47 protein-coding genes, 1 tRNA gene and 1 pseudogene (1 of these 49 running past the window's edge) are annotated in these 57,247 nt (G+C 65.9%); 20 read left to right on the forward strand and 29 right to left on the reverse strand.

The features are described from left to right. From ACT54L_RS17370 to ACT54L_RS17390, 5 genes are all read right to left on the reverse strand, one after another. A protein-coding gene (locus tag ACT54L_RS17370) for an ABC transporter substrate-binding protein (RefSeq protein WP_476086898.1) crosses the window boundary here: on the reverse strand, nt 1–110 show its start. It extends 1,507 nt beyond the left edge of the window; the window shows 110 of its 1,617 coding nt (coding positions 1–110); its start codon is at nt 108–110; the stop codon falls past the left edge of the window. A gap of 281 nt (nt 111–391) precedes the next feature. After that, nucleotides 392–1,234, reverse strand: a complete 843-nt coding sequence (gene pssA, locus ACT54L_RS17375) for a CDP-diacylglycerol--serine O-phosphatidyltransferase (RefSeq protein WP_476086899.1) — start codon at nt 1,232–1,234, stop codon at nt 392–394. A 7-nt stretch (nt 1,235–1,241) separates the two neighbouring features. Continuing rightward, nucleotides 1,242–1,943: a phosphatidylserine decarboxylase gene (locus ACT54L_RS17380; RefSeq protein ID WP_476086900.1), complete on the reverse strand. Its 702-nt coding sequence runs from the start codon at nt 1,941–1,943 to the stop codon at nt 1,242–1,244. Nucleotides 1,944–2,063: 120 nt separating this feature from the next. Continuing rightward, entirely contained in the window at nt 2,064–4,064 is a 2,001-nt protein-coding gene (locus ACT54L_RS17385) for an ABCB family ABC transporter ATP-binding protein/permease (RefSeq protein ID WP_476086901.1), read from the reverse strand. A 6-nt stretch (nt 4,065–4,070) separates the two neighbouring features. Next, on the reverse strand, nt 4,071–4,454 hold the full coding sequence (locus ACT54L_RS17390) for an ArsR/SmtB family transcription factor (RefSeq protein WP_476086902.1): 384 nt from the start codon (nt 4,452–4,454) through the stop codon (nt 4,071–4,073). 199 nt (nt 4,455–4,653) lie between these two features. Here ACT54L_RS17390 and ACT54L_RS17395 point away from each other — a divergent pair, with 199 nt between their 5' ends. After that, nucleotides 4,654–5,262 (forward strand): LOG family protein, encoded by a 609-nt coding sequence (locus ACT54L_RS17395; protein WP_476086903.1) that lies wholly within the window; start codon nt 4,654–4,656, stop codon nt 5,260–5,262. A 96-nt stretch (nt 5,263–5,358) separates the two neighbouring features. Here the strand turns inward: ACT54L_RS17395 and ACT54L_RS17400 are convergent, their stop codons facing one another. Further along, nucleotides 5,359–6,573, reverse strand: coding sequence for an NADP-dependent isocitrate dehydrogenase (locus tag ACT54L_RS17400; protein ID WP_476086904.1), 1,215 nt, complete (start codon nt 6,571–6,573; stop codon nt 5,359–5,361). 192 nt (nt 6,574–6,765) lie between these two features. Between ACT54L_RS17400 and ACT54L_RS17405 the strand changes: the two genes are divergently transcribed. From ACT54L_RS17405 to ACT54L_RS17455, 11 genes are all read left to right on the forward strand, one after another. Then, entirely contained in the window at nt 6,766–7,629 is an 864-nt protein-coding gene (locus ACT54L_RS17405; protein ID WP_476086905.1) for an RNA methyltransferase, read from the forward strand. A 130-nt stretch (nt 7,630–7,759) separates the two neighbouring features. Further along, a tRNA-Met gene (locus ACT54L_RS17410) sits at nt 7,760–7,836 on the forward strand. A gap of 744 nt (nt 7,837–8,580) precedes the next feature. Next, nucleotides 8,581–10,449 carry a sulfotransferase family protein gene (locus tag ACT54L_RS17415; RefSeq protein WP_476086906.1) on the forward strand — a complete coding sequence of 623 codons (1,869 nt, stop codon included), beginning with the start codon at nt 8,581–8,583 and terminating at the stop codon, nt 10,447–10,449. A gap of 222 nt (nt 10,450–10,671) precedes the next feature. Then, entirely contained in the window at nt 10,672–11,646 is a 975-nt protein-coding gene (locus ACT54L_RS17420) for a sulfotransferase (protein ID WP_476086907.1), read from the forward strand. After that, a complete protein-coding gene (locus ACT54L_RS17425; RefSeq protein ID WP_476086908.1) occupies nt 11,618–14,596 on the forward strand; it encodes a glycosyltransferase in 2,979 nt (992 codons plus the stop codon). Before ACT54L_RS17420 ends, ACT54L_RS17425 begins: the two co-directional genes overlap by 29 nt. A 242-nt stretch (nt 14,597–14,838) precedes the next feature. Then, nucleotides 14,839–16,602, forward strand: a complete 1,764-nt coding sequence (locus ACT54L_RS17430; RefSeq protein ID WP_476086909.1) for a hypothetical protein — start codon at nt 14,839–14,841, stop codon at nt 16,600–16,602. Between the two features lie 263 nt (nt 16,603–16,865). Continuing rightward, nucleotides 16,866–19,034, forward strand: a complete 2,169-nt coding sequence (locus ACT54L_RS17435) for a malate synthase G (protein ID WP_476086910.1) — start codon at nt 16,866–16,868, stop codon at nt 19,032–19,034. Nucleotides 19,035–19,284: 250 nt separating this feature from the next. Continuing rightward, entirely contained in the window at nt 19,285–20,910 is a 1,626-nt protein-coding gene (locus ACT54L_RS17440; protein ID WP_476086911.1) for a Na+/H+ antiporter, read from the forward strand. 228 nt (nt 20,911–21,138) lie between these two features. Next, nucleotides 21,139–21,576 (forward strand): adenosylmethionine decarboxylase, encoded by a 438-nt coding sequence (speD, locus tag ACT54L_RS17445; protein ID WP_476086912.1) that lies wholly within the window; start codon nt 21,139–21,141, stop codon nt 21,574–21,576. Beyond that, complete coding sequence (locus ACT54L_RS17450; protein ID WP_476086913.1) at nt 21,573–22,640, forward strand: spermine/spermidine synthase domain-containing protein; 1,068 nt, start codon at nt 21,573–21,575, stop codon at nt 22,638–22,640. The genes speD and ACT54L_RS17450 overlap by 4 nt, the downstream gene beginning before the upstream one ends. Nucleotides 22,641–22,643: 3 nt before the next feature. Beyond that, entirely contained in the window at nt 22,644–23,411 is a 768-nt protein-coding gene (locus ACT54L_RS17455; RefSeq protein WP_476086914.1) for a hypothetical protein, read from the forward strand. Between the two features lie 109 nt (nt 23,412–23,520). Here ACT54L_RS17455 and ACT54L_RS17460 read toward each other — a convergent pair whose 3' ends face one another. The 11 genes from ACT54L_RS17460 to ACT54L_RS17510 form a co-directional block, all read right to left on the reverse strand. Beyond that, entirely contained in the window at nt 23,521–24,021 is a 501-nt protein-coding gene (locus ACT54L_RS17460; RefSeq protein WP_476086915.1) for a hypothetical protein, read from the reverse strand. A 138-nt stretch (nt 24,022–24,159) separates the two neighbouring features. Next, entirely contained in the window at nt 24,160–25,554 is a 1,395-nt protein-coding gene (locus ACT54L_RS17465; RefSeq protein WP_476086916.1) for a sensor histidine kinase, read from the reverse strand. Between the two features lie 52 nt (nt 25,555–25,606). Beyond that, nucleotides 25,607–26,335, reverse strand: coding sequence for a winged helix-turn-helix domain-containing protein (locus ACT54L_RS17470; RefSeq protein WP_476086917.1), 729 nt, complete (start codon nt 26,333–26,335; stop codon nt 25,607–25,609). A gap of 161 nt (nt 26,336–26,496) precedes the next feature. Further along, entirely contained in the window at nt 26,497–26,820 is a 324-nt protein-coding gene (locus tag ACT54L_RS17475; protein ID WP_476086918.1) for a con-10 family general stress protein, read from the reverse strand. Nucleotides 26,821–26,923: 103 nt separating this feature from the next. Continuing rightward, nucleotides 26,924–27,697, reverse strand: a complete 774-nt coding sequence (locus tag ACT54L_RS17480) for an ABC transporter permease (RefSeq protein WP_476086919.1) — start codon at nt 27,695–27,697, stop codon at nt 26,924–26,926. A gap of 102 nt (nt 27,698–27,799) precedes the next feature. Further along, the gene (locus ACT54L_RS17485) at nt 27,800–28,624 is read right to left on the reverse strand and encodes an ABC transporter ATP-binding protein (RefSeq protein ID WP_476086920.1); all 825 of its coding nucleotides are present in this window, start codon (nt 28,622–28,624) and stop codon (nt 27,800–27,802) included. After that, entirely contained in the window at nt 28,621–29,055 is a 435-nt protein-coding gene (locus ACT54L_RS17490; protein ID WP_476086921.1) for a GlcG/HbpS family heme-binding protein, read from the reverse strand. The genes ACT54L_RS17485 and ACT54L_RS17490 overlap by 4 nt, the downstream gene beginning before the upstream one ends. Beyond that, on the reverse strand, nt 29,052–29,834 hold the full coding sequence (locus ACT54L_RS17495; protein WP_476086922.1) for a D-glutamate cyclase family protein: 783 nt from the start codon (nt 29,832–29,834) through the stop codon (nt 29,052–29,054). Before ACT54L_RS17495 ends, ACT54L_RS17490 begins: the two co-directional genes overlap by 4 nt. Next, nucleotides 29,818–30,579, reverse strand: a complete 762-nt coding sequence (locus ACT54L_RS17500) for an SDR family oxidoreductase (RefSeq protein ID WP_476086923.1) — start codon at nt 30,577–30,579, stop codon at nt 29,818–29,820. The genes ACT54L_RS17495 and ACT54L_RS17500 overlap by 17 nt, the downstream gene beginning before the upstream one ends. Further along, nucleotides 30,570–32,009, reverse strand: a complete 1,440-nt coding sequence (gene hydA / locus ACT54L_RS17505; RefSeq protein ID WP_476086924.1) for a dihydropyrimidinase — start codon at nt 32,007–32,009, stop codon at nt 30,570–30,572. The genes ACT54L_RS17500 and hydA overlap by 10 nt, the downstream gene beginning before the upstream one ends. Continuing rightward, entirely contained in the window at nt 32,006–33,040 is a 1,035-nt protein-coding gene (locus ACT54L_RS17510; RefSeq protein WP_476086925.1) for an ABC transporter substrate-binding protein, read from the reverse strand. The genes hydA and ACT54L_RS17510 overlap by 4 nt, the downstream gene beginning before the upstream one ends. 131 nt (nt 33,041–33,171) lie before the next feature. Here ACT54L_RS17510 and ACT54L_RS17515 point away from each other — a divergent pair, with 131 nt between their 5' ends. After that, complete coding sequence (locus ACT54L_RS17515; protein WP_476086926.1) at nt 33,172–33,894, forward strand: GntR family transcriptional regulator; 723 nt, start codon at nt 33,172–33,174, stop codon at nt 33,892–33,894. Between the two features lie 102 nt (nt 33,895–33,996). On the opposite strand, the gene ACT54L_RS17520 is transcribed toward ACT54L_RS17515, so the two are convergent. Beyond that, a complete protein-coding gene (locus ACT54L_RS17520) occupies nt 33,997–36,123 on the reverse strand; it encodes a fibronectin type III domain-containing protein (RefSeq protein WP_476086927.1) in 2,127 nt (708 codons plus the stop codon). Nucleotides 36,124–36,370: 247 nt separating this feature from the next. Further along, a pseudogene (locus tag ACT54L_RS17525) lies at nt 36,371–36,622 on the reverse strand (ribonucleotide-diphosphate reductase subunit beta); the annotation flags it as partial. Nucleotides 36,623–36,721: 99 nt separating this feature from the next. Here ACT54L_RS17525 and ACT54L_RS17530 point away from each other — a divergent pair. From ACT54L_RS17530 to ACT54L_RS17540, 3 genes are all read left to right on the forward strand, one after another. After that, the gene (locus ACT54L_RS17530) at nt 36,722–36,937 is read left to right on the forward strand and encodes a cysteine-rich CWC family protein (RefSeq protein WP_476086928.1); all 216 of its coding nucleotides are present in this window, start codon (nt 36,722–36,724) and stop codon (nt 36,935–36,937) included. A gap of 119 nt (nt 36,938–37,056) precedes the next feature. Continuing rightward, complete coding sequence (dusA, locus tag ACT54L_RS17535; protein ID WP_476086929.1) at nt 37,057–38,052, forward strand: tRNA dihydrouridine(20/20a) synthase DusA; 996 nt, start codon at nt 37,057–37,059, stop codon at nt 38,050–38,052. Nucleotides 38,053–38,285: 233 nt separating this feature from the next. Then, the gene (locus tag ACT54L_RS17540) at nt 38,286–39,125 is read left to right on the forward strand and encodes a sulfite exporter TauE/SafE family protein (protein WP_476086930.1); all 840 of its coding nucleotides are present in this window, start codon (nt 38,286–38,288) and stop codon (nt 39,123–39,125) included. Nucleotides 39,126–39,151: 26 nt separating this feature from the next. Here ACT54L_RS17540 and ACT54L_RS17545 read toward each other — a convergent pair whose 3' ends face one another. Then, nucleotides 39,152–39,838, reverse strand: a complete 687-nt coding sequence (locus tag ACT54L_RS17545; RefSeq protein WP_476086931.1) for a hypothetical protein — start codon at nt 39,836–39,838, stop codon at nt 39,152–39,154. A gap of 388 nt (nt 39,839–40,226) precedes the next feature. Here ACT54L_RS17545 and ACT54L_RS17550 point away from each other — a divergent pair, with 388 nt between their 5' ends. Further along, complete coding sequence (locus ACT54L_RS17550) at nt 40,227–41,126, forward strand: ATP-binding protein (protein ID WP_476086932.1); 900 nt, start codon at nt 40,227–40,229, stop codon at nt 41,124–41,126. Between the two features lie 58 nt (nt 41,127–41,184). On the opposite strand, the gene ACT54L_RS17555 is transcribed toward ACT54L_RS17550, so the two are convergent. The 3 genes from ACT54L_RS17555 to ACT54L_RS17565 all read right to left on the reverse strand — a co-directional run bounded on the left by ACT54L_RS17555 (nt 41,185) and on the right by ACT54L_RS17565 (nt 45,864). Further along, nucleotides 41,185–42,708, reverse strand: a complete 1,524-nt coding sequence (locus ACT54L_RS17555; protein ID WP_476086933.1) for an SPOR domain-containing protein — start codon at nt 42,706–42,708, stop codon at nt 41,185–41,187. Nucleotides 42,709–42,871: 163 nt separating this feature from the next. Continuing rightward, nucleotides 42,872–44,629, reverse strand: coding sequence for an arginine--tRNA ligase (gene argS / locus ACT54L_RS17560; RefSeq protein WP_476086934.1), 1,758 nt, complete (start codon nt 44,627–44,629; stop codon nt 42,872–42,874). A 32-nt stretch (nt 44,630–44,661) separates the two neighbouring features. Further along, a complete protein-coding gene (locus tag ACT54L_RS17565; protein ID WP_476086935.1) occupies nt 44,662–45,864 on the reverse strand; it encodes a deoxyguanosinetriphosphate triphosphohydrolase in 1,203 nt (400 codons plus the stop codon). A 99-nt stretch (nt 45,865–45,963) separates the two neighbouring features. On the opposite strand from ACT54L_RS17565, the gene erpA reads away from it, so the two are divergent. Then, entirely contained in the window at nt 45,964–46,302 is a 339-nt protein-coding gene (erpA, locus tag ACT54L_RS17570; protein ID WP_476086936.1) for an iron-sulfur cluster insertion protein ErpA, read from the forward strand. Between the two features lie 43 nt (nt 46,303–46,345). Here erpA and ACT54L_RS17575 read toward each other — a convergent pair whose 3' ends face one another. Next, nucleotides 46,346–47,485, reverse strand: a complete 1,140-nt coding sequence (locus ACT54L_RS17575; protein ID WP_476086937.1) for an alginate O-acetyltransferase AlgX-related protein — start codon at nt 47,483–47,485, stop codon at nt 46,346–46,348. Nucleotides 47,486–47,489: 4 nt separating this feature from the next. Further along, nucleotides 47,490–48,821 carry an MBOAT family O-acyltransferase gene (locus tag ACT54L_RS17580; protein ID WP_476086938.1) on the reverse strand — a complete coding sequence of 444 codons (1,332 nt, stop codon included), beginning with the start codon at nt 48,819–48,821 and terminating at the stop codon, nt 47,490–47,492. Nucleotides 48,822–49,022: 201 nt separating this feature from the next. Here ACT54L_RS17580 and xth point away from each other — a divergent pair, with 201 nt between their 5' ends. Continuing rightward, a complete protein-coding gene (xth, locus tag ACT54L_RS17585; protein ID WP_476086939.1) occupies nt 49,023–49,811 on the forward strand; it encodes an exodeoxyribonuclease III in 789 nt (262 codons plus the stop codon). Nucleotides 49,812–49,853: 42 nt separating this feature from the next. On the opposite strand, the gene ACT54L_RS17590 is transcribed toward xth, so the two are convergent. Both ACT54L_RS17590 and ACT54L_RS17595 read right to left on the reverse strand, forming a co-directional pair. After that, the gene (locus ACT54L_RS17590) at nt 49,854–50,855 is read right to left on the reverse strand and encodes a BMP family protein (protein WP_476086940.1); all 1,002 of its coding nucleotides are present in this window, start codon (nt 50,853–50,855) and stop codon (nt 49,854–49,856) included. Between the two features lie 123 nt (nt 50,856–50,978). Next, entirely contained in the window at nt 50,979–51,911 is a 933-nt protein-coding gene (locus ACT54L_RS17595; RefSeq protein ID WP_476086941.1) for a tetratricopeptide repeat protein, read from the reverse strand. Between the two features lie 411 nt (nt 51,912–52,322). On the opposite strand from ACT54L_RS17595, the gene chrA reads away from it, so the two are divergent. Then, nucleotides 52,323–53,507, forward strand: coding sequence for a chromate efflux transporter (gene chrA / locus ACT54L_RS17600; RefSeq protein ID WP_476086942.1), 1,185 nt, complete (start codon nt 52,323–52,325; stop codon nt 53,505–53,507). Nucleotides 53,508–53,579: 72 nt separating this feature from the next. Here chrA and ACT54L_RS17605 read toward each other — a convergent pair whose 3' ends face one another. Both ACT54L_RS17605 and ACT54L_RS17610 read right to left on the reverse strand, forming a co-directional pair. Beyond that, a complete protein-coding gene (locus tag ACT54L_RS17605) occupies nt 53,580–56,363 on the reverse strand; it encodes a valine--tRNA ligase (RefSeq protein WP_476086943.1) in 2,784 nt (927 codons plus the stop codon). Nucleotides 56,364–56,489: 126 nt separating this feature from the next. Next, a complete protein-coding gene (locus ACT54L_RS17610; RefSeq protein ID WP_476086944.1) occupies nt 56,490–57,095 on the reverse strand; it encodes a DUF2497 domain-containing protein in 606 nt (201 codons plus the stop codon). Between the last annotated feature and the right edge of the window lie 152 nt (nt 57,096–57,247).

A 57,247-nucleotide genomic window follows, 5' to 3' on the forward strand; every position in this document is an offset into this window, starting at 1 on the left:
GTCTCCGCCCGGCTCTGCGCTTCCGCCGGCGAAAACACGGCCGGCGCAGCCACGCCGCCGGTGGCGAGCGCAGTGACGGAGGCGGACTTCATGAACTCACGGCGATTCATCGGCTGGTCCCCTTTTGGAAAGGCATGCCCCTTCCCATTCAAGCACCGTGCCAATTGCATACGATTTTTATAAAAGTCTTATATTTCAGAATTTTACTTCAACTTACGGCTCTGTCAAAAGACCGCTCACCCTCTTTAATTGCACATACTTTAATCATTCTTGTGCACATTGCATGCAAATGCGCGGAACACAGACGCCGCCCGATTGGGCATTCGCCTCCCGCATCTGCCCACGCCATGCCCCCCGCGCAGGGGCGGCCCGACATTCAGCGCGCCGGGTGTCAGACGGGATGGGAAGATGGGGACGCCTTAGCGGCGGCCTGATCGGCCAGATGGGCGGCCATCAGCCGGCGATAGCGCACGGTCGAGATGGGCAGAAGGGCGAGATAGATGAGGCTGCACACCGCCAGGACCACCCAGGGATAGCTCGCCAGCAGGCCCGCAAACAGGGCAAAGAGCACGAACAGCGGGAGCACCATGTCCTTGCGCACGCGCTTGCCCAGAGTCTTGCCGGACCAGGCGGGCACCTTGGAAATCATCAGCACGCCGATGCCGAGGCAATAGATGAGAGCAAATGGCGCACTCATGACCCCGTGGGGCACGCCGATCAGCTCCAGATAGACCGGCAGCAGCACCGTGATGGCACCGGCCGGCGCCGGCACGCCGGTGAAGAAGTCGGCGGTAAAGGCCGGCCGGTCCGGGTCGTCCAGCATGACGTTGAAGCGTGCCAGGCGCAGCGCCGCGCAAATGGCGAAGATGAGCGCGGCGATCCAGCCGATGGAGCCCACCTGATCGAGGCCCCACATATAGAGGATGAGGGCCGGCGCGCAGCCGAAATTCACGAAGTCCGCCAAGCTGTCCAGCTCGGCCCCGAACTTGGATGTGCCCTTCAGCGCCCGGGCCAGCCGTCCATCCACGCCGTCCAGGATGGCGGCGAAGACGATGGCCGCCAGCGCCAGTTCCATCCGGCTCTCAATGGCCATGCGCACGGCGGTGAGGCCGGAGCACAAGGCGAGCAGCGTGACGAGGTTCGGCAACAGAACCCGCAGGGGAATGCGGCCGATGCGGCCGAACCGGGGGCGAGCCTCATCTTCGGGACCGAGTGGCTGGAACGGCGTGGTCATGGCGGCCTCAGCTCACGCGATAGGCGGTGTCACGGGCGGCGCCCGCCAGCAGGTCGGCAATCACCGTCTCGCCCGCCGTGGTCAGCTGGCCCTCGGACACCTGCACCTTGGTGCCAACCGGCAGGTAGACATCCACGCGCGAGCCGAAGCGGATGAGCCCGAACCGCTCTCCCGCTCCCATCTCCTCGCCCTCGCGGACGAAGCAGACGATGCGCCGGGCAATGAGGCCGGCGATCTGCACGCAGCCGATGGCCCCGAAGGCGGTGCCGAAGATCAGCCCGTTGCGCTCATTGTCCTCGCTGGCCTTGTCGAGGTCGGCATTCAGGAAAATGCCGGGCTTGTAAGCCACTTTGAGCACGCGCCCGTTCACCGGGGCGCGATTCACATGGACGTTGAAGACGTTCATGAAGATGGAGACGCGCAGCAGCGGCGTGTCGGACAGGTCCAGTTCGCGCGGCGGCACGGCCAGCGCGATCTGCGAGATGCGTCCGTCGGCCGGGGCCACCACCAACCCCTCCCGCACCGGTGTGACGCGGGGCGGATCGCGGAAGAACAGGGCCGTCCAGATGGCCAACCCCACGGCGATCATGCCGAAAAAGGTCGAGACCGAGAGAAGCCCGGCGGCGATGACCACGGCGATGGCGATGAAGGGATAGCCTTCCCGATGGATCGGCACGAGGCTCTTGCGGATCGAGTCGACGATGGACACGAAAATCTCCGAATGGGGCGCGGCGCCCTGCGGGGGCGCGCAGACGAACGCGCGCTGAGGAACAGGTAGTCACCCCCTGCCCCGCCGTCAAATGGCGATGAACCGCAGCCCCCCTTGCGATCAAGCCACGTTCCGGCTTTCCCCCTCCGGGTCCTCCTCGAACGGGTCCTGCCGCGCAGTGCGGGCATCAGCCTCGCCACCGGCCGGCTTTTGCACCGGCGCGCTGCCGGCATCCGCCGCCAGCAGCCGCTCGCGGGCCTCGTCCGCCTCCCGCTGCCGGTGCCAGAGCGCGGCGTAAAGCCCGTCCCGCGCCAGGAGTTCGGCATGGCTGCCACGCTCCGCCACCTGCCCCTTGTCGAGCACCAGGATCTCGTCGGCGCCGACCACGGTGGACAGGCGATGGGCGATGACCATGGTGGTACGGCCCTGGGACACCTTGTCGAGAGCGTCCTGGATCTCCCGTTCCGTGTGGCTGTCGAGCGCCGAGGTCGCCTCGTCCAGGATGAGAATGGGCGGTGCCTTGAGAATCGTGCGGGCAATGGCCACCCGCTGCTTCTCGCCGCCGGACAGCTTCAGGCCCCGCTCGCCCACTTCCGTGCGATAGCCCTTGGGGGTGGCGCTGATGAAGGCGTCGATCTGCGCGAGGCGGGCGGCCTCTTCCACCTCCGCGTCCGTCGCCTCCTGGCGGCCATAGCGGATGTTGTAGGCGATGGTGTCATTGAACAGGACAGTGTCCTGGGGGACCATGCCGATGGCGGCGCGCAGGCTCTCTTGCGTCACGTCGCGGATGTCCTGGCCATCCACGGTGATGCGGCCGGATGAGACATCGTAGAAGCGGAACATGAGGCGGGAAATGGTGCTCTTGCCCGCCCCCGAAGACCCCACGATGGCCAGCGTCCGCCCCGCCGGGACCTCGAACGAAACCCCCTTCAGGATCTCCCGGTCGCCTTCATAGGAGAAGCGCACATCCTCGAAGCGCACCGTGCCGCCATGAATGGCCAGCGGCAGGGCGCCCGGCTTGTCTTCCACCTCCGGCTCGCGCATCAGCACGGCGAACATGGCCTCGATGTCCACGATGGCCTGCTTGATCTCGCGATAGATCATGCCGAGGAAGTTCAAGGGCGTGTAAAGCTGGATCATCATGGCATTGACCATGACGAAGCCGCCCACGCTCTGGCGCCCCGCCCGCACGTCGAACGCCGCGAGCACCATGGTGCCTGTCAGGCCCAGGGTGAAGATGACGGCCTGCCCGGCATTCAGCCAGGCCAGCGACGTGAAGGTGCGCACCGTGGCATTCTCATAGCGCGCCACCGAACGGTCATAGCGGGCCGTTTCCCAGCGCTCGGCGCCGAAATATTTCACCGTCTCGTAATTGAGCAGGCTGTCCACCGCCTTGGTGTTGGCCTCGGTGTCGCTCTCATTCATGTCGCGGCGGATGGAGATGCGCCACTCGCTCGCGACATAGGTGAACCACGTGTAGAGCCCGACGGTCGCGGACACGACCGCCACATAGCGCCAGTCGAAGGCGAACATGAGCACCACCAGCACAAGCACCATCTCCACGATGGTGGGGGCGAGCTGGAGCACCAGCATGCGCACAATGGTCTCGATGGCCGCCCGGGCCCGCTCCAGGACACGGGTCAGGCCGCCGGTCTTGCGCTCCAGATGGAAGCGCAGCGACAGCGCATGCATGTGGGCGAAGGTCTCGAGCGCGAGCCGCCGCACCGCGTTCAGCGCAACCTTGGCGAAGATGCCGTCGCGCAATTGCGTCACGCCGGCCATGACGATCCTGGAGCCGCCATAGGCCATGGTGAGCACCACGGGCGCGGCCAGCAGCCAGGCGATGTCCGGGCCATCCTTCTGCCCATCCGGGACGGCGGCGAGCGCGTCGGTGGCCCATTTGAAGAAGAAGGGCACGGCCAGCGTGGCGAACTTGGCCAGGAACAGGAGCGCCAGGGTAATGACCACCCGCGCGCGCAAGTCGGCCCGCCCCTCCGGCCACAGATAGGGCCACAGAGCGCGCAATGTGCCGGCCAGGGTGCCGCCGGGCAGCACCAGGGATTTCAAGCGCGAAGGCGCGCCGGACACCGGCGGTGTCGGGCGCGAGGACGGATGGGTCATGGATACCTACAGGCGATCGGACGAAGGCGCGGCCAGTGCGGAGAGGTCGGCCCGCTCGGGGGAAGGGAAAGACGGCAGGAGACGATCGAACAGGGTGGCAAGGTGGACGCGCAGCCGGTCGATGGCCTCCCGGTCCGCGCAGTAGCAGGCGCGTTGCCCCGCCGCCGTGCTCCTTACGAGTCCGGCCTCCAACAGGATCTTTATATGTTGCGAGACGGTGGATTGTGCCAGGGGCAGGCCGGCGACGATCTCCCCGCAGACACACTCCTTGCGCTCCGCCAGCGTCGCCAGGACGGTGAGGCGCGCAGGGTGGGCCAGCGCCCGTAGCTGCGCGGCAAGGGCGGCGAAATCAAGGGGATCGCCATCCCCGGGGGGCGTCTCGATGGTCATCGTTCATCGTCGATAGGCGATGATGATGTCAGCGGCAAGACCATCCGAGCTTCGGCATGCCTGTCATGCTTTCGTCTTCAGGCTGGGCGAGGAAAAGAGGTTCCCGGGCTTGCGCGGGCGTTCCGCGCTCCCACGTCAGCTCCGTGAGCAGCGTGTGAGCACCACGTGACGCACTGCACAATCCTGCTAAAGTGAGGCCATGGCTCGTATTCAAAGCGTCTGTGTCTATTGCGGGGCCGCGCAGGGCTCCGACCCCATCTTCACCGAGGAGGCGCGTCGCCTGGGCGAGGCGATCGCCCGGGACGGACTGCGTCTCGTCTATGGCGGCGGCGGCATCGGCCTCATGGGCGAAGTGGCTGCCGCCGTGGCCAAGGCCGGCGGTGCCGTCACCGGCATCATTCCCGAATTCCTCATGTCCCGCGAGCGGGCGTTCGGCTATGCGGCGGAGATGATCGTCACCGCCGACATGCATGAGCGCAAGCGGCTCATGTTCGAGCGTGCCGACGCCTTTGTCGCCCTGCCGGGCGGGGTGGGGACGCTGGAGGAACTGGTGGAGCAGATCACCTGGGCGCAGCTCGGTCGCCACCGCAAGCCCATCCTGATCGCCAATATCGCCGGCTTCTGGGACCCGTTCCTGGCGCTGATCGACCACATGCGCGCCAATGCATTCATTCACGGCAACAATCCCGTGAAGCTGCTGGTGGCGGAAACGGTGGATGAGATTCTCCCGCAGCTCCAGGCGAGCGTGCAGGACCTGCCGGACGATCTGGAAGGCCCGCAGGCCCGCGCCGTCGTCGAGCGGATGTAGGCCGCACCGGGCGCATCCCCAAACACAAACGGGCGGCCGAAGCCGCCCGCACGTCGGGCCGGCGCCCCGCAGGAGGGCGCCGGACGATCCTCACCCTCAGGCGGCCATGGCCGCGCTGAGGTTCTCGGAGATCTTGTCCAGGAAGCCGGTGGTGGACAGCCACTTCTGGTCGGCACCGACCAGAAGTGCCAGGTCCTTGGTCATGTAGCCGGCCTCGACGGTGTCGACGCACACCTTCTCCAGCGTGGCGGCGAACTTCGCCAGCTCCGCATTGTCATCCAGCTTGGCGCGGTGGGCGAGGCCACGGGTCCAGGCGAAGATGGAGGCGATGGAGTTGGTGGAGGTCTCCTTGCCCTTCTGGTGCTCGCGATAGTGGCGGGTCACGGTGCCGTGGGCGGCTTCCGCTTCCACCGTCTTGCCATCGGGTGTCATGAGCACCGAGGTCATGAGGCCGAGCGAGCCGAAGCCCTGGGCCACGATGTCGGACTGCACGTCGCCGTCATAGTTCTTGCAGGCCCAGACATAGCCGCCGGACCACTTGAGGGCCGAGGCCACCATGTCGTCGATCAGGCGGTGCTCGTACCAGATCTTGCGCTTCTCGAACTCTTCCTTGAACTCGGCGTCATACACCTCCTGGAAGATGTCCTTGAAGCGGCCGTCATAGGCCTTCAGGATCGTGTTCTTCGTGGAGAGATAGACCGGGTAGTTCCGGATCAGGCCGTAATTGAGCGAGGCGCGAGCGAAGTCGCGGATCGACTCGTCGAGGTTGTACATGGACAGGGCGACGCCGGCGCCCGGGAAATTGTACACGTCCTTCTCGATCTTGGTGCCGTCCTCACCCACGAAGGTGATGGTCAGCTTTCCCTTGCCGGGCACCTTGAAATCGGTGGCGCGATACTGGTCGCCGAAGGCATGACGGCCAACCACGATGGGCTGCGTCCAGCCGGGCACGAGGCGCGGCACGTTCTGGCAGATGATGGGCTCACGGAAGATCACGCCGCCGAGGATATTGCGGATGGTGCCGTTGGGCGACTTCCACATTTCCTTGAGGTTGAATTCCTTCACGCGGGCTTCGTCCGGCGTGATGGTGGCGCACTTGACGCCCACGCCATGCTTCTTGATGGCCTCGGCGGCGTCGATGGTCACCTGGTCGTTGGTGGCGTCCCGGTTCTCCACCGAGAGGTCGTAATATTCCAGGTCGATATCGAGATAAGGATGGATCAGCTTGTCCTTGATGTACTGCCAGATGATCCGGGTCATCTCGTCGCCGTCGAGTTCGACGACCGGATTTGCCACCTTGATCTTCGCCATGTGGACGACCTTTCGGGCGCTCTGAAAGCGCGTAGGGAGTTTTTCGGGAAGCCGGCGCCCCGTGGGCCGTGACGGAAAACGAAGCGCGCATCCCAGCCCGGCCGCTATAGCATCGCTCTTGCCCGAGAAGAAGCGCGTCGGACCTCGACTTGTGGCCATCCCCGGTGCAAGACGAGCCAAAATGGAGGTCACATGGCGGGATCGGGTACGGACAGTTCCAGGGAGTGGGTCGAAGGCGGCCCGGTGGTCATCCTGGTTGAACCCCAGCTCGGCGAGAATGTGGGCTCAGCCGCCCGCGCCATGGGCAATTTCGGCCTCTCGCGCCTGCGCCTCGTCAATCCCCGCAATGGCTGGCCGGATGATCGCGCCCGCACCTTCGCCGCCGGCGCCGATCGCATCCTGGACGGCGCGCAGGTCTATCCCGATCTGCGCGCGGCGCTGTCCGGCATCGGCTATGCGTTTGCCGCCACGGCCCGCGAACGGGGCATGGCCAAGACCGTGGTGGGTGCCGATGGCGCGGCCGCCGAATGTCACGCCCGCCTCGCGGCCCAAGAAGATGTGGCGCTGGTGTTCGGCCGCGAGCGCACCGGGCTTTATTCGGAAGAAGTGTCTTTGTGCGACGCCATTCTGACCCTCCCCGTGAACCCGGCCTTCGCCTCGCTGAATCTGGCCACCTGCGTCGCCGTCACCGCCTATGAATGGTTCAAGCTGGCGAGCGGCGGCGCCCTGCCCTTCGCCATGCCCGACCGCTCTCCGGTGGCCGAGAAGCAGGACCTGTTTGCCTTCTTCGAGCATCTGGAGCGGGAGCTGGAAGAGGCCTCCTTCTTCCGCTCGGCAGACAAGCAACCCTCCACCACCCGCAACATCCGTAACATCTTCCACCGCATCGGCCTGACCAAGCAGGACCTCGCCACGCTGCACGGCATGGTGACCTCCCTGGTGGAAGGCCGCGCCGGCCGCGAGGCGCGCAAGCTCGCCCACAATGCCAAGGCGGAGGCCAAGCGCGGGGAGAAAAGCGCGGCGCCGCAACAGGTTTCAGGCGATGAGACGCCCTGACCCGGGGGCGTCATCCACAGGCTCAAGCCGTGTGTGACGTTTTTTATGCCGGAGGGGTATCAATCCCCGGGTGAGGTTGCTACATAGACCTCGCCGACGGCCGCTGCGCCGGCTCACTAGTCGGCTCTGACGCGGGGTGGAGCAGCCCGGTAGCTCGTCAGGCTCATAACCTGAAGGTCGCAGGTTCAAATCCTGCCCCCGCAACCAAAAAGACCAAAAAGCCCGCAGCCTCGGCTGCGGGTTTTTTTTTCTCCGGTCTTTCCTCTCGCTCGGCGCGCGTTTCGTTGGTTGGCGCGTGGTCGCCATGCGGCGCCGCGGACAACGACCGCAAGGGTAGCCGCAGTCGATGGCCCATCGGGCAGAGCCGCTCCGTCACGACAAGGGGAATCGTCGCGGCACCGCCAGGCCGCCGTTGCATCGCCACTTGGGTGGCAGAGGGCCGTCGCGCATCCGGGACTCGCCAGGAGGCAGATTGTAGGGGCGGCTCAGCCGAAAGAGCTGCCCTCGGCCATGGCCATTTCTAATGGCCCGTGCGCGTCCTCGTCCTATGCCCGCTGGCCGGCGCCGCCCAGAGCATCAACTGGATCAGCATAGCGTCCTCTCCGCGACAGGCTCGGCCTGCTCATCCATGGTCGGGACCCCCATCCAACCCGTCTTCTTTGGCCCACTTGATGACAGGTGCCATCACAGTTGCGCCTTTGCGACGCACGCGACGATGACGTAACAGGCATCAAAATGTCGTCCCAAATCCAAAGGCGCTTGATAGTTCAAACCGTTGCCCTTCCCCAGCGTGCAGGTGGATCACATTCCCTCCGCGGCGCGAATGACGGCTCGCATTACCACTCAAGCACCTAGCCAATCGGTTCCATTGACCCTCACATTTCACATTATTATCGTGCATACGTCCAACATTGCGCGCCAAAATGGTAAAATGATATTAGGTGCTCCGTAATGGTCTCTCAAAAGCCGGCGGTCCTTCTCATCCTGGGCGCCCATCGCAGCGGAACGTCGTCTCTGGCCGGCACCCTCGCCTGCCTGGGGGCCGCGCTGCCGCAGAATCTGATGCCGCCAAGCCCCGAGAACGTGAAGGGGTATTTCGAGCCCTCCGATATTGTCGGGCTGCACGACCTTCTGTTCGCGCGGGTGGGCACCGCCTGGGACGACATCGCGGCCTTTCCAGCAAAATGGTACGCCAGCCCGGATTTCCAGGCCTTTGTCGACGACCTCTCTGAGAGCTTTCGGGCCAATTACGGCGATGCGCCTTTGGCCGTGCTGAAGGACCCGCGAATCAATCGGCTGATCCCGCTTTGGGAAGCGGTTTTCCAGCAGATCGACGCGGTTCCCAAGGTCGTCATCATCACGCGCAACCCCCTTGAGGTGGCGCGATCGCTGCAGGCGCGGGATCGGCTGCCGCTGCAGATTGGCCTGCTGATCTGGCTTCGCAACCAGTTGGACGCCGAACAAGCCACCCGTCACCTGCGAAGGGTGTTCGTGAGTTATGATGATCTTATGCAGGACTGGCGCGCAGCCGTATCAAGGATTGAAGGCGGGCTGGACCTCACCCTCCCCGGCCAAGGCGCCCTTGCCCACGAGAAGGTCGACGGCTTCCTGGACGCCTCTCTTCGCCACCACCGTGCGGGCATCGAGCATGCCGCCCCGGGCGGAATGGTCAGCGACTGGGCCCACGAGGCTTTCCGCATCCTGAGCCACCAGGACAGCGACCTCAGCGACGACGCGAAAGCCGCCCTTGACCAGATCCGGGCCCAGTTGGACGCCGCCACCCAGGCGTTCGGCCCCCTTCTCAACCTGCTCCGTCGGGAGAACTGGGACCTCTCTCAGGCGCTTGAGGTGCAGCGGACCGAGGCGCACCAGCGCCAGAGCGACTTGCATGCCGAGATCAGCCGGCTTCAGGAAGCGGAGGCGGCGCGCGAAGCTGCCCATCACGCCACGGCTCACGCGCTTACCCAGAGCATTGCCGAGCGCGATGCTCGTCTGTCTGAGCGGGAGGGTGAACTCCTCCATTTGAGGCAGGCCCTTGCAGCGGCTGAGGCCGTCCATCAGGCCCGGCAGCAGGATTATGAAGCCGACAGGGCCACTTACGAAACCGCCCTGGCGGACCTCCGCGCCGAACTGGGCCGCCGTCAAGAGGTAGCGGCGGCCATTGAGCGGAGCCGACATGCGCAGTTGCGAGACTTGGCGCGCCAAGTTGGTGAGCGAGAGGATCAGCTGGAATCGCTTCAATCACAGCTTGCCCGCCTGGAGCGCCACATAGAGGCGCTCTCCAGCGAACTCTCGGCGGTCTATGCCTCCCCCTCCTGGCGCTTCACCGCCCCTCTGAGACGGATGACCGGCGGCCAGCAGGACCTGAGCAGCCCGTACAACCCAGCAGAACCGTCCGCCCCATCAGATGCCACACCGGTGTCAGCGCCTGCCCAAGAGGCATTGGACGTGGATCCGCGTGCCCTGTTCGACATCACCTATTATCTTGATCGGTACAGCGACGTCCGGCTGTCGAACCAGGACCCGTGGGACCATTTTGTCACCGTGGGAATTTCGCAAGGCCGGGACCCCAATCCGCTTTTCAAGACGACCTGGTACCTGGAGCAAAATCCCGATGCGGCCGAAGAGGGCCTCAATCCGCTCGTCCATTATCTGACCTGCGGGGCGGCCCGCGGGTCGAATCCCAGCCCGGACTTCGATGGCTCCTGGTATCAAAGCACCTACCCGGACGTTGGCGCGTCGGGGATGAACCCCTTGCTTCACTATTTGGATCATGGGCGCGCCGAAGGCCGCCTGACCAAGGACCCCGATGCGAGCTAGACGGAAATCCCGTCCGGCCAAGGTTCCGCGGCTGTGTGACCGTAGGTCCGCTGGGCTGACCAAAAGGTGTGGAACAATTAGTTCCATCTGCCTTTGATTGCCGCCTGTGACAGAGTGAATGCCATCTCGCATCCTTCGCGCGGGACGCGGCGGGTCGAGCATGCTTGACGGCGCCCACTTGGGGAAAGATACAGGCTGATTAGCTTATTGAGACGTAAAGTGATGGCGAACCATACCATTGCTGTCGGCTGTATCGGCGGCAGCGGCTCACGGGTTGTGGCCCGGATCATTCAGGCCGCCGGATTCCATATCGGCGACGACCTGAATGCCGAGCTGGACAACCTATGGTTCACCCTCTTGTTCAAGCGGCGATCCATACTGACGGAAGGTAACGATCGCATCTTTCATTTGTATGACAACCTTCGTCACCGCATGATCCACGGGCAGGTTCTGTCGCCGGCCTTTGAGGAGATCGTTGAGAGCCTCTCTCAAGACGACCGCATTCTTCACCCTGCCCCCTGGCTGGCAGAGCGCAGAGCCTCGTTCCTGAAAGGACGCCAGGAGGTCTTCACCAAGATCGCCTGGAAGGAACCCAACACCCATGTGGTGATCGATCGCCTCCTGGAGCTGGATTCCTCGCTTCGCTACATTCACATCACGCGCGATGGCTTGGACATGGCCTATAGCGCCAACCTGAACCAGTTGCGGCTTTGGGGATCGGTTTTCCTCGATCGGCCCGTTGAAATGGGCCCCAAGGATGCCTTGTCCTACTGGGTGGCCGTGGAGCGCCGCATCAGGGAAATCCAGACCCGCCACCCCGAGCGTGTGCTCATCATCAGCTACGAGACGTTGGCATTCCGGCCAAGGGATGTCATTGCCGATATTCTCCGCTTTTGTGGCGAAAACGACATTGAAAAAGCCGAGACATTCAAAGCTTTCGTGAAGCCACCGGATAGCATTGGCAGGAATAAGGCCAGGGACCCGGCGATCTTCGCCCCTCGTGACCTTGACTATGCAAGGGCGCTTTCCGCCCACACGGGATGGATTTCTGCCCCGTCAAAGGTACCGCCTGCGCCATTGTCAAATCAGGGCCCGCCCCCCTTTACGTCCGAAGGCGCGCTTCAGTCCCCGCACGGGCCAACAGGGGCGACTTCAGGTCCGAAGCGCGGTGCGTTCGGAAGCTGGTGGCGCTCTTAAAGTCCTTCCCCACAAACGCCCGCTCCCTTGGACCGCGGCCCGGTCCGAGGGGATGCCCGCCCGAAGCGAAGCAAGTCCACCCATGAAACCAGAAACAGACCTTCACGACTTGGCCGCGCTGATCCAGGCGAAAACCACGTTTGAATGGCCCCTTTGGCTCTCGGGGTCGCCGCAGACCGCGGCGCATATACCTTTTTTCATGTGGGCGGTGGAATCCTGGGCTCCCGCACGCTTGGTCGAAATCGGCACCACGTGCGGCAATTCCTATTGCGCCTTCCTGCAGGCCAGCCGGGCCGCCGGCACTCCCTTGGAGGCAGTGTCTGTTTCCTGGGCGTACCCGGACGCGGTGGAAGACCCGCACGCGGCGCAACCCCGTCAGAGCCTCTGGGCCTATGTGGATCAAGAATATCCCGGCCAATCGCGGCACCTTCGCGCGCCCAAGGACGGTGCGCTGGACCTCTTCTCCGACGGTTCGATCGACCTCCTGCACATCGCCTCGCAGGACGCTTGCCTAGAGGTAAGCCGGTCCTGGCCAGCCTGGCAGAGCAAGCTGACCAGCCGGGGGGTGGTGCTTCTCCACGGGATCACTCAGCAAGGAGAGAGTGCCGCCACCGCCCTGTGGGCAGATCTGTCCGCGCAGTATCCGTCCTTTTCCTTCACCCATGGCGGGGGGCTCGGGATTGCCTATGTGGGCAGCGAGGTTGCACCGGCCAGCTTGACCTGGCTGGTGGGCGCGGTCGGCCCCCATCCGGCCCGCACGGAGGCGGTGCGCCGGTTCTTTGCGCGCCTGGGAAGGGGTCTCGCCGAAAAAGTCACGGCCGCAGAGGACGCCAAGCGGGCGGAGCAGGCGCATGCCGAGCAGCACCAGGCGCTGGAGACGCTTGCGGCACGCTGCAACGAGCTGGCGGCCTTGGCCGCAACCGAGGAGGCTGAACTCAACGAACTGCGGGCGGAGATCGCGGAGCGCGACCACCGCTTGTCCATTCTGTGCCACCGGCCCGGTCTCCGCTTCGATGCCAGTTGGTACCTGGAGACCTATCCCGACGTGCGAGACGCCGGATTTGACGCCCTGACCCATTACATCGCCTTCGGAGAGGCGGAGGGTCGACTGCCGTGGCCGCCCGATCCGAACGCTGCTGTGGGTGACGTGCAGGGCGCAGGGCAAGGTGGCGCGCCCGGTGCCGAAGGGCCTGCGCCCGTCGACCCCTATGATGCCTGGATCGCAGCCAACACCCTGACGGAGACGGACATCGCCGCGCTTCGGGACGCCCTGTCGGAGCGGGACGGGCGGCTGCCCAAGATTTCGGTGGTCACGCCCATCTACGACACCGACCCCGTCCTGTTCGAGGAGATGCTTGAATCGGTCCGGTCCCAGATCTACGAGGATTGGGAATTGTGCCTCGCCGATGACGGGAGCCCCTCCCCTCATGTGGGGCCGATGCTGGAGGCGGCGGCCGCAAACGATCCCCGGATTCGGGTTGTGCGCCTGCCGGAGAACGGCGGCATCAGCGCCGCCACCAATGCGGCCGTCCAGATCGCCCGGGGCGAGATTATCGCCTTTCTGGACCATGACGACATCATCACGCCCGACTGCCTTGCGGAGCTTGCCATTTATTATGCCGACCACCCGCAGGCGGACATGGTGTATAGCGATGACGACAAGATCGACATGGTCGGTCGACGCTATGCGCCTCAGTTCAAGCCGGACTGGTCGCCGGTCCTGCTCTTGTCCTACATGTATATGGCCCATATTTTCACGGTCCGTCGTTCCTTGTTTCTCGAACTTGAGGGGTTCCGCTCTCCGTTCGACGGGGCGCAGGACTTTGACTTTGCCTTGAGGGCCGCCGAGCGTGCGCGGCATGTGGGCCATGTCCCCAAGGTGCTCTACCACTGGCGGTCCGCGCCGGGATCGACCGCCGCGTCAGCGGACGCCAAGCCCGCCAGCTTCGAGGCCGGCCGCCAGGCGGTGGAGGAGGCGCTGGCACGCCGAGGGGTGGTCGAGGCCCAAGCGCGGCATCCCGAATGGGCTGCCCTTGGGCGCTGCGGCATCTTCGACGTGGAGTTTCCCGACACCGGGCCGAGCGTCACCATCGTCATCCCCACACGAGACAAAGTCGAATTGCTGAGGACGTGTGTCGAATCGCTCGATCTGACGACCTATCGGGATTTCGATATTCTCATCATCGACAACGACAGCACAGATCCAGAGGCACTGGCCTATCTGGATGACTTGCGTGGGCGCAAGAATGTCCGGGTGGAGACGGTTTCCAGCTCAGGTGGCAAGTTCAATTATGCCAAGATAAACAATCAGGCCATTCTGAACCATTGTTCAAGCACGTTTGTGCTTCTGCTCAACAATGACACGCGTGTGGTTTCGCCGAGGTGGCTGAGCCAGATGGTGGGATATGCCGGCATGCCCAATGTGGGCGCTGTGGGGGCGCGTCTTTATTTCGAGGACGGAACTCTCCAGCACGCCGGGGTGGTTCATGGCTATCATGACGGATTGCCGGGCCACGCCTTCCGCAATATCCCCGCGCATGAATGGGGCTATATGGGCTTTGCCCGCGCCTCTCGGGAATATTCGGCCGTCACGGCGGCGTGCATGTTGACGCCTCGCGACCTCTTTGTGGAGCTGGGCGGGTTTGACGACGTGCATTTCGCCGTTGCCTATAATGACGTGGACTATTGTTACCGGATTGTTCAATCCGGCCGCACCTGCGTCTATTGCGCGACCGCAGAACTGTTCCATTTCGAGAGCAAGACCCGCGGTTACAAGGATGACCCGCAGGAGCAGCTGAATTTCAGCCGACTGTACGGGACCTGGCACGATCGCTGGTACAATCCCAACCTGTCGCTGGCGAACGAGCGCTTCGAGCCTGCCTCGACTCGCACCATCCGCCCGCCTCGGACGGGGCAAGAGCGGGCACAGCTTGCCGAAGTGGAACCCTAGGCACGGGAGGACGCGCGCAGGATCGGTCCGACAAGGGGCCTTGCTGCGCCTTTCCCATTTGCCCCGCCCCTCAGGACACTGGATAGGTCGGCATTGTCGTGATGAAACGCCAAACATCTTCGGGACATATCGCCCTTCAGATCCTTGGGGCCGGAGCCATCCTGTGCGGCTGCATTGCCGCGTTTGTCGCTTTTTCACCGACCTTTCCGATTCCGACTTTGGGAGGTGGCTGGCAGTTCGGCATGAACGAGGCGACACGCCTTGGTCTTATCGGCCAGCCGCTGACCTTCACCTTCGGCCCCTTTCTGTCCATTTACACCGGCATGTTTCAGCCGGAGACGGACGGCTTGATGATCTATGGCGGGATGGTCCTCGCCGTGACCACGGCCGGCGGCCTGCTCGCCTTGGCCGGCCCGGGCAGATGGCTGCCCGCCTTGGGATTTGCGCTGATCCTGCCGCTTCTGGACATGGACCCCCAGTTGGTCGCGGTTCCCCTGCTGTTCCTGCTCATCGCCCATCGGCTCGCCACCGCGGGGACCGGAGAGGCGGGCGCGGAGTGGCGCGCCGCCATCCTCCCCCTGATGACGCCGGCGCTTGGCGTGCTGGTGCTGGTCAAGGGCACCTCCGCTATCGGGGCCTTCGCGCTGGTCTCTCTCGGGGCGGTCATGCTGACCGTGGCGGGCAGGGGGCGGCTTGCGGCCGTGTGCCTTGCGGGTTTGCTGGCGGCCATCGTTGCGTGCTGGCTTATCAGCGGCCAGAACCTCACCGCGCTGCCGGCTTACTTTGCCAACGGCTGGTACATCATAGCAGGCTATCCCGACGCCATGTCTCGCGCCGGGCCTTACTGGCATATCGGCGTCTTTTTCCTGGCCTGCCTTTTTATTTGTGGGCTCCACTTGCGCCATTTGCGAGGCGGGATGGCCGGAATGCTCCTTCTCCTCGGCATGGCCATGCTCCTGTTCCTGGGCTTCAAGGAAGGGTTCGTGCGGCATGGCGGGCGCCATCCTTCAGCGGCGCTCGGAATCGTCATGCTGGTGGGGTGGGGCGGGCTGCTGGTGGACGGCATGCGGGAGAGGGACCGCGGCAAAGCCTGGATCGGGCTCGGCGCGGCCGTGGCCTGCTGGCTGGCCGTGGCGCTCACCGGCCCGTTGGGAGGCGACGTGGTGCGCCGATCTTACCGCGCCTGGGCGGGGCTTTATTTGCGCCTCACTCAACCTGACTATCCGCGCGCGCAGTTCGAGGAGAGCCTTGCGAAGATCCGCACCGCGGTTCCGCTTCCTGCCCTGGAAGGGACAACGGATGTGTATTCCTTCTCCCAGGCCGCCTTGCTCGCCGCTGGCCTGAAATGGGCGCCCCGTCCTGTGCTTCAGAGCTATTCGGCCTATACGCCGGAACTGCTGCGCGCAGATGCCGAGCACCTCACGGGTCCGAACGCGCCGCGAAACGTCATCTTCTCCGTTCAGCCCATTGATGGCCGCCTTCCCATGCTGGAGGATGGAAACAGCTGGCCCCTGCTCTTGAGCCTCTATCGAACCAACCAGGTGATCCATCTTGGATCTTACGGCACGGATGCCGCGATCCTGGAGCGTCGGGCGATCCCTGGAACGTTCAAGCTGGAACCTTTGGGCACGCAGGATCTCCGCTTCGGGGAGCGGATTGCTCTGCCGCAGGACCTGCAATCCGTTGTCTGGGCGGAGGTCGAGATGCGGCCCTCGCTGATCGGCCGCCTCTGGGGACTGCTTTATAAGTCCCCTCTCCTCTTCATTACCTACCATATGCCCGATGGTACGGAATCCGCGTTCCGCTACATCTATCGGATGGGCGAGACCGGCTTCGTCCTCTCGCCGGTGGTGATGACAGCGACGAACTTCGTTGCCCTGCCCAAGGGTGCGCCGAATGCTCCGCGCCCCACGGCCATCACCCTAAGCTCCGAGGGGCTCGCGGACTGGGTGTGGCAGCCGCAATACCGCATCCGATTGTACCGCCTCACTTTTGGCGCGGACTGAGGCCCTTCCTCCTGCGGCCCCAACGGTTGGCGGCGAGGCAGCTGCCCTCCTGCAACGGCTTGCAGGACGATGAGGGCATTTGCTCTGCGCAAGAAGTGTTCCCTAGAGCAATTTCGCCCTTTTGGGGCTAGGAAGAGGGACACTCCGGCAGCATGCCGGGGAAGCCGTCACGGCAAAACAAACGAAGGCGAGGCCGTTGGGCGTGTGTGCGGCCAACGATTCCGCAGGATGCGCGCTCGCCTTGGAAGATGAACGGAGTGCACATGGCAAGCGGGACTGAACCGAGGGTGGAACGCGCCGGGTTGCGCATTGCGACGGTTCTGCACGACTTCGTTGAGCAGGAAGCCCTGGCCGGCAGCGGCATTTCCCCGGACGCCTTCTGGACGGGCTTTTCCGCCATCGCCCATGATCTGGCGCCGCGCAATCGCGAACTGCTGGAGCGGCGCGACACTCTCCAAGCCCGGCTCGACCAGTGGTATCGCGAAAATGGCGCTCCCATCGAGCTCCAGGCCTACAAGGATTTCCTGGCTAAGATCGGCTATCTGGTGCCGGAAGGCCCAGCGTTCACCGTCACCACGCAGAATGTGGATCCCGAGATCGCCGAGCTGGCCGGCCCGCAGCTGGTGGTGCCGGTGATGAACGCCCGCTACGCGCTCAATGCCGCCAACGCCCGCTGGGGCTCGCTTTATGACGCGCTCTACGGCACCGACGCCATTTCCGAGGCCGACGGGGCGGAGAAGGGCACCGGCTATAATCCCGTTCGCGGCGCCAAGGTCATCGCCTGGGGTCGCGCCTTCCTGGACCGGAGCGCCCCGCTCGCCGGCGGTTCCTGGGCCGAGGCGGGTGCGCTGTCGGTGAAGGACGGCATCCTCCTGGTGGGCGACACCGGCCTGTCTGACCCCGCCCAATTTGTCGGCTATCGCGGCGATGCGGCGGCGCCCTCCGCCGTTCTGCTGAAGAAGAACGGCCTCCATGTGGAGATCGTCATCGACCGCGCCAGCACCATCGGCAAGGATGACGGGGCTGGCATTTCCGACATCGTGCTGGAAGCCGCGCTCACCACCATCCAGGATTGCGAGGATTCGGTCGCGGCGGTGGATGCGGACGACAAGGTGGTCGCCTATCGCAACTGGCTCGGCCTGATGACCGGCGACCTGAAGGAAGACATTTCCAAGGGCGGTCGCACCTTTACCCGCGCGCTGAACGGCGACCGCACCTATACGGCGCCGGAAGGCGGCACGCTGGTTCTGCCCGGCCGCTCGCTCATGCTGGTGCGCAATGTCGGGCACCTCATGACCAATCCGGCCATCCTGCTGGAGGATGGCTCCGAGATCCCCGAGGGCATCATGGACGCGGCCATCACCGCGCTCATTGCCCTGCGCGACATCGGGCCTAAGGGTCGGCGGGCCAATAGCCGGGCCGGTTCCATGTATGTGGTCAAGCCCAAGATGCACGGGCCGGAAGAAGTGGCCTTCGCGGTGGAGATCTTCGACCGGGTCGAGGACCTGCTCGGCCTTGCCCGCAACACCATCAAGATGGGCATCATGGACGAGGAGCGCCGCACCACGGTGAACCTCAAGGAATGCATCCGCGCTGCCTCGGCCCGGGTCGCCTTCATCAATACGGGCTTCCTCGACCGCACCGGCGACGAGATCCACACCTCCATGGAAGCTGGCCCCATGGTCCGCAAGGGCGACATGAAGCAGGCCACCTGGATCGGTGCCTATGAGAATTGGAACGTGGATACGGGCCTTGAATGCGGCCTCGCCGGCCATGCCCAGATCGGCAAGGGCATGTGGGCCATGCCCGATCTGATGGCGGCCATGCTGGAGCAGAAGATCGCCCACCCCAAGGCCGGCGCCAACACCGCCTGGGTGCCCTCCCCCACCGCCGCGACCCTGCATGCCACCCACTATCACCAGGTGGACGTGCACGCGGTGCAGGCGGCCCTGCGCAGCCGCCCCAAGGCGAAGCTTGACGACCTCCTCACCATCCCCGTCGCGGTGCGCCCCAATTGGACGCCCGAGGACATTCAGAAGGAACTGGACAACAACGCCCAGGGCATTCTTGGCTATGTGGTGCGCTGGGTGGACCAGGGGGTCGGCTGCTCCAAGGTGCCGGACATTCATGATGTCGGCCTGATGGAAGACCGCGCCACCCTGCGCATCTCCTCCCAGCACATCGCCAATTGGCTGCGCCACGGCGTGTGCAGCGAAGAGCAGGTGATGGAGACCATGAAGCGCATGGCGGCGGTGGTGGACCGGCAGAATGCCGGCGACCCGCTCTATCGTCCCATGGCGCCGAATTTCGACGGCTCCCTCGCCTTCCAGGCGGCCTGCGATCTGGTCTTCAAGGGACGTGAGCAGCCCAATGGCTACACCGAGCCCCTGCTGCACCAGCGTCGTCTGGAGCTGAAGGCTTCGCTCGCCTGACACTGCGGGCAAGGGGGCACACAAGCCCCCTTGCCCGGTTGGCCCTGCACCGGGGCTGGCACCATCAGGAACACCGGGACCCGATCGTCGAAGAATTGGGGGTCCCGCCGCAGCGGCGCCAAGGGGTCCCGTTCCCTATCAGGGGATCAACAGATCCGCCTGATTTCTGCCCGGACGCATGTTCGGCATTTGCCTTTCAAGCTTCCCGCCATATGAAGCGCATATTGCGCGACCGACATTTGGCGACATCATGGAACCTGTTACCACTATACTGGTCTTGATCCTGACGGTGACGGTGAGTGGCTCCATCGTTCGCATCGCTCCCGTCCCTTTGCCCTTGCCCCTGGTTCAGATCCTGCTCGGGGCGCTCGTGGCGGCGGTAGCCAATGTGGGCGTCGAGCTGCGGCCCGAAGTGTTCTTCCTGCTGTTCTTGCCGCCCCTGCTCTTCCTCGATGGTTGGCGCATTCCCAAGGACGGCCTGAGACGGGACCGGGGCACGGTTCTGGCCCTGGCGCTGGGCCTCGTGGTGTTCACGGTGCTGGGGGTCGGGCTGTTCGTCCATCTCTTGATCCCCACCATGCCCCTGCCTGTGGCCTTTGCGCTGGCAGCCGTGCTTTCCCCCACCGATCCGGTAGCGGTATCGGCCATTGCCGAGCGGGTGCCGTTTCCGCGCCGGCTCATGCACATCCTGGAAGGCGAGGCGCTGTTCAACGATGCGTCCGGCCTCGTGTGCATGCGCTTCGCCGTTGCCGCCGCCCTGACCGGCGCTTTCAATCCCCTGGAGGCCTTCGGCGTCTTCCTCTGGCTCGCCCTCGGCGGCATTGCCATTGGCGCGGGGGTGACGCTGGCGGTCTCCAGCGCGAAGAACTGGGTTTCCGCCCACTATGGGGAGGAGCCCGGTTCGCAAATTCTCATCAGCCTGCTGATCCCATTCGGCGCCTATCTGGTGGCCGAGCATCTGGGCTGCTCGGGCATCCTGGCCGCTGTCAGCGCCGGCATCACCATGAGCCGGGTGGAGCAGTCCGGCCGAGCGCTGGCGCGCACCCGCGTGCAGCGGACCGCGGTGTGGGACACCATCAGCTTCGCCGCCAACGGCACCATTTTCGTGCTGCTGGGCGAGCAATTGCCACGTCTTGTGGCTAGCGTGACGCTGGCGGAGCGGGAGACCGGACAGCATGGCCAGGCGTGGCTGCTGCTGTATGTGGTGGCGATCAACGCCGCCCTGTTCGCCCTGCGCTTCCTTTGGGTGTGGGTGTCCCTGCGCTACACCATGTTCCGCAAGACCGGTGCGCGCCCAGCCTGGCAATTGGTGGCGGCCACCTCGCTTGCGGGCGCGCGCGGCGCGGTGACGCTGGCGGGCGTCCTGACCTTGCCTCTTGCCTTGCCCGACGGCACCGCCTTTCCCGCCCGCGAACTGGCCATTTTCCTCGCCGCCGGGGCCATCATCGTTTCGCTGCTGGCCGCCAGCATCGGCCTGCCGCTGCTTCTAAAGGGCCTGACCTTGCCGCCGGAAGCCACCCATCGGGCCCGGGAGGACCGGGCGCGCACCAGCGCCGCGGAAGCGGCCATCCGGGCGATCGGGCGGGCGCAGCACGACCTTGGGGAACACAAGGGCCAGATGGACCTTTATGCCGAGATCGGCACGCGGATCATGGGCCAGTACCGGGAGCGCGTGGCGCGCCGGAGCAAGACCGGCGAGGACGCGGTCCGCAGCAAGGCCATCGGGCAGATCGAGCGCGAGCTTTACCTTGTGGGCATGCATGCCGAACGCGATGAGCTTTACCGGCTCGCCCGCGCCCACCAGATCCCCGACGAAATGGCCCGCCAGCTGGTGGCGGAGGTGGACCTCCTGGAGACCCGCTTCTCGTCCACATGAGCCATCGCCACGTTTTCCACGCCTTTGGTCCGCCTGGGAAAATTATGTTTCCCTGCATTTCCAAGGGCCGGAGGTGCGTCCCGCCCGGGTCGGCGTTTCACCTTACCAAGATGTAATATTGGGGTCAGGGAGGCCGAAGCGCCCCCCCTCTAGCTATGGAGCCGAACCCGACGCCTCGCCCCGAGGCCTCGGGCGGGGTTGCGAAGTCCCACTCCATAAGAGATCCCCATGGCTGATGAATTCCAGGGCACCCCTGCCGGATGGCAATGCGTGCTTGATCTTTATGACTGCACCTGTGCCGAGATCGATGATCTGGACTGGGTGCGCGACACCATGCTCGCGGCGGCGCGGGTGGCGCAGGCCACCATCGTGACCGACAGCTTCCACCGCTTCGAGCCCCATGGTCTGTCCGGGGTGGTGGTCATCGCCGAATCTCACATTGCCATCCACACGTGGCCCGAGCGCCGCTATGCGGCCATCGATGTCTTCACCTGCAATTCCCGCCTCATGGTGGACGCCGCCGCCCGCTTCCTGGCCCAGGCCTTTGCCGCCGGCTCCGTGCGCAAGACGGACTTTACCCGCGGGGAACAAGGTGCCCTCACCACCGTGCCCCGCATTCTCACCACGCCGTCCTGGAACGGCCTTGTCCATGGGAGGGTCGCATGAAGGGCCCCACGATTGCTGCGTCCCGGCTGGCTCTGCCGCTGCGTCCCCGCCCCTATGACCTGCCGCCCTTGCCGGCGGACCGCTGCTATGTGGAGGAAGAGGACCCCAGCACGGTCCCGCCGGTCCATGTGCTGGACACGGCCGACCCCTACGACACCTATTCGTTCCGTGCGAGCGGGATCGTCCATGTGAGCCGTTCGTCCTACCAGTCCATCGTGGTGGCGGACACGCTGAATTATGGCCGCGTGCTGATCCTTGACGGCGCCATCCAGAGCTCGGAATCCGACGAGGAACTCTATCACGAGATGCTGGTTCAGCCGGCCATGCTCATGCACGAGGCGCCCCGCGACGTGCTGGTCATCGGCGGCGGCGAAGGCGCCACGCTGCGGGAAGTGCTCGCCCATGGCAGCGTGCGCCGGGCGGTGATGGTGGACCTCGACCAGGCCGCGGTGGACGTGTGCCGGGAACACCTGCCCCGCTGGCATCGCAATTCCTTCTCCGACCCGCGGGTGGAGATGAATTTCTGCGACGGCCGGGCCTATGTGGAAGAAGCCGGCGGCCTCTTCGACGTGGTCATCATCGATGTGGTGGACATGCTGGACAATGGTCCCGCCCAGCGCCTCTACACCCGCGAATTCTACGAGACGCTCAAGTCGCGCCTGCGACCCGGCGGCATCATCGCAGTGCAGGGCCTTGAGTTTTCCAGCCTGGACTTCAAGGGGCATACCGCGCTCCACCGCACCCTGCGCACGGTATTCCGGCAGGTGCACAGCTATCGCTGCGCCATTCCCTCTTTCCTTGGCACTTGGGGCTTCCTGATCGCCTCGGACTTCGCCGATCCGGCGGACTTTGCGCCGGACGTCATCGACCAGATTGCGGCGCGGCGGCTGCCGGAGGGCTGGCTTACCCACCTGGACGGTGCCTTTCTGCAGGCGGCCTTCTGCCACGACCGGGAGACTCGTTTCCTGCTCTCGCTGGCGGGGCCGATTCTGGAGGACGGCACGCCCTTCGTTCCGCCCCCGGACATCGAGGATGTGGAACCCGTGCGGGGCTGGGAGAACTAAGCCATGCTCGCGCCTGTCATCCAGGCCCCCCGCGGCCGCCAGTTGTTCGCGCAAGCGGGGGGCGCCGCCCCCTGGCGCGACATCGACCCCGCCCTGCTGGGCGCGGCCGAGACGATGCCGGGCGACGGCCTCATGGTCATCCACGTGGACCAGATCGGCCAGGTGGGTGCCCAGCGGCTGGTGGAAGCCTGGGTCATGACGGGCACCCCGGCTGGCGGCACCGCAACCGATGTGACCTTCCGGGGGCTGCGCATGCTCATGCGCGGCCACCGGGCCGCCCTGTTCGGCGGGCCGGAACTGACCGAACCGGCCTGTGCCGCCCTCATCGGCTTTCACGACCTCTGCGAACGGCTGCGCCAGATCGAAGACAGCCTGGCCGTGCGTCAGCCCCACCTGCGCGCGGATGTTCCGCTGACCCATGGGGTGGGCCATGCCGAATTGTCCCGCCAGGCCCATGTGAGCGAGATGACCCGCTGGGCCATGACGCTGCGCCTCGACCACACCGATCTGATGCGGGACCTGCGCCGGCCGGGAGAGCGGCTGGGCCTCGACCTCCCGGCGCGCCGGATGCTCGGCGAACTGATCCTCCAGGCCGACCTTCAGGGCCGGGCGGACAATCTGGAGGACAGCCTGGAATGTGCGCAGGACCTCTACGACACCGCCAATGATCGCCTGCTGGAATATCGCTACTTCCGCACCGAGGTGGTCATCGAGCTGCTGATCCTGGTGGTGCTGCTGGGGGAACTGGTTCTCCTGGTAACCGGCGCCTGACACCCGCTACACAAACAGACCGCCCGCCGTTCACCACGGCGGGCGGTTGCGTTTTGCGCCAGGGACGGGAGGTGACCCCCCCCCGGCCGGGCCGGCGAGGCCTGGGACCTCACACCGTAAGGCTGGCCAGGATGCGTCCGACGGTGTCCCGGTTGGACTGGTATTGGAACGCGTCCTCCTCGGCGTAGATCATGGCCAGCACCACTTGCGTCGGCTGAGCGGCGGGAATGGCCACCACGCGGAAAAGCACGTCATCCCCCTCGTCCTCGCCGCTGCCTTCCACCACCCGCAAGGGCTTGGGTCCGCTGGTGTCCATCTGGTCGGACAGGAGATCATAGTCATCGAGTTCATCGTCGATGACGCCTTCCAGCGGCGCGGTGGCAAGCGTTCCCTTGGGCGGCAGATCCAACAGCTGCGCGCGCAGATACAGCACCTCATTGGCGGAATGGGCGTCGATGCGGTCGTCGTTGGTCTGCGTCACCCAGTTTGACGGGACCCAGATGGAGAAGCCCTCCAGCTGGGTCACGCCGGCGCGCGCCAATCGCGGCGCCACCAGCAGTGCGGCGGCGGACAGAAGGACGGCGCGGCGGGAGGGCAGGCAAAGGGGCATGATGGGGTCTCTCGGGTGGGGAAGCAGCCGGGCCGCTTGGGATGCCCTCACCCTAGGCGCGGCGGTTTTGGCTCCCTCTGACCTCCACCTTACATCTGGGTAAGGTGGCCCGTGCCCCACCTGCCGCGCGCCCGCTCTTCACGCGATCAGCCGGCGCTGAAAGCCTGCATCCGTCAGGTCGTGCGGCCGGAAGCACAGGCGGAACAAGGTGCCGGGCAGGCCATCCTCCACCGTCAGCTCGATGCCGTGCATGTCGCAGATGGCGGCCACCAGTGCGAGCCCCAGGCCGCTGCCCGGCGTGGTGCGGCTGCGCTCCAGCCGGTAGAAGCGCTGGAAGACGCGATCCCGCTCGGCGGCGGGAATGCCTGGCCCCGTGTCCCGCACCACCGCCATGGGCGCGCCCTGATCGATGCCAAGCTCGATGGTGATGCTGGCTCCGGCGGGGCAGTGCCGCACCGCATTCTCGATCAGGTTGACCAGCATCTGGGCCAATAATTCCCGGTCGCCGAAGACGTGGACGGCGGGCGCGACGCGCAGATGGAGCACTTGCCCGGCATCCTCCGCCACGGGGCCATAGATCTCGCCCATGGTCTCGAACAGGTCGGAGAGGTCGAAGACGCGAAAGGCCTCGACCCGTTTGCCGGCCTCCACCTCCGCGATGCGCAACAAGGCGGCGGAGGTGGCGAGGATTTCGTCGGTCTCGGCGATGCAGGCATCCACCGCCTGCTCGTAATCGCGCAGGGTGGACGGCTGGTCCCGCACCTGCTCCAGCCGATGACGCAGGCGGGTGAGCGGCGTGCGCAGGTCATGGGCCACGTCATTGGAGACTTGTCGCACGTGCTCCATGAGCAATTGAATGCGTTCCAGCATCCGATTCAGGTTGCGTCCCAGGCGGTCCATCTCGTCGCGGGTGCCCCGCAGCGGGATGCGCTGGTCGAGATGGCCGCGGATGATGGTCTCGATGGTGCGATTGATCGCCTCCACCTGCCGCAGGAATCCCGCGGACAGGAACAGCCCGCCCACCATGGCCAGGAGCGCGATGGCCCCGCCGGCCACCACCAGGGCACGGCCGATCTCCTGATGGAGGTTGTAGAAGTCATCCAGGGTCTGCCCCACGGCCAGGTACCAGCCATTGGAGAGCACCACCCCGTCCATGAGCGCCATTTCGCTCCGGCGGATATGGACCGGGGCGACGGAGAGGGTGAAGAAGCCCTCGATGGGCGAGACCGCATCAATATTGCCTGCGATCCGCCGGCCGGAGGCATCCTGGAGGAGATAATAAGAGGAATTGGATTCCGCGGCGGCCGCCCGCTCGTTCACCTCATGCTCCAATTGCTCGTAGCGCCCCCCGGCATCCTCGGAGGACATGAGCGAAACTTCGGTGCGGATGGAGGTGCGGATCAGCTCGAAGGAATAGTCGGTGATCCGGTAGTAAAGGAAGGTAAAAAGCAGCGCGGTGCCAATACCAAATCCTGCCACATAGATGAGGGCGAGGCGAAAGGTGGAAGTGCGGGTAAAGCGGAGGAAATTCATTGCCGCGCCCGCAACAGATGCCCCACGCCCGGCGCCGGCCGCGGCTGCCGGCTCATGCCAGGCCTTCCCGGCCGTCCGGCAGGGCTGAGCTTTCGGCAGGAGGCGCGTCGGGCGCCCGCAGATAATAGCCGGCACCGCGCAAGGTGTGGATCAGATGGGGATCGAAATCCCGATCCACCTTGGCGCGCAGACGGCTCATATGGGTCTCCACGATGGTGGTCTTGGGGTCAAAATGAAACCCCCACACATTTTCCAGCAGCATGGTGCGGGTGACCACCTGTCCGGCGTGGCGCATGAGATATTCCAGCAAACGGAATTCCTGCTGCTGGAGCGGCACATGCTTGCCCGCGCGGGTGACCACGCGCCGCGCGCTGTCCAATTCAAGATCCGCCACCCGCAGGAGGGTCTGGGGCGCGTTCATGGGCGGGCGGCGCATGAGGGCATTGGCGCGGGCGACCAGCTCGGAGAAAGCGAACGGCTTCACCAGATAGTCGTCGCCGCCGGCCTCCAGCCCCTGAACCCGATCATTCAGTCCGCCCAGGGTGGTGAGAAACAAGGCCGGCACATTCACATTGGCCCCACGCAGCGTCTTCAGCAGCGACAGGCCGTCCAGTTGCGGCAGCATGCGATCAATAATCGCCAAGTCGTACGCTTCACTCGCGGCCAGAAACAAGCCGTCACGCCCGTTGCTGGCCACATCAACCACATGGCCCAGGGCGCGAAACCCACTGGCGATATAGGTGGCGGTGTCCGTATCGTCTTCGACCAGCAGCAGGCGCATCAGGTGTGTCTCGCGGGAAAACCACCGTTCGACACAAATGTGGGAGGAATGCGGCAGCTCAATACCTTCCGCAAGGCAAGGTGATGGTCGTCTCCCTCTCGTCCAACGCAAAATGGCCTGCCCAAAGGGCAGGCCATTCCACACTCACCAGTGGTCCTTGCTCAGCGCTGACCATCCTTGCGGCCGGCTTCCGAGGCGCGCTCCCGGTCATCCGCGAAATTGCCGCTGCCGCCTTGCTGCTTGTCCTGCGAGCCGCCCTGCGACTGCTGCTTCTGGTGGCTATGCTCGCCACCCTTACGGCCGGCCTCCGAGGCCCGCTCGCGATCATCCGCGAAGTTGCCGCTGCCGCCCTGCTGCTTGTTCTGCGAGCCGCCCTGCGACTGCTGGTTCTGGTGACTGTGCTCGCCACCCTTGCGGCCGGCTTCAGACGCCCGCTCACGATCATTGGCGAAATTGCCGGATCCACCGCGATGTTCGTTCGCCATTGCGTTTCTCCTTTGCGTGCCCGCCCATGCCTTGCCTTTTCCAACGACCGGGAGCCATGGGCGTTCCAGCTTGGCCGCAAACATCGCGCACGGGCTCCACTGGTCAGCCCATGGCCAGGTCCTGCTTGCGGTTGGCCCAGCCGCACACCCGCTGCTCCAGCACGGCGAAGATGGCGTAGAGGAGGATGCCGAGAGCCGCGAGCGCGAATAGGCCGGCAAAGGCCAGAGGCACGTCAAAGCTGGCGCTCGCCATCATCATCACCGTGCCGATGCCCCGGTTCGCCGCCACCGTCTCGGACAGAACCGTGCCCACAAAGGCCAGTGTGACGGCGATTTTCAGCGAGGCGAAGAAGTAGGGCATGGTGCGCGGCAAGCTGACATTCCAGAACACCTGGGACCGGCTGGCACCCAGGGCTTTCAGCACGTCCTCGGCTTCCGGCTCTGTGGTGGCAAGCCCGGTGGCCACGTTGACGACGATGGGAAAGATGCAGGTGGTCAGGGCGGTCAGGATGGCCGGCACCGTGCCCGACCCGAACCAGAGCACGAAGATGGGCACCACGGCCACCTTCGGAATAGAGGAAAAGCCCACGAGCAGCGGATAGGCCACATTATAGGCCGTGCGCGACATGCCCACGATCGCTCCCAGCGCCACACCAATGGCCATCCCGGCCGCAAAGCCGATCATGGTGGTGATGAGGGTCTGCAAGATGTGGGGCCACAGCGCCGGCATCTGAAGGATGAGCGTGGTGAGAACGGCGCTCGGTCGCGGCAGCACGATGGGGCTGATGGCGAAGACAATGCAGGCCGCCTCCCAGGCGCAGAAGAGCAGCAGGATAAGTCCAGCGGATTTCAGGTGGTCGGCGGTGCGCTGGGACATGGGGCAACTCCCGGATCACCGTCCCGGCCGCGCCGCCGGAAGGGAATGAGGCTTGAACAAAGGGACGTGGGATGGGCGCAGACGGGGGGCCGGGGACGGGCGTCACGCCTTCCGGGCCTCGAAGATCATGCGTCGCAAATCGTTGGTCAGGTCGGCGAAATCGGGCTGGAACGTGGTCTCCAGGCTGCGCGGGCGGGCGAAGTCCACCTCCCGATCCTCGATGACACGGCCGGGCCGCGCGCTCATCACCAGGATGCGGCTCGCCAGGAAGGCCGCCTCCCGCAGATCATGGGTCACCAGGAAGACAGTGGGCCGCGTGTCCATCCAGAGGTCCTGGAGCACGCCCCATAATTCTTCTCGGGTGAACTGGTCCAGCGCGCCGAACGGCTCGTCCAACATCAGCAGCTTGGGCGCGTGGATCAGTGCCCGGCACAGATTGGCGCGCTGAAGCATGCCGCCCGACAATTCCCACGGCCGACGATCGCCGAAACCGGTGAGGCCCACCTTCGCCAGGAGGTCATCGGCGCGCTGGCGGAACACCGTGTGCCGGTCGCGCGAGAACGTGTCCGCATAGGGCTTCACGATCTTGAGCGGCAGCATGATGTTCTCGCGAATGGTCAGCCACGGCATCATGGTGGGGTTCTGGAATGCCATGCCCACGCCCATGCGGGTGGCCCCCACTTCCCGGCCCGCCACGAACACATGGCCCTCAGTGGGGCGCAGGAGCCCGGCCACCAACTTGAGGATGGTGGACTTTCCGCATCCCGACGGCCCGACCATGGCGACGAATTCGCCGTCCCGGACCGTCAGGCTGGTCCGGTCGAGGGCGAGGAAGGCAGTCGCCCCGGTGCCGAAGCGCACCTGCACGTCTTCCAGCTGTGCGACCCGGCTTGCCGGGCCCTCCAGGACGGCGGCAAGGGCGGTCATGCCCCCTGCCCTTCATCCAAGAGCCGCGCGAAGGCGGCGACGGCCGCCTCTGCCACCTGGAGATCCTGCTCGCCCGACCCCGAGCCGACGCCGATGCCGCCCACGATGTGACCGTTCGCCAGGAGCGGGAGGCCGCCCTTAAGGTTGGTCATCCGTCCGCTGGTGGCCTCGGCCAGAAGCAGCGCCTTGTCCGGGGAGATGGAGCCCGTGGGCTGGCCCGTTGTTGCGGATGTCATGGCCTTTCGCGTGGCGCTTTCAATGGACAGGACACGGGAGCCGTCCATGCGGGCGAAGGCGAGGAGGTTGCAGCCTTCGTCCACGATGGCGATGCACTGCGGCACGCCCATGGCCTCCGCCGCATCCACGGCTGCGGAGAGAACGAGAAGCGCCCCCTTGTGGGTGAGCTTGGTGGCGGGGCGGACGATGGTCATGGCGCGAGCGCCTCCTTGAGATCGGTTACGAGCATGGCGCCCGGTGCGTGGCTGATAAAGAAGGGCAGGCCGGAGGCGTGAAGCGCCGCCAAGGCGGTGAGGCCGCAGGGCCAGAAGACGGGCACCTCGCCGCCCTCGGGCAGGACCGGGTCGCCCCAATCCGCGCGGGCAAGATCGGCGATGCCAATGGCACCGGGATCACCATAATGAAGGGGCGCGCCATGGCTGCGCGGCAGGCGCGCCGTGATGGCGGCGACCCGCTTCACATCCTCAAGCCGAAACGGCCGCATGGACGCCACAAGCGAGCCGGCAAATATCCCCGCCGGCTGTGTGGGCAAAGCCGTGCGGTAAAGCCCGCCCTGAAGCCCCAGCTCCCGGTGGCGCAGGCGGATGCCGGCCTCGGCCAGGGCCTCTTCCGCGCCCAGCCAGCAGCCAAGGGCAAAGGCCACGAAATCCGGCCGCCAGAGGTCGGCGATGTCGGACACCGCGTGCGACAGGCGCCCTTCGTGAACGAGATAGGCGGGCAGGTCGTGACGCAGGTCGATGTCGGTGCCGAGCCCGTCGATGCACGGGCGCCCCGGCGCGCTGCAGCCGAGCAGCGGGCAGGCGGCGGCATTGGCCGCGCAAAAGGCCTCGAACGCCACGGCGTGGCTTGCCGGCAGGACGAACAGGTTCGCCTGCACATATCCAGGCGCCCGCCCCACCGTGACGCCCGCAAAGCCCGTCCGGCTCGCCTGGCGCACATCGCGGCCCGTCTCGCTCCTAGACATGGCGGACATAGCCCCCGTCCACCCGATGAACCGATCCGGTCACATAGGAGGCGTGCCCGGAGCACAGGAAGGCCGCGAGGGCCGCCACCTCCTCCGGTTGGCCATAGCGCCCCATGGGGATCTGGGCGAAGGAGCGCTGGCGCACCAACTCCACGTCCACCCCCTCCCGCGCGGCCGTCGCCGCATCGGTCATCTCAACCCGTTCCGTAGCGATGCGGCCGGGCATCAGGACATTGATGGTGACGCCGTTCCCCGCCACTTCCGGCGCCAGTGACTTGGACCAGGCGATGAGCCCCGCGCGCAGCGTGTTGGAAATGCCGAGGACGGGAATGGGCTGCACCGCGCCCGTGCTTACGATCGTCAGCACCCGTCCCCACCCGTTGCGGCGCATGGCCGGCAGGAACAGGTCCGTCAAACGGATGACGGAGAGCGACATGGCGCGGAAACTGTCCTCCCAGTCCTGCGGGCTTCGGGCAAGCGCACCGCCATAGGGCGGGCCGCCCGTGTTGTTCACCAGGATGTCCACCGGCCCCACCGCTTCCGCGAAGGCGGGGAGGCTTCCGGTGTCGGAGAGGTCCAGGTGAAAGGTCCGCGCACCGCCGATCTCATCGGCAGCGGCGGCAAGGGCAGCCGCGTCGCGGGCGGCGATGGCCACGTCCGCCCCCTCCCCCGCCAACATCCTGGCGATGGCGAGACCCATGCCTCGATTGCCGCCGAGCACAAGGGCGCGCTTGCCTGCGATCTTCAGATCCATGACGTGATGTCCCTTGTCTTCCAGGCCGAAGATGTCTCCTGCGCCAGGAACATCCCCCGGCCCGGCTCCGCCTTCAATTGCCCGTCCTCCACGATCACCGCGCCACGGCTGAGCACGGTCTGCGGCCAGCCCTGCACCTCCAGCCCCTCGAACGGCGTGTAGTCCACATTGTGGTGTAGGAGGTCATTGGTGAGTGTGGTCCGCCGATCCGGGTCCCAGAGCACGAGGTCCGCGTCCGCCCCCACGGCGATGGTGCCCTTCCGGGGGTGCAGGCCATAGAGCTTGGCATTGTTGGTGGCGGTGAGGGCCACGAAGCGCGGCAAGTCGATGCGCCCCTTGACCACGCCCTCGCTGAAGAGAAGGGGCAGGCGCGTTTCAAGGCCGGGAATGCCGTTCGCCACGGCACGGAAGGACGGCGTGCGACCCGCCTTCAGCTTGCCCTCCCCGTCGAACCGGTAAGGGGCGTGGTCGGAATTGAAGATGTCGATGGTGCCGTCCTCGATCCCCTGCCATAGCGCGGCCTGCGCGCGCACATCGCGCGGGGGCGGGCTGCACATGGCCTTGGCGCCCTCCATGTCCGGCAAGTCGAGATCCTGCTCGGTGAGCAGGAGATATTGCGGACAGGTCTCGGCGATGACCACATGGCCGCGCGCTCGGGCACGGCGGATCTCGTCCAGCGGCTCGCCTCCGCTCACATGCACGATGACCAGAGGAACGCCGGCAACCTCCGCCAGGGTGAGCGCCCGGTGGGTGGCTTCCCGCTCCACAGCCAGGGGGCGGGAATGGGCATGGGCCACCGGGCGGGTGCGCCCGGCCCGTTCCAGGCGATCGGCCAGCCAGCCGATGATCTCGTGGTTCTCGGCATGAATGAGCATGACCGCCCTTTCGGTGCGGGCCGTCTCGAACACGTCGAGGATCTGGCGGTCGCTCAGCTGCATGGCCTCGTAGGTCATGTAGACCTTGAGGCTGGTATGGCCACGCCGGATCAGTGCCGGCAATTCCTGCCCCAGTACCGTCGGCGTGGGATCGCTGACGATGAGGTGGAAGGCATAATCGCCCACCGTCTGCCCGTCGGCGCGGCGGTGATAGTCCTCCACCGCCGCGGTGAGAGACTGACCGCGGTGCTGGACGCAGAAGGGCACGATGGTGGTCGTGCCGCCGAAGGCCGCGCTGATGCTGCCGGAGCGAAATCCATCGGCCATGGTCGCGCCCTTGGAGGCAAGGCCGGGAGCCTGGGGCTGGTCCAGGTGGCAGTGGGCATCAATGCCCCCCGGCAGCACCAGTCGTCCGGTGGCGTCGAGGATGCGATCGCCATCGCCGATACGATCGGCGATGGCGGCGATGCGCCCGGCCCGAACGCCCAGATCGGCCTTGAACACGTCCGAGGCAGTGGCAACCGTCCCGCCCCGTATGACCAGATCGAAGCTCATGCCGGCAGCTTCCGGATCTCGGCCGAGGGCAGGAAGGCGGGGTCGAAGACTTCGGAGGGCTTGGGCACGGCGGCAAAGCCGAAACCCGCCGCCACCGCCTCCATGCCGCGGGCCAGGCGGGCGTCATCGACGCCGCCGAGGCCGTTGGCGCGGGATTCGGGCGTGGTCAGCTGGTTCTTGATGAGCCACAGGAGCTTCTGCTCCTCGAGGTCGGCATTGATGAGCGGCGCCTGCGCCTTCAGGGCCGCAATGGCCGCCTTGGGATCACGGGCGGCCGCCTGCCATCCCCGCGCGCTTGCGGCGACGAACGCCTTCGCCACGTCCGGCGACTGGGTGCGGAACTTCTGGGAAAGAATGATGCCGTTGCCATAAAGGTCGAGGCCGGCATCGTCATAATAGAGGAACTTGATGTCCTCCGGCTTCACGCCCGCCTTCAGCAGGCCGAAATACATGGTGGAATCGAAGCCCAGGATGGCATCGGCACTGCCGCCCGCCAGCACCGCTTCGCGCAGCTGAAGGCCGACCATGTTCCACTTGACGGAAGCCGGGTCGAGCTTGGTGGCCTTCGCATAGGTGGAAAAGAGCCGATAGGCCCCGTCGGGCGCCGCAGCGCCGATGGTCTTGCCGGCGAGGTCCGCCGGCTTTGTGATGCCGGACTTGGCGAGGGTGCCGACGCACAGCGGGCTGCGGAAATAGACCATGTAGACGTTGCGGATGGCCGCGCCCGCATTCTTGGCATTGAACTCGGCCATGGAATTGATGTCGGCAATGCCGGCATCATAGACCCCCGAGCCCACCCGCGAGACCGCCTCCCCCGAGCCGGCGCCGGCATCAAACTGGCAGTCGAGCCCGGCTTCCTTGTACCAGCCGTTCCGCTCCGCCAGGAAGAAGGCGGCATTGGAGCCGTCGAAGGGCGCGGCCAGGGAGAACTTGATGGGCGTGGCGGCCCGCGAAAGGCCGGCCTTCAGGACGAACGGCGCCGCGAGGGCCGCGGACAGGAAGGACCGGCGGGTGATCGGCGAAAGAGCCATGGTGTTCCCCGATGATGAGAGCTGTCCCTTCTTCAGCAAGCCTTATGCCATTTGAGAACTTGAATGATAGCAATGATGCGCTATGAATTGCGCACAATCTCGCGCACACGCATTGGACAGAGCGAACAGCGATGAAGCAGGAAAAGCGGCTCGTGGGGGTCATGAATGACCGCAACCGCCCCAAGGTGGAGGATGCGGACGATGCCTATGAGCACCTCTTCTCCGCCATCGTGGATCAGCGCCTGTTGCCCGGAACCAAGCTCACCGAGCTGGCCTTGGTGGAGGCGTTCGGCGTCGGGCGACGGACGGTGGCCACCGCGCTCCAGCGCCTCACCTGGGAGCGGCTTGTGGTCTTCTTTCCCAAGCGCGGGGCCTTTGTGGCCGCCCCCGATGCCGAGGAAGCCCGGCAGGTTTTCGCCGCCCGCGTTGCCATCGAGGCCGGCACCACGGAGGCGGTGGCGCGGGCGGCAGATACTGCCGCCATCGCGCGCCTTCAAGACAACATCGACCAGGAGCACCGCCTGCGCGAACAGGGCAACATGCGCGAAGCCATCCACCTGTCCGGCGGCTTCCATGTGCTGATGGCGCACCTGTCCGGCAATGCCATCCTGGCCGAACAGGTCCGCCTCCTGGTGGCGCGTACCAGCCTGATCGTCAATCTCTTCGACAACCAGACTGGCCTCTCCGGCTGGCACGATCATCATGACGAATTGATCCGCCATTGCGCGGCCGGCCGCGTGCCGCAGGCTGTGGCGCTCATGAAGGCGCACATCATCGAGCTTCAGGACGCCCTGGTGCTGGATCGCCGCCGCCCGGTGGCGTTTGACATGATGGGTGTATTTGCCCGCAGCTAAGCGAGGCTTGCGGCGCTGCGTTCCCTTTTCGGCAGAAGCCGCGCCGGCACAAAAAAGGCCTCCCGCGGAAGCGGGAGGCCCATGGATGCGTGCGGCGCGGGCTCAGACGTATCCGAAGATCTCGCTGAAGGCATAGTCGTTCTGCACGATGCCTGAACCGACCGGAGAGACGTGGCCGACCGTATCCCCATGGTCGCGGCTGAGCGACCACATGGAGATGCCGGAGACCTCGTCATTGGACTGCACGTAGTCCACCAGTTGATGGGCATCCTCCAGCGTGAACACTTCGCTGGTGATATCGTTGATGCCGATCATGGGCGTCACCACGAGCTTGGCATCCAGGCCGATGGTGTGCATCTGCTTCAGCGTGGCATCGGCCGCGGAGATGGCGTCATTGCCCATGTCCCCGGTGTCGTAATAGTCGCCATAGTCCATGGCCATGATGTTGACGTGCGAAATGTCCACGCCGTGGGACATGGCATCCTGCAGCAGGGCAACGCCGGCCTGGGTCAGGCCGTCCGTCAGCACGGGAAGCGTATAGGACACTTCAAGGCCGGGATTGTTGTGCTGGAGGATGGATAGGGCCTCGTTCCGCATTGCGATGGCCGATTTATCCGCAATGGCCGCCCCCTCGATATCGAAGTCCAGCTTGGTCACGCCATACTGGTCGATCACCGACTGATAGGCCTTCACCAGGGCATCGACGCTGGAGAAGGTGGAGGCCGCCTCCTGGCCGTTGGCGCCGCCGAAGGAGATGGTTACATCCACCCCGTTCGCCTGCAATTCCTTCACCACGGAGGCGATGGACGTGCCATTGGGAAGGGCGTCGTTGCTGATTGTGCCGGAGCCACCCCAGCCGATGGTGTTGGTGCCGGACGACAGAACGAAGGCCAGCGTCACCGCCTCAAGGCCCGCGCTCTCAACGATGTGCACGAGGTCCTGGCTGCTGGTCAGTGACATGTCCACATAAGGCGAGAAGGTCTTGTCGCCGCCGGACCCGGTGTGCTCCACCGCGGTGGTCACCGAGAAGTCCGAGGAATGGGGCGAGCTGCCCGCCTCGTCGATGGCCACCACCGAATATTTGTAGGTGGTCGCGGCGTTCAGCCCCTCGATCTTGAAGTAAGTGTCCTTGGTCGTGGCGACCAGCGTGCCATCCTGATAGATCTGGTAGCCGGAAACGGTGCCGACGCCGTGCACATCCGCCGCATCCCAGCGCAGCGTGAGGCTGTCGTCCTTGACCCCGGTGGCGCGCAGATCCTCCGGCGCGTCGGGCACCACCGGGGTGGTGTCCATATAGCCGACGAAGGTCCAAACCAAGCCGCTGCCTGCCGCGCCGCTGTTGCTGGCCGGGTCGTCGCCCTTGGTCCACCAATTGGCAACGAAGACCTCATTGCCGACACTCACATGATCGCCGGCCAGATAGACGCTGGACGCGGTCCAGGCATCGGCATATTCCGCGCTGCCGCCGCCCGTGCCACCTCCCGTGCCGCCGCCCGTCTCCCCGCCGGTGCCGCCCCCGGTCTCTCCCCCGGTCCCGCCGCCCGTACCGCCTCCGGTGCCGCCTCCGGTCCCACCACCGCTGGACCCGGTGGCCGCATCAATGGCCGACTGCCATTCGGCGAGCGCCGAAGCATCCTTGGCGTGGATGTTGCTGATGGACAGCTCCGCCAGCGAGACATCGGTCAGAATATAGGACTGGTTGTTGGAGGGGATGGTGATGACCGTCGAACCCGCCACTTCCGAGATGGTGAAATTGTCCGCCGAGAACCAGCCGAAATCCAGCACGTCGAGCGCGGTGTCGAAATTCAAATGGCTGGTGGTGCCCCACGACCAGGTGATGGTGGTCACGGTGGCCACCCCGTCTCCCACATGGCCGGACGTCCCCCCGGTGGAGCCGCCCGTCGACCCGCCGGTGGATCCGCCCGTTGAACCACCGGTCTCACCACCCGTGCTGCCGCTGTCGTTGAGCGCCGTGGTCCAGGCCGCCACGGTGGAGCTGTCCTTGGCCGCGATGTTCTTCAGCGACAGTTCATCGAGCGTGACGCCGCTCAACGTATAGGTCTGGTTGTTGGAGGGGATGGAGATCACGACCGATCCGTTGACCTCGCTGATGGTGAACTGCCCCGACTGGAACCAGCCGAAGTCAAGCACGTCGACGCTGGGGTCGAATGTGATGGCCGCGTTCGCGCCCCAGGCCCAAGTGATGGTGGTCGTCTTGCCGCTCGCCATGATGAACTCACGCTAGGAGTGAAACAGCATGCGAGTCTCTCAGAGGATCAAAACCCCGACAATCATTCCGGCCCATCGGAAAAGGTTAAGTTTTATTGGCTGCAGCTTCGCCAAGCTCAGCGCGGGGCCTTGCTGATTTGTGACAATAGGCTGTCAGTAACCACACGCCCCACGCGCACTCCGGCGACGGGATCAACCCTTTGCCGATTTGCAGCGCTTCCGCCCTGCCTCTGCGTCCGAAGCCCGCTCAGTCCCAGGCCAATGCGCCGCCGTTCTGGTAGTCGATCACGCGGGTCTCGAAGAAGGTCTTCTCCTTCTTCAGGTCCATGACCTCGCTCATGCACGGGAACGGGTTCTCCACCTCGGCGAAGTCCGGGGCGAGGCCGAGCTGGGCGCAGCGGCGATTGGCAATGAGACTGGGTTGCATCACCCGCCGCGCAGCGCCCGTGCCGTCTGTCGGCATCGCGCGCGTGCCGCTTTCATCTTCGCCCTCAGCCGCCATATGATCGATGGGAGGCGCCGGCGGTCGCGCCGACGGGAGCGTCCACGGCTTGTGGACAGGTAAAAGTGGATCGGCCATTGCATGCGAAGCGAAGCCATGACTGACCGTGTTCCGACGCGTCAGTTGCGCTGCCAGCGCTGCGGCACTGCCTTCAGGTGCGGAACTGGCTCCTCCGGCACGGGCTCAGGCTGCTGGTGCCAGGATCTTGCGAAGCTTGAGGTCCGGCAGGCCGAAACCGACTGCCTCTGCCCTGCCTGCCTCCAGCGCGAGATCCGGCGACAGCAGGCCGGACGAAGCACCCGCGAGGCCTGACCCGATCTGTTTCTGGAATGGCGGATCGCATGCGGCCTCCAAAAACCGGATTTTGGAGCGTATGGTGACCACAGCCGATCGCGCACGCCGCCGCACAACACCATGAAACTACGAAAGTAATGTCAGAAATTCAAAACCTTGCCTTTGCGATTGCCCCGATGATGGACTGGACGGACCGCCATTGCCGGGCCTTCCACCGCACCTTGTCGCATCATGCGCGCCTTTATACGGAGATGGTCACGGCGCCTGCCATCATCCATGGGGATCGGGAGCGGCTGCTGGGCTTTGCGCCGGCGGAGCACCCCGTGGTGGTGCAATTGGGAGGGTCCGATCCGGCCTTGCTGGCGCAGGCGGCGGTCATTTGCGCCGATTACGGCTATGACGAGATCAATCTGAACGTGGGTTGCCCGTCCGATCGTGTGCAGGGAGGCAATTTCGGCGCCTGCCTCATGCGCGAGCCACTCCTGGTGGGCGAGTGCATCGCGGCCATGAAGGCCAAGGTGGCTATTCCCGTATCAGTGAAGTGCCGGATCGGCGTCGATGAGCAGGACCCCGAGCCGGCCCTGGATGCGCTCGCCGACGCGGTTGTGGCAGCAGGTGCCGACGCGCTGACGGTGCACGCCCGGAAAGCCTGGCTCAAAGGGCTCTCGCCCAAGGACAATCGCGAGATTCCGCCGCTTGATTATGGGCGCGTGCACCGCCTCAAGGCGCGCCTGCCCCATGTGCCGATCCATCTGAATGGCGGACTCCTGACCATTGCCGATGCCCTTGCCCATGGCGCGGGACTGGACGGCGTCATGCTCGGCCGGGCCGCCTATCAGAACCCGGACATTCTGCTGGAGGTGGACCCCGCCTTCGCCGGCGTCCCGGCCCCCCACGAGGATGCCTTCGCGGCCGTAGAAGCGTTCGAGCCTTATGTGGCGGGGCATCTGGAGCGCGGCGGGCGTCTCCATGATATCACCCGCCACATGCTGGGCCTGTTTTCCGGCCGCCCGGGGGCGCGGGCCTATCGCCGGCACCTGGCGACGCAGGCGATTGTGCCCGGCGCTGGCCTGGACGTGTATCGCGCCGCCATCGCCCTGGTGCGGCGCACGGCGCCCGAGCGCGCAGCCTGACCAAGGCCCCTCCCCCGGCGCATGGCTCGCGCCGGGCCCTCAGCCTTGGAGATGGTGGACAAGGCCTGCCGGCTGCCCCCATTGTGCGACATCCTCAGGTGCTTTCCCGGCGTTGATCGTGCGGGCCGGCACCCTCCCCCTTCGCCCGCCCCCGCCGCCGCATGCAAGACCTGTGTCCTGCGAGACCTGCGTCTGGACCGGCGGGTCCGCGGACTGACGCTTGACGGCTCGCCATGTTCGCCTCCTTGTCCTCCATCTCCTGGCACGACCTGGGCTTTCTCGCGCTGGCGCTGGCCGCGGGCGGCATTGTCACGGGACTGCTCGCCGGCCTCCTGGGCGTCGGCGGCGGCGCGGTGATCGTTCCCGTCCTCTATGAGGTGTTCAGCTTCCTGGGGGTCGACGAATCCCTGCGCATGCAGCTGTGCGTCGGCACCTCGCTCGCCATCATCGTGCCCACCTCCATGCGCTCTCACTCCGCCCACAAGGCGCGTGGGGCCGTGGTGCCTGGGGTGCTGGAGACCTGGCGCGTTCCCGCCATCCTCGGCATCGTGGTGGGCAGCGCCATCGCCGGCTTTGCCAACGGCAAGGTGCTGCAGATGGCCTTCGTGGTGATCGCGCTTCTCATGGCCACCAAGGCGCTGGCGGGGCGGGCGGACTGGCGGCTGGCCGACCATCTGCCCGGCAAGCCGGCCATGTGGGGCTATGGCTTCTTCATCGGCCTTGCCTCCTCGCTGATCGGCATCAGCGGGGGCGGGCTGTCCACCATGGTGCTGACGCTGTACGGCGTGCCCATCCGCGCGGCGGTGGCCACCTCGGCGGGGATCGGCATGCTCATTCCCATCCCCGGCATCATCGGCTTTGCCATTGCCGGATGGCCGCACATGAGCGAGTTGCCGCCCCTGTCCATCGGCTACATCTCGGTGATCGGCTTTCTCTTCATGGCGCCCATCAGCTCGCTGGTGGCCCCGTTCGGCGCCCGCATCGCCCACGCCTTGCCGCAGAGGGGCCTTGAGATCGGCTTCGGCCTGTTCCTGCTGCTCATGGCGGGGCGGTTTCTCGTCGCCTCCCTGTGAGGGGCGCAGGCGCGGCCCCCTCCCGTCTACCAGGTCCGGCTGAAACCGGCGGTGATGGACTTGTTGATCTCGGTTCCGGTGTCCGCCACCGTGGTGGTCAGCACCACCGGCCCCACCAAGGGCTGCTTGGCACTGATGGACGGCAGCCAGGTGCGGTCATTGCTGCTGAGGCCCGCGGACAGGGACAGGCGCGTGCCGGTGGCGCCCACGTCCATATAAACCGACTTGTCCGTGTGCCAGGTCTGTGACCCGCTCTCCATGACGAAGGCATAATTGTCCGCAAAGCCGACCTTCACTTGCGGGGCGATGGGCACGTCCCGCGAGAAGGCGCTCTCCACGCGGCGCTGGGCCTGAAGAGGATCGAGCCGCACCGTCAGGCTGCTGGCATCCCAGAACAGCGGGCCAGTGGGCAGAGAGACCCGCGCCCAGGCCGCGGCATCCGACGAGCCCTGGCTGCCGGGCAGGATGGCGCCCGCCGGCAGAATGCTCTGCTGGGAAGCCAGCGACATGTCCGCCCCGAACTGGGTCCAGTCCAGGGACGAGAAATTACCGGTGACGGCCACGGAGCTGCTGCCATCAAATCGTTCGGAGCGGCTCACCTTGGTGGTGACGTCCTGGGCCGCAGCGGGGGCGACCGGAAGAACCAGAAGGCCGGCCAACAGGCCGTTGAGGGTGATGAAACGGGCGGGAAGCGGGCAGGCGCGCAATCGCATGGGCTCTCCGTCTAAACATGTGGACACGCGACGCATGGGCTTTGGACCGGCCATACGACCTGCCACCACCACCTGCCTCGCGCTCCCCCCGGAGCCCCCCACCAAATCAACCCGGAAGACCTTAACGTCCCCTTTCCGCATTGCAACAGGATTGCCGGTCCGCCCCGTGGACCGCCCATGCGCAAACCTCATGCCTTCCGCTTTCCTCCTTTCGCCGGAATGGCTTGTGTCGACCGTCCGCCACCATTATCCCAGCAGCGCCACAATCCGGGGGACGCTGGCCGCCGGGACCGCCGGGATCGGAACCGGTCCCCCTCCAGGGGCGGGAAGCTGATGTCCCATCGGTTCGCCCGGCCCCCCTGGGATCGGGCGCAAGGGAGAAGGCCTGATGACGCCGACCACATCCGAGACCGCCGACCCCGTCCATGCCCTGCTGGTGCGGATCGCAGATGCCCTCGACCGCATTGCCCCGCCGCGCATTCCCACCCCTGATTTCGAGCGCGCCGATGCCTTCGTCTGGCAGACGGAGCCGGCCCGCTTCGAGCCCGTGCCGCACGTGAACCGGGTGGACATGGAGTTGCTCCAGGGCATCGATCGGGTGCGCGACCAGCTGGTGGAGAATACGGAGCGTTTCGCCCGCGGCCTGCCCGCCAACAATGCGCTCCTGTGGGGCGCGCGCGGCATGGGCAAGAGCTCTCTCGTCAAGGCCTCCCACGCGCACATCAACGGCAAACGCGCGGCGGAGGGCGCAAGCTCGCGCCTCAAGCTGGTGGAGATCCACCGCGAGGACGTGGAGACCCTGCCCATCCTGATGTCGCTGGTGCGCACGTCGCCCCACCGCTTCATCGTCTTCTGCGACGACCTCTCGTTCGATGCCGACGACACCTCCTACAAGTCCCTGAAGGCGGTGCTGGAAGGCGGCATCGAGGGGCGGCCGGACAATGTGATTTTCTACGCCACCTCCAACCGCCGCCATCTCCTGCCCCGGGACATGATGGACAATGAGCGGTCCACTGCCATCAATCCCGGCGAGGCCATTGAGGAGAAGGTCTCCCTGTCTGATCGCTTCGGCCTCTGGCTGGGCTTCCACAAGTGCAGCCAGGACGAATATCTGGCCATGGTGGCGGGCTATGTGGCCCATCACGGCCTGAAGGTGGACGAGGAAACCTGGCGGCCGCAGGCCCTGGAATGGGCCACCACCCGTGGCGCACGCTCGGGCCGCACGGCCTGGCAGTTCGTGCAGGACCTGGCCGGCCGCCTCGCCGTGCCGCTTCAGGCGGCGCAGTGAGGTTCGAGGAGCGGTGGAACACCGCGCGCAGCCATGCCAGGCTTCGCCCTCAGCCCTCTCAGTTCTTGGTCACGACGCAGTCGCCACCTTGCGCGCGCAGATTGTTGCACAGGGAGATGGCGTCGTCGCGGCTGGTGAAGGGGCCCACCTGGGCGCGGTAATAAACCCCTTTGTCACCCAGATCCGCCTTGCGGACGGTGGCCTTGTAATTGCCCAGCAATTGCGGGTAGCGACCCTGGAGCACCTTCCAGGACCCCAGCGCGTCGGCCTCGGACTTCTGCGAGGACACCTGCACCACATAGCCCCCAGTTGCCGCGGTCTGCGGCGGGGCGGCATTGCCCTGGGTCGCACTCGCCACCGGCACGCCGGCGCCATTGGTGGGCGTGGTCGCCACAGGGGTCGGCGTGGGAAGGCCGGTGGGGGCAGGATTCTGGGTCGGCGCGTAGGCGGTGGGAGCAACCCCATTGGCCGGAGGAATGGCAACGGGCGCCGCGGAGGCAACGACGGTGCCGTCAGCACGCACGGCCATGGTGCGCACCTTCTTCGGCTCGGTGGCGCTGGCGGGGGCGGCGGCGGCCGTGTTGGCCGACGGGGGCGCAGCGGCGGCAGCGGCGTTCACATCCACCGGCTGCTCCTCGCGGGGCACCACCTTCTCCTTGCCGGGCTGGGCATTGCCGACCCGGTCATAGATCAGCTTCTGCCCGTCGCCACCGGGAACGCCCTCGGGAGAGGGAGCGGCGACCTTGGTGGGGGTGTTATCGGCCTTGATAACAGGGGCATCACCGCTCGAAGCAGTCACCGTGCCCGAACCCGAGCCGCCCATCCGATAGGCGAAAATGCCGGCCGTGGCCGCCACGCCGAGGCCGATCAGGCAGGCCACCGCGATCAGAGCGGTGCGGCCCCGCCGCCGGCGCGGCTCCTCCTCATAGATCTCCTCCCCATGGGGAGGCATGTAGCCTTCCTCATCATAGGTGGGATCATAGGCCTCGTCATACTCGTCATAGGCCTCGTCGCTCTTGGCGCCATAGGCATAACCGGCGGCTGCCTCGTCCCGGTCCTGGGCGGCACGGCCCTGCGGGGTATAGGCGGGCTGGGCATATTGCGGCTGGCCATAGCCATCACCGGCTTGAGCCCCGCGTGTGACCGTTGGCTCCGGCGCATAGGCCGCCGGCGGCGCGGGCTGCTCGGCACGGCGAGCGGCGAGCGAACCATAGCCCTGGCGGACCGCGGTGCGCGGATCCTCGGCCCCGGCATTGGGATCATAGGCCGGGCGGGTTACCGTCGGCTCCGGCGCGCGGGGACGCTGGGTGAGCCCTTCCCCGCCATAGGGGGCAGGCGCCGGCGGCGGCAGCGTCGCCTCGCGGCCCGTGGAGCGCCGGCCGGGCTGCCAATCATCGAAGCGCCGTTCGACCGGCGGCGATGCCGGAGCACGGGTCGGAGCGTCCGTGCGGGTGTTGCGCAGCCGCGTGGGTTGTTCCGGCTGCGGCTGGGGGGCACGGGAGACTTCGGCGAAATCGGCGAAGGGGTCCTGGTCGCCGATCATGCGCGCCAGCTCGGCGAGCGCATCCTCGGCGTCGCGCACGTTCCCTCCAGGCGCCCGGGCGCCTGGCCCGGGGCCGGTCAGATCGTCGCGCCGGGAGCGGAAGCTGCTTTCGTCGCCCATATCGCCTCGAAGGTGTCCGTTGAACCCATGATCGGCGCGCAAAACGTCAGGAGGACGATAACACCACTCCCCGACAGCGCCGTCACTTCATTTCTTCGACCGCCTCGACTCCGAGCAATGTAAGACCGGAAGCCAAGACCGCAGCCACGCCATGGACCAATGCCAGTCTGGCGATGGTCAATGCTCGATCATTCTCGATAATGAAGCGTAAATGAGGCAGGTCTTTGCCGCGGTTCCATTGAGCATGGAACTCGCTGGCCAATTCGTGAAGGTAAAATGCCACGCGATGGGGCTCGCGCGCCACCGCAGCCTGCTCGATGAGACGGGGCCAGAAGGCCAGCTTCATCTGGAGCCCCACCTCGCCCGAATCATCCAGCGCCTTCAGATCCCCCAGCGCATAGGCCCCGCGGCCTTCCGGCAGGTCCGGGAAGGTCTCGCGCGCATTGCGCAGGATCGAATGGGCCCGGGCATGGGCATATTGCACGTAGAAGACCGGGTTCTCGCGCGACTGCTCAATCACCTTGGCCAGATCGAAATCCAGCGGCGCGTCATTCTTGCGGAACAGCATCATGAAGCGCACGGCGTCGCGGCCCACCTCGTCCACCACCTCGCGCAGCGTGACGAAGGAGCCCGCGCGCTTGGACATGCGCACCGGCTCGCCATTGCGATAGAGGCGCACCAGCTGGCACAGCTCGATGTCGAGGCTGGCCTGGCCGGCGGAGACGGCCTTCACCGCCGCCTGCATGCGCTTCACATAGCCGCCATGGTCGGCGCCCCACACGTCGATCATGCGGCGGAAGCCGCGGTCGAACTTGTCCTTGTGGTAGGCGATGTCGCCGGCGAAATAGGTGTAGCTGCCATCGGACTTCACCAGCGGCCGGTCCACGTCGTCGCCAAAAGCGGTGGAGCGGAAGAGCATCTGGTCGCGGTCTTCCCAATCCTCGATGGGCGCGCCCTTGGGCGGGGGAAGCCGGCCCTCATAGACCTCGCCGGTGCGCCGCAACTGCTCGATGGTCAGGCCGACCCGATCGGCACCGGCGGTCAGCGACCGTTCCGAGAAAAACACATCGAAGGCAATGCCGAGCGCCGCCAGATCGTCGCGGATCATGACCATCATGGCACCGATGGCGAAGCTGCGGAAAATGGGCAGCCATTCGCTCTCGGGCGATTCCAGATATTCCGGACCGTGAATGCGTGCCATCTCCTGGCCGACCGGCACCAGATAGTCGCCGGGATAAAGGCCGTCGGGGATCTCCGCCACCTGCCCCGTCACCGCCTCGCGGTAGCGCAGATAGGCCGAGCGGGCGAGCACATCCACCTGCGCCCCGGCATCGTTGATGTAATATTCCCGGGTGACCTTGAAGCCCGCATAGGACAGAAGCGAAGCCAGGGCATCGCCGAACACCGCGCCCCGGCAATGGCCCACATGCATGGGTCCCGTGGGGTTGGCGGAGACATATTCCACGTTGATGGCCTCGCCCGCCCCCAGCTGGGAGCGGCCGAAGTCGCCCTCCGCCCGCAGAAGCGCGGCGAGCACGCCGGACCAATAGCCCGGCACCAGGGTGAGATTGATGAAGCCCGGCCCGGCCACCTCGACCTTCGCCACCCCCGCCACGGCCTCAAGACGGCCGGCGATGAGGTCGGCGAGGTCGCGCGGCTTCATGCGCGCATCCTTGGCCAGCACCATGGCCGCATTGGTTGCGAGATCGCCATTGGCCACGTCGCGCGGCGGCTCCACCACCACACGCGTCAGGTCGAGCCCTTGGGGCACGACGCCTTCCCGGGCCAGATCGGCGAGGACGACCCGCACGTGATCGGCGAAGATGGCATAAACGTTCATGAGTGCTTCCAGCGCGATGAGGGCAGCGGCGCCTAACGCAAATCCGGCGTCAAGTCAAAGAAGCGGGCATGCTGGTCGAGCGCGTAGCGGTCGGTCATGCCGGCAATGTAATCGGCCACCCGCCGGGTCAGCCGGGGGATGTCGGAGGGGTCGAGATCCTGCGCCCAGCCCTGCGGCAGGTCCTTGGGATGGGCGACAAAGTGCCCGAACAGGTCCCGGATGACGCTCTGGGCGTCCTGCATCACCGTCTCCACCCGGCGGTGGCGATACATGTGCGGGATGAGGAACCCCTTGATGGCGGTCTCGTCCCGCCGCATGCGGGCACTGAAGCCGACGATGGGGCGCCCAAGGCGGCGCACGGCCGCCACGTCGCTCAGGTCCTCGGTCTCGGCGCGGGCCTCGCTTTCCTGCACCACATCCTCAATGAAGCGGGTGATGACGCGCCGCATCACCTCATGGGCGGTGCGGTTGCGGTCGAGCCCCACCCACCGGCTGCGCACATCCCGCAGCGCCTCCCCCACCACCGGCAGGTCGGCGAGATCATCCAGCGAGAAAAGGCCGGCCCGCAGCCCGTCGTCAATGTCGTGCACGTCATAGGCGATGTCGTCGGAAATGGCGGCAACCTGCGCCTCCGGCCCCGCATGGCTCCACAATTCCAGGTCCTGGAAGGCGGAATAGGTGGCGATGGCATGGGGCAGGCCCGCCGCATAGCGCCCGATCCCCCGCCCCTGGCGGTCGGTAAGGGGGCCGTTGTGCTTGGCGATGCCTTCCAGGCTCTCCCAGGTGAGGTTCAGCCCGTCGAACGCCGCATAGCGGCGCTCCAGGCGGGTGACCACGCGCAGGGACTGGGCATTGTGGTCGAAGCCGCCATGGGCCTCCAGGCAGGTGTTCAGCGCCCGCTCGCCCGCGTGGGCAAAGGGGGGGTGACCGAGATCATGGGCGAGCGCCAACGCCTCGGCCAGGTCCTCATCCAGCCCCAGGGCGCGGGCGATGGAGCGGGCCACCTGCGCCACCTCGATGGTGTGGGTGAGGCGGGTGCGATAATGGTCCCCCTCGTGATAGACGAAGACCTGCGTCTTGTGCTTCAGCCGCCGGAAGGCGGTGGAGTGGATGATGCGGTCGCAATCCCGCCGGAAGGGGCTGCGCGAATCGTCGGTCTCGGTCTGGAGACGCCCGCGGCTCGCTCCCGCATGGCTCGCCCAGGCCACCCGGGGCCTGCCGCCAGAAACCGCCATGCCTGCGTCCCTCTTTAACTCTTCGGCGGGCGCACTTAACTATCTGGAAGGTTCAGTATCAACCATCCTGTCATTCCGTTTCGCGCAAGGATCGCCCCCGTGGATACCGCCACCCCGTCCGTCATCGTCACCGACAGCGCGGCCCGTCGCATCAGCGAGATTCTCGCCGGCGAGTCCCCCTCCTCCGCCTTGCGGGTCTCGGTGGAGGGCGGAGGATGTTCCGGCTTCCAATACAAGTTCGACGTCACCGCCGAGCGGGCCGCCGATGACATGGTGATCGAGAAGGACGGCGCTACCATCCTGGTCGACCCCGTCTCCCTGGACTACATGGCCGGCTCGCGGATCGATTTCGTGGACGACCTCATCGGGGCATCCTTCCGCATCGACAATCCGCACGCCACCGCCTCCTGCGGCTGCGGTACCAGCTTCTCGCTCTGACCTTTCAGACCCGGGCGTTCTGCGCCCGGGTCCGGCACCTGCCTTAGAACTTGAACGGAAGCCCTGTCGGCCAGGACTCCTTCATGCACGGGAAAAGGCGTTCGGTGCGCGCGACGATCACCAGGTCCGGCCGGAAGCGCATCACGTCCCGGAAATTGAAGTCGCATGACCCAAACGTGGTGGCGCTGAAATGCATCCAGGCCGCCTCTGACACTGGCGTGAAGGCGAACAGCCGCGTCCACACGCCGACCGTGAAGGAATCACCGAGCACGATCACCCGCGGCCCGCTGTCCCTGTACTTGACCACATAGGGGTCGAAGGCGCGGTGCTGGTGATGGGCTGTGACGCCCGGCATGGGAAGCTGGGGTTGCTCCGGCTTCAGGTTGAGGTGCTGGTTCTCGTCCGGCAACGGCGGCGCACGGCGTAGCAGACGGCCGAGATCGCCGAGGCCATAGGGCTCCATGGGGCCCACCACCTCGTCCAGATTGACCTGCCAGTCCGGATGCCCAGCCGCCACCATGGTGGCATTGAAGGCCACAACCGAACTCTTGTGCGTCCAGTGGGTGTCATTGGCGAGATAACGGCGCGGGGCCGGTGTCTCGCGCAGCACCTTGCGCAGGTCCACCGCCGTGATGCCATCGGCCTTCAGCGTGTCCAGCATCATGGAATATTCGGTGTAGGGCACAGGATAAGCGTCCTGCCACTCGGGCAACTCTGCCAGATCCACCGACTGCGCATTGGGCGGAATGGCCACGACCAGCTTGGCCCCCTGCGGCTCCAGATGGCGCTGCAGCACCGCCATCAGCGCCGTGAAGCGCTCCACGGCCCCCTTGCGGATGAGGATGCCGGCGGACTGCTCGGCGCTTTGCTGCAAGGTGGTGAAGAGCTGCCCGTTGCGGCCGAAATAGATCGGGCGGATGTCCTCGGACCCCAAATGCTCGCGCAATTCCCGCCGGGCCATGGGCAAGGTGGCGCGGAAGCCGAAATTGTCCTGGAAATAAAGGCCGAGGCGCTGAAGCTTGCCGTGCCATTGCTGGTACCAGGGCGCGCCCGGCGGCTTGTTGCCGCCGCGCCAGATGCCGCGCCCGGCCGGATCGGGAATGAGGTTGGACAGCAGCAGCGCCACCAGGACGCCGACCACCAGCAGGCCCATGTAACGGCGATGGGAAGCCAGAAGGGTCATGGCGTCAGAACCGGTAATAGAGGAAGGGAGCGGGCAGGCCGCCGCCGATCCACAGGACGGACAGCAGCATGACGGCGAGCACCATCGCATAGTCGGCCACGGCGGCCACCGGCTTCATCCCCCCCGACAAGCGCAGGCGCGGCCACTTCCAGAGGCCGATCAGGCCGCCGGCCACCAGGGCCGCGATGGTGATGGGCTGGACCGAGAAATGCATGGAAACCGTAATGCCGCCGAATCCGTTCAGCCCGATGAGGCCGCGGAACATGTTGATGGCGCCCTCGAAGGTCTCGGCCCGGAACCACACCCAGCCGCTGAAGACCACAAGCAAGGTGTAGAGATGGGCCATAATGCGCGGCGCCGCATCCAGCCAGCGCTTGAGGCCGGCGCGCTCAATCACCAGGAAGGTGCCGTGATGGGCGCCCCAGATGATGAAATTCCAGCTCGCCCCATGCCACAGGCCGCACAGCAGGAAGACGGTCCACAGGTTCAGATAGGTCCGCGACGGCCCGCGCCGGTTGCCCCCCATGGTGATGTAGACATAGTCGCGCAGCCATGAGGACAGGCTCATATGCCACCGGCGCCAGAAGTCGGTGATGGAATGCGCCGCATAGGGAATGCGGAAGTTGCGCGGCAGGGTGAAGCCCACCATGACGCCGAGACCCACCGCCATGGCGGAATAGCCGCCGAAGTCGAAATAGATCTGCATGGCGTAGGAATAGACGGCGAGCCAAGCCTCGGTGAAAGCCGGTGTGGTGTTGCCGTCGAAGACCACGTCCACCACGCGGGCGACTTCGTCGGCGATCAGCACCTTCCAGGCAAGGCCCAGGGCAAAGATGCGCGCGCCGGCGGAAAAGCGGCCCCAGGTGGTCCGCCGCTGGTTGAGCTGCCGGGCAACGGTGGAATAGCGGACGATGGGGCCGGCCACCAATTGCGGAAACATGGTCATGTAAAGCGTGAACTGGGCAATGTCCCGGTTCGCGCGCACGCGGCCTTTGTAAATATCGGCGATGTAGGAAATGGCATGGAAGGAATAGAAGGAAATGCCGAGCGGCAGGCCGATCTGAGGCACAGGTATGTGCAAGCCGATGGGCGAAATCAGCGCATCGACATTTTCAATCAGGAAGCCGGTGTATTTGAACACCGCCAGCAGCAACACATTGAAACTGACAGCAAGGATGAGGATACGCTTGCGTGGCGCTCCCTCCCGCGCATCAATCAGCAACGCGAGGCGATAATTGACGAAAATCGACGCCAGAAGAAGAATTAGATGCGGCGTATAACCGACGGAATAGAAAATAAGCGAGAATATTACGAAAATTGCATTCCGTAACTTCATCGACTTGACTGAATAGTACAAGATCAAGAAGAGCGGCAGAAAGTAAAATAGAAATTGAATCGATGCGAACGTCATGCCGCTGCGGAGACCTCGGAGACAGAAACACCCCGGCAATGCCACTCTTTCGGCGCTCCGGCAAGAGCGGGCCGTGTTTGCCTTTATCACTTTTGATATAAGCTGGCGGCCATCTGAGAGGGCCCCATGCGCATCGCCACCTGGAACGTGAATTCCGTCCGTCAGCGCCTCGACCATGCGGTCGCCTGGCTCAAGGAGGCGGAGCCGGACGTGGTGTGCCTCCAGGAAATCAAGTGCCAGACCGAGGCCTTCCCCGCCGAGCCCTTCGAGGCGCTGGGCTACAATGTGGTCGTGCACGGGCAGAAGACCTTCAACGGCGTCGCGCTGCTGTCCAAGCTGCCGCTGGAAGATGTCACCCATGGTCTGCCCGGTGACGAGGGGGACGTGCAGGCCCGCTTTATCGAGGCGGTGGTGTCCACCAAGGCGGGCGTGGTGCGCGTGTGCTGCATCTACCTGCCCAACGGCAATCCGCCGCAGACCGAGAAATATGACTACAAGCTCGGCTTCATGGCGCGCCTGAAGGCCTTTACCCGCAGCCGTCTCGCCCTCGAGGAGCCGCTCATCCTGGCCGGCGACTTCAATGTGATTCCCGAAGCGCGGGACGCCGCTGACCCCTCAGCCTGGCTGGAGGATGCGCTCTATCTGCCGCGCACCCGCTCGGCCTTCCGCGACCTCGTCCATCTCGGCTTGACCGATGCCCTGCGCGCGACCAGCGATGCCGAGCGCCTGTTCACCTTCTGGGATTATCAAGCGGGGGCCTGGCAACGGGACTTCGGGATCAGGATTGACCATCTCCTGCTGTCGCCGCAGGCGGCGGACCGGCTGGTCGCGGCCGGCATCGACAAGCATGTGCGGGCCTGGGAACGCCCCTCCGACCACGTTCCCGCCTGGATCGACCTCAAGATCGCGGCGTGATCTCCTGCGGCGCCGATTGCGCCGCAAGACGAGACGATCGCCTCACGGCGCGAACTCGGGGCCCTCATAGGTCGTGGGGACGATGACCTTGCCGCTTGCGATGTCCGCCCCATAGGCGGCAATCGCAGCGCGTACGTCCGCCGGAACATCGCCGGCCATGGCGAGTCGCACCGCGTCGCCATTCGCAACCCCGAGCCGTACGGCTTGGCCGGGCACCAGACGGCCCGTCACGGCGGCCGTCACGCCATCGGACATGGCCACAGACACGTCCGCAATGGCGCTGGCGATGAACACATCGGGGGCCACAGGCACCCAGTCGCGCACATTTCCGATCTGCTTGATCTTCTTCTCCCTGCACGCGGCGATGGCGCCCGTGCGGCCCGCATTGAGCATGGTGAAGATGATGTCGGCGCCGGCCTCGGCCTGTGCCACAGTGACCTTGGCGGCCAAAGCCGCGTCGTCCTGCTCGCCACAGAAGGTGGTCAGCAATTTCACGCCGGGCTTGGCCTGGGCGACACCGGCTGCATAGGCCGCGCGCCCCTTAAGGCCGGGAGGCACGCGAATGCCGGAAATGTGGCCGACCACGCCGGTCTTGGTCATCAAGGCCGCCGCGGCCCCGGCAAGCCAAGCGGACTGCTCCTGAAGCACCTCGTAGCTGGTGAGATTGGACCCCTCAACGCCGCCCTGGATCACCAGGAACTGGATCCGCGCCTGCTCGGCCGCCACGATCTTGGCCGCCTCGTTGCACTGCCCGCCATGGGCGGCGATGACGGCAGGCCCCTGCGCCACGATCTGGCGGAGCGCGGTCACCAGATCGTCCTTCTGGGGCCGCACGCCATCCACCACGATGGTGTCAGCGTTCAGCGCGCGGGTGGCGGCCTCGAAGCCTGCAAAGCCGGCCTGCATGAAGCCACCATCATCCCGTCGTCCCGGCAGGAGAAGGCCGACCTTCGGCGCGGCGGCAGAGGCGCGGCGAAAGGACAGGAGAGCACCGGCGAGGCCCGCTCCCCCTCCGGCCAGCACACGACGGCGGTCGATCAGCATGGATGCAAGCCCCCAGCGGCGCGTCAGGGCGCCTTTCCTTTGGGGGCATTATGGAGCGCCTTCGCAAGCGCACAAGACGGGGGAGCCGGCAGGGACAGCCGCGCCGCTCGGCGCGGCACTGGATCAGCGCTGGGCGGTTTTCAGCCACTGCTCCAGGTAGCGCAGCGCCTGGGCCCGCTCGTCAGGGGTGGCATCGGCAAAGGCGTCGTCATACAGATCGACCACCCATTTGTCCTCCGGACCCGCCGCCGAATCGCGGGCGAGCGTCAGCCACATGAGGCCGCGGGCGCCCTGGCGGGGAATGCCGTCCTCGCCGCGGAACAGCATATGGCCCAGCACCGCCTGCGCCTCATACTGCCCCTTCTGGGCCGACAGAATCAGCCAGCGGGCCGCTTGGCGGGGATCGCGATTGACGCCGGTGCCATCCAGATAAAGCTTGGCCAGCCGATATTGCGCCACCGGGTCGCCGAAATAGGAGGCGGCATAGGCATACATGTCCCGGGCCCGGGCCGGATCCTTGCGCACGCCGGTGTTGGGAATGCCCACGAGATAATAGCCGCCCAGCGCCACGAAGGCGCTGGCCACGAAGCGGGCCTGGGGCGTGCCGGGATAATCCTCGGCATGGGAATTGGCCACGCGGCTGAAATACTCAAAGGCCTTCAGGTCGTCTCGCTTCACGCCATCGCCGTCCGCATACATGCGGCCGAGCTTCCATTGGGCGGCGGGATGGCCCTGATCGGCGGCATAGCGCAGCGCGTCCACGCCCTTGGCGGTCTGGCCAAGGCGCAGCGCCTGCGTGCCAGTGCGGAACGCCTCGTCCACGGGCCGCACGGGCGGCGCCAGCGGAACATTGGCGGGCGGGGTCAGCGCCCGTCCCACATCATCGGAGGACTGGGCATTGCCGTCGAAAGCATGCGCACCACCCGTCAGGCCCGCTCCGGCCAGCAGCGCCAGCACCGCAAGGCGCGCCGCGACGCGCCCGCCGGGAAAGCTGTCGCAGAGCGAGCGCAGCGTCGGCTGACACCGGGAAGAGACAATATGGTGGCTGGCGTTCATGATGGTGGCAAGTTCCCATGCCCGCCGGGCGAGAACAGGGCCGAGCCAAGGCCGAGCCGTGGAATCTCCGGGGCGACGCATCGCCCGGATTTCCGGCCCTCCGCCCGGTATGGTCCCGCTCCAACCCATCCAGCATTACCTCTTTGTGCTCTGTGGACCCCGGTCCGGGTCCGCGCTCCAGCACACCACCATCGGTTTCATTATGTTTTGAGGCGGGATCGTGGCGCTTCCTAGGGGGAGGGGCGTCTTCATTTCTGAAAGAGCAACAGTGTGTCTTCCTTGACACATCGATGTGCTACTGGAGGATGCCTGTTACTTGGGATCCTCAGCCCCAATATGGTAAATGCCCAGTAATGCATCATCGGCCCGCGTGACTTGAACAGGCGCCGTCCTTCCTTCCAGGAAACCTGCATGACCCCAAATGGTTCTTTCGCCGAGGTATTCCGCGCCTTCTTTGCACTTGGGCTCACATCTTTCGGCGGCCCGGTCGCGCACCTTGGATATTTCCGCGAGACTTTCGTCGTCCGTCGCCATTGGCTGTCGGAGGCCGACTATGCGGATCTGGTGGCGCTGTGCCAGTTCCTGCCCGGCCCGGCCTCCAGCCAGGTGGGGTTCGCGCTCGGTGTCATGCGCGCCGGGGGGCTTGCAGGCGGGCTTGCCGCCTTCATTGCCTTTACCCTGCCCTCCGCACTGGCCCTGCTCATCTGCGGCCTCGGCATGGGAGCGCTGGACGGTCCGGCCCTGGGGGGCGTCATCCATGGCTTGAAGCTGGTGGCGGTGGCCGTGGTGGCCCAGGCGCTCTGGGGCATGGCGCGCACCTTGGCGCCGGACAGCACGCGAGCGGGCATTGCCCTGGCCGGCCTTGCCCTGACGACGCTGGGGGTGGGCATTTTGGGGCAGACCTTGTCCATCGTGGTGGGCGCGGCGGCGGGGCTTGCCTTGTGCCGGGGCGTGGCGGCGACGCCGGTGGGCCACATTCATGTCCCCATTTCGCGGCGCACGGGCGCCATCGTTCTGGGGGCGGCAGCCGGCCTGCTGGTGCTGCTGCCCGTGCTGGCGTCCGCCGGTGGCCATCTCCTGTCCTTCTTCGAGGCCTTCTACCGCTCCGGCGCCCTGGTTTTCGGCGGCGGACATGTGGTGCTGCCCCTGCTCCAGGCCGCCGTGGTGCAACCGGGCTGGGTGAGCGCCGGCGACTTCCTGGCGGGCTACGGCCTCGCCCAGGCGGTGCCAGGCCCGCTCTTCACATTCGCCGCCTATCTGGGCGCGGTGGCTCAGATGCCGCCCAACGGCGTGGCGGGTGCACTCCTGGCCACCCTCGCCATATTCCTGCCCGGGCTTCTGCTGGTTTATGGCGCCCTGCCCTTCTGGGATGCCTTGCGCAAGCGTCCCCTCGCCCAGGCCGCCATGCGCGGGGCGGGCGCGGCGGTGGTGGGGGTGCTCGCCGCCGCCTTCTATGATCCGGTCTGGACCTCGGCCATCGGCACGGGCCTCGACTTCCTGATGGCGGCGGCCGGCTTCCTGGCTCTGACCCTCTGGCGCGCACCGCCTTGGAGCGTGGTGGTGCTGCTGGCCGGCGCGGGCGTCCTTCTGGCCTGAGCCTGACGGGCATGAAAAAGGCCGCGGATCGCTCCGCGGCCTGGATGGGGTCTGTCCCGGTTCGGCGAGCTGTCAGCCGTTGGACAATTGAGAGATGGCCGCCTGCACCTTGGCCTTGCGGGCGAGATATTCCTCCCGCTTCTCCCGCTCGGCTTCCACCACCTCTTCCGGCGCGCGGGCGACGAAGGAGGCATTGGAGAGCTTGCCATCGATGCGGGCGACTTCCTGGTCGAGCTTGCCCTCTTCCTTGCGCAGCCGTGCGAGCTCGGCGGACAGGTCGACGATGCCGGCCAGCGGCAGCGCCGCCACTTCCCCGCGCACCACCATCTGCACCGCTTCCGTGGGCATGGTGTCGGACACCGTCACCTCGGAGAGGCGCGCGAGGCGCCGCAGCGCGTCTTCCCAGCCCTTGGCGCGGGCCTTCGTCTCGTCCGACGCATTCACCAGCACGAGCGGGATCTGCGCGCCCGCCGGCACGTTCATCTCGGCGCGCACGGAGCGAATCTCGGTGACGAGATCGACCACCCAGCCCACCTCGGCCTCCGCATCAGGCGCCTCAAGGCCGGCCGTGTCCGGCCAGGACGCCAGAACAAGCAGCCCCTCGCGGGCCGGGCCCTGCTCGCCCGTCCGCGCCCACAATTCCTCGGTGAGGAAGGGCATGAAGGGGTGCAGCAGCTTCAGGGCCACATCGAGAACGAAGGCGGTGGCGGCGCGCACCTCGTCCTTAGCGGCCCCGTCGGGCCCCGAGAGAACGGGCTTTGCCAGTTCCAGGTGCCAGTCGCAGAACACGTTCCACAGGAAGCGATAGACCGCGCCGGCCGCATCATTGAAGCGATAGGCTTCGATGGCGGCGGTCACCTCGCTGGTTGCGCGGGCCGCCTCGCCGATGATCCAGCGGGCGAGCGTGCCGTCCACCGCGGCGGGGTCGAAGCCGGCCACGCGCTCGCAGCCATTCATCTGGGCAAAGCGCACGGCGTTCCAGAGCTTGGTGGCGAAGTTCCGGTAGCCTTCCACGCGCGAGGTGGCGAGCTTGATGTCGCGCCCCTGGGCGGCCATGGCGGCGAGCGTAAAGCGCAGGGCGTCGGCGCCATACTGGTCGATGAGGTCCAGCGGGTTGATGACGTTGCCCTTGGACTTCGACATCTTGGCGCCCTTCTCGTCGCGGACGAGGGCGTGGATGTAGACGTCGTGGAACGGCACGTCGGGCATGAAGTGAAGGCTGAACATCATCATCCGGGCGACCCAGAAGAAGATGATGTCAAAGCCCGTCACCAGCACCGACGTGGGATAGAACTTGGCCAGCTCCGGCGTCTCGTCCGGCCAGCCCATGGTGGAGAAGGGCCAAAGGGCGGACGAGAACCAGGTGTCGAGCACATCCTCGTCGCGGGTCAGGAATTCCGCGCGCTTGTCGGCATCGTCGATAAGGGCCTGGGCCTCGTCGGGGGTGAGGTTTTCCTTCGCCACATTGTGGGCGATGGCGGCCTCGAAGGCCTGATCCTCGTCCAGCTCCACGAAGACATTGCCGAAGGGGTCGTACCAGGCCGGGATCTGGTGGCCCCACCACAATTGCCGCGAGACGCACCAGGGCTGGATGTTCTCCAGCCACTCGAAATAGGTCTTCTCCCAATTCTTGGGCACGAAATTGGTGCGCCCCTCCCGCACGGCGGCGAGCGCCGGCTGGGCCAGGGTCTTGGCATCCACATACCACTGGTCGGTGAGCCAGGGCTCGATCACCACGCCCGAGCGGTCGCCATGGGGCACCATGTGGGTGTGGGGCTCGATGGTCTCCATGAGCTCCAGATTGGTCAGCAGCTCGATGATCTGCTTGCGGGCGGCAAAGCGATCCGTGCCCGCCAGCAGCCCGAGGACGCCACCGAAATCGGGATCGTCCACATAGGCCTCGCGGCGGGCGAGATAGTCTTCGCGAATCCCCGTGGGATCGATGCGGGCTTCCGCGTCGAGCACATTGATCATGGGCAGGCGATGCCGACGGCCCACCTCGAAGTCGTTGAAATCATGCGCGGGGGTGATCTTCACCGCGCCCGAGCCCTTTTCAGGGTCGGAATATTCGTCGGCGACGATGGGAATGCGCCGGCCCACCAGCGGCAGCACCACATGCTTGCCCACCAGGTCCTTGTAGCGCTCGTCCTCGGGATGAACGGCCACCGCCGTATCACCCAGCATGGTCTCGGGGCGGGTGGTGGCAACCACGATGAAGCGGCCCGGCTCGCCCTCCACCGGATAACGCAGATGCCAGAGGTTGCCCTTGATCTCGGTGGGCTGGACTTCGAGGTCGGAGATGGCGGTCAGCAGCTTGGGGTCCCAATTGACCAGCCGCTTGTCCTTATAGATCAGCCCAGCCCGGTGCAGCTCCACGAACACCTTCAGCACAGCGCGGGACAGCCCCTCGTCCATGGTGAAGCGTTCGCGCGACCAGTCGCAGGAGGCGCCGAGGCGCTTCAGCTGGTTGACGATGGTGCCGCCCGATTCTTCCTTCCAGGCCCACACCCGCTCCACGAAGGCGGCGCGACCCATGTCGCGCCGGCCTGGCTCCTTGCGCTCCATGAGCTGGCGTTCCACCACCATCTGGGTGGCGATGCCGGCATGGTCCATGCCCGGCTGCCAGAGCACATCCTTGCCGCGCATGCGCTCGAACCGCGCCAGGACGTCCTGGAGCGTGTTGTTCAGCGCGTGCCCCATATGGAGCGAACCGGTGACGTTGGGCGGGGGAATGACGATGGAGAAGCCGGGCGCGTCCTTGCGCTCGGGGCGGGAGCAGCGAAAGGCCCCGGCCTCTTCCCAGGCCGTGGAGATGCGCGCCTCGACGGCGGCGGGATCGAAGATCTTGTCCAGCATGCGTGTGCTCCCCGGAGGGCTGCGCGCGGCCCTTGAAGATTTATGTCAGGGGCGCGTTAAAGCCGGACGGCGGCTCCGTCGTCAACGGGCCGCCGTCAAACAGGTTCGGAATAAAGGAAAAAGGGATCAGCGCGCGTTGCGCGAAATCCGCTCGATCTCCTGGCGGACCAGACGCTCCACGATCTGGGGCAGGTTCTCGTCCAGCCAGGACTTCAGCATGGGCCGCAGGATCTCCTTCACGAGATCCTCCACCGTGCGCTCATGGGTGGGCAGGACCAGGTCGCCCAGCGACTCGAAGGCGGCCGTCACGGCCGCGTCGACGGCGGGAGACAGAAGTTCCTTCCGGCGCGGGCTATCCGCAAAGGGACGCGCCGAGACCGGGTCCGCCTCGCTCTGGCGCGGCGTCGCGGGACGGGCCGTCATCCCGTCCCGCAGGTCGGACCGGCGCGGGGCGGGCTGGGGCTGAGCGGAGGGCGAAAAGGAAAAGTCAGACATGTCTTGGGCCTCGCTCTGCGCCGGAGGGGCGACCACAACGTCTTCTTCGGAAAGGTCAGACAGGGAGGATACCTCTTCCGCATCCTCATGCCCGGTCGAGATCACCGCATCGTTTGGAGCCACGACCGGCTCCACTACGGGTGCGCGCGCCCGGGCCGGCAGGGAGCCTGCCGCCTTCCTCGCGATGGAATGGTCATCGGAGATGATGCGTCGGATAGAGGCCAGGATCTCGTCCATGGACGGCTCTTGAGGCTTCGCGCTTGCGGACATTTCCCGACCCCGTCCAAAGGCGAACCATGCCGGCGCATCCTGCGACGCGGAACCGTTGGACGCCAAATACTTACCCTTCCTTAACTATGGCATTGACCGGGCGGCGCGCAAACCCCTCG

It is taken from the genome of Aquabacter sp. DMC10, assembly GCF_056314145.1.

Bases quoted from the DNA above. Each gene is read 5' to 3' on its own strand.
- ACT54L_RS17590 (WP_476086940.1), bottom strand. From the start codon at position 50,855: ATGCTGATCGACCGCCGTCGTGTGCTGGCCGGAGGGGGAGCGGGCCTC.
- ACT54L_RS17465 (WP_476086916.1), bottom strand. From the start codon at position 25,554: ATGAATTTCCTCCGCTTTACCCGCACTTCCACCTTTCGCCTCGCCCTC.
- ACT54L_RS17480 (WP_476086919.1), bottom strand. From the start codon at position 27,697: ATGTCCCAGCGCACCGCCGACCACCTGAAATCCGCTGGACTTATCCTG.
- ACT54L_RS17595 (WP_476086941.1), bottom strand. From the start codon at position 51,911: ATGAACGCCAGCCACCATATTGTCTCTTCCCGGTGTCAGCCGACGCTG.
- ACT54L_RS17470 (WP_476086917.1), bottom strand. From the start codon at position 26,335: ATGCGCCTGCTGCTGGTCGAAGACGATACGGACACCGCCACCTATATC.
- pssA (WP_476086899.1), bottom strand. From the start codon at position 1,234: ATGACCACGCCGTTCCAGCCACTCGGTCCCGAAGATGAGGCTCGCCCC.
- xth (WP_476086939.1), top strand. From the start codon at position 49,023: ATGCGCATCGCCACCTGGAACGTGAATTCCGTCCGTCAGCGCCTCGAC.
- chrA (WP_476086942.1), top strand. From the start codon at position 52,323: ATGACCCCAAATGGTTCTTTCGCCGAGGTATTCCGCGCCTTCTTTGCA.
- ACT54L_RS17435 (WP_476086910.1), top strand. From the start codon at position 16,866: ATGGCAAGCGGGACTGAACCGAGGGTGGAACGCGCCGGGTTGCGCATT.
- argS (WP_476086934.1), bottom strand. From the start codon at position 44,629: ATGAACGTTTATGCCATCTTCGCCGATCACGTGCGGGTCGTCCTCGCC.
- ACT54L_RS17545 (WP_476086931.1), bottom strand. From the start codon at position 39,838: ATGCGATTGCGCGCCTGCCCGCTTCCCGCCCGTTTCATCACCCTCAAC.
- ACT54L_RS17390 (WP_476086902.1), bottom strand. From the start codon at position 4,454: ATGACCATCGAGACGCCCCCCGGGGATGGCGATCCCCTTGATTTCGCC.
- ACT54L_RS17495 (WP_476086922.1), bottom strand. From the start codon at position 29,834: ATGTCCGCCATGTCTAGGAGCGAGACGGGCCGCGATGTGCGCCAGGCG.
- ACT54L_RS17520 (WP_476086927.1), bottom strand. From the start codon at position 36,123: ATGGCGAGCGGCAAGACGACCACCATCACTTGGGCCTGGGGCGCGAAC.
- hydA (WP_476086924.1), bottom strand. From the start codon at position 32,009: ATGAGCTTCGATCTGGTCATACGGGGCGGGACGGTTGCCACTGCCTCG.
- ACT54L_RS17515 (WP_476086926.1), top strand. From the start codon at position 33,172: ATGAAGCAGGAAAAGCGGCTCGTGGGGGTCATGAATGACCGCAACCGC.
- ACT54L_RS17530 (WP_476086928.1), top strand. From the start codon at position 36,722: ATGACTGACCGTGTTCCGACGCGTCAGTTGCGCTGCCAGCGCTGCGGC.
- ACT54L_RS17450 (WP_476086913.1), top strand. From the start codon at position 21,573: ATGAAGGGCCCCACGATTGCTGCGTCCCGGCTGGCTCTGCCGCTGCGT.
- ACT54L_RS17400 (WP_476086904.1), bottom strand. From the start codon at position 6,573: ATGGCGAAGATCAAGGTGGCAAATCCGGTCGTCGAACTCGACGGCGAC.
- ACT54L_RS17500 (WP_476086923.1), bottom strand. From the start codon at position 30,579: ATGGATCTGAAGATCGCAGGCAAGCGCGCCCTTGTGCTCGGCGGCAAT.
- ACT54L_RS17405 (WP_476086905.1), top strand. From the start codon at position 6,766: ATGGCGGGATCGGGTACGGACAGTTCCAGGGAGTGGGTCGAAGGCGGC.
- ACT54L_RS17540 (WP_476086930.1), top strand. From the start codon at position 38,286: ATGTTCGCCTCCTTGTCCTCCATCTCCTGGCACGACCTGGGCTTTCTC.
- ACT54L_RS17605 (WP_476086943.1), bottom strand. From the start codon at position 56,363: ATGCTGGACAAGATCTTCGATCCCGCCGCCGTCGAGGCGCGCATCTCC.
- speD (WP_476086912.1), top strand. From the start codon at position 21,139: ATGGCTGATGAATTCCAGGGCACCCCTGCCGGATGGCAATGCGTGCTT.
- dusA (WP_476086929.1), top strand. From the start codon at position 37,057: ATGTCAGAAATTCAAAACCTTGCCTTTGCGATTGCCCCGATGATGGAC.
- ACT54L_RS17440 (WP_476086911.1), top strand. From the start codon at position 19,285: ATGGAACCTGTTACCACTATACTGGTCTTGATCCTGACGGTGACGGTG.
- ACT54L_RS17580 (WP_476086938.1), bottom strand. From the start codon at position 48,821: ATGAAGTTACGGAATGCAATTTTCGTAATATTCTCGCTTATTTTCTAT.
- ACT54L_RS17550 (WP_476086932.1), top strand. From the start codon at position 40,227: ATGACGCCGACCACATCCGAGACCGCCGACCCCGTCCATGCCCTGCTG.
- ACT54L_RS17490 (WP_476086921.1), bottom strand. From the start codon at position 29,055: ATGACCATCGTCCGCCCCGCCACCAAGCTCACCCACAAGGGGGCGCTT.
- ACT54L_RS17475 (WP_476086918.1), bottom strand. From the start codon at position 26,820: ATGGCGAACGAACATCGCGGTGGATCCGGCAATTTCGCCAATGATCGT.
- ACT54L_RS17455 (WP_476086914.1), top strand. From the start codon at position 22,644: ATGCTCGCGCCTGTCATCCAGGCCCCCCGCGGCCGCCAGTTGTTCGCG.
- ACT54L_RS17575 (WP_476086937.1), bottom strand. From the start codon at position 47,485: ATGACCCTTCTGGCTTCCCATCGCCGTTACATGGGCCTGCTGGTGGTC.
- ACT54L_RS17610 (WP_476086944.1), bottom strand. From the start codon at position 57,095: ATGGACGAGATCCTGGCCTCTATCCGACGCATCATCTCCGATGACCAT.
- ACT54L_RS17395 (WP_476086903.1), top strand. From the start codon at position 4,654: ATGGCTCGTATTCAAAGCGTCTGTGTCTATTGCGGGGCCGCGCAGGGC.
- ACT54L_RS17415 (WP_476086906.1), top strand. From the start codon at position 8,581: ATGGTCTCTCAAAAGCCGGCGGTCCTTCTCATCCTGGGCGCCCATCGC.
- ACT54L_RS17430 (WP_476086909.1), top strand. From the start codon at position 14,839: ATGAACGAGGCGACACGCCTTGGTCTTATCGGCCAGCCGCTGACCTTC.
- ACT54L_RS17510 (WP_476086925.1), bottom strand. From the start codon at position 33,040: ATGGCTCTTTCGCCGATCACCCGCCGGTCCTTCCTGTCCGCGGCCCTC.
- ACT54L_RS17460 (WP_476086915.1), bottom strand. From the start codon at position 24,021: ATGCCCCTTTGCCTGCCCTCCCGCCGCGCCGTCCTTCTGTCCGCCGCC.
- ACT54L_RS17420 (WP_476086907.1), top strand. From the start codon at position 10,672: ATGGCGAACCATACCATTGCTGTCGGCTGTATCGGCGGCAGCGGCTCA.
- ACT54L_RS17485 (WP_476086920.1), bottom strand. From the start codon at position 28,624: ATGACCGCCCTTGCCGCCGTCCTGGAGGGCCCGGCAAGCCGGGTCGCA.
- ACT54L_RS17565 (WP_476086935.1), bottom strand. From the start codon at position 45,864: ATGGCGGTTTCTGGCGGCAGGCCCCGGGTGGCCTGGGCGAGCCATGCG.
- ACT54L_RS17385 (WP_476086901.1), bottom strand. From the start codon at position 4,064: ATGACCCATCCGTCCTCGCGCCCGACACCGCCGGTGTCCGGCGCGCCT.